The organism is Salinigranum sp. (genome assembly GCF_041641895.1).
In the GTDB taxonomy this organism is placed as follows: domain Archaea; phylum Halobacteriota; class Halobacteria; order Halobacteriales; family Haloferacaceae; genus Salinigranum.
In genome coordinates this window covers 1-43390 of sequence record NZ_JBEPXO010000023.1, presented here as the reverse complement: position 1 = coordinate 43390, position 43390 = coordinate 1, and the positions used below count along the sequence as shown (strand labels likewise).

The window sequence follows — 43390 nt, the reverse complement described above, 5'->3', positions numbered from 1 at the left end:
GAGGGCGACGGCCACCGCCGAACCTACAGAGAGTGGGGAGCGGTCGGCACGCCGGTCGATACATTCCCAAGCCCCTATCACGCACCGCGGTGATGCTGCGCGTATGAGCCACGAGCAACCACAACGTTCCGAAGAGGTTCTCCGTGACCTCCTGGCTGGGAACGACCGCCACGTCGCCAGCGTCGACGAGTCGAAGTTCGACGCGGTCCGTGACGCCCAGCACCCGCCCGTCGTCTCTGTCTGTTGTTCTGACTCACGGGTCTCTCAGGAGGGGATGTGGGACGTCTCCGACCCGGGGGAACTCTTCACCGTCGCGAACATCGGTAACCGCTCGACGACCGACGTCGACGGTGAACGCGTCCTCGACGGTGGTGTCGCCTACCCGGTGACGTTCACCGACACCGACGTCGTCGCCATCGTCGGGCACACGGGCTGTGGGGCGGTCACCGCGGCCTACGACGTCGTCACGGGGCAGACCGACCTCGCGGACCTCCCGCCGGGCGTCCGGAAGGACCTCGACTCGCTCGTCACGATGGTCGAGAACGCGCCGGTCGACCTCGACGGTGAGCGGAGCGGCGTCGTCGACCGTCTCGTCGAGTACAACGTACGTGAGCAGGTCGACTTCGTCGCCACGCAGACCGACGCAGCCGTGTACGGCTTCGTCTACGACATCCACCGCCGGTACGGGGACGAGGACGGGCGGGCGTACCTCGTCGCGGTCGGTGACGGGGAGCCGCGTGACGTCGTCGACCAGGACCGCCAGAACGTCGCCCCGACACTGCTTTGAGTCGCCCTCGCTCCGTCGCGCCGACCCAGAGCGGTCAGCCCAGCCGAAAGTTCGCGTACAGTGAGGATTAATTCCGCGGTAGCCGCATGTTATTCAAGTCTTCCGGGGGTCTGAACCAAACGGGGTCCCACCTATGCCCCGAAACGACGAACGTGCGGACTCAGGACGCACAGCGCAGGACGCACAGCCACAGCAGAACCAGCAGGCAGCGACGCAGCAGCCGGACGAACAGCGAGGAGCGGCCGCAGACTCGCGGTCCGGGCTCGGTGAACTGTTCGCCAGCGCGGCGGTGCGCTGGGGAATCGGTGTCGCCGGGTTCGTGCTCTTTCTGTTCGCGCTCGGACAGGCGGTCGGCCTCGACCTGTTAGGGATGTTCGCCGAAGCGCTCGGCTCCCAGACGGGTCAGTGGTTAGTCGTGGCGGTGTTCGGACTGTTCCTCGTCGCCGTGGCCCGCCGCGGCATCGGAACGCTTCGAGCGTAGCGCTCCGTCTCCGCGCCTCGTCACTTTCTGAGGAGTGCCTCTCCCTGCACAGCCACGGCGCCGGTCACCTGCCGCGCCGACCACGTCAGCGGGGGCGTCCAGCCGACGCCACATCGTGGGTGAGGCCGCGACCGTCCCAGTACCCTCACGCCGAGCGCGCCGCCTCGACCGCCTCGGTGAACGCCCGCGCGTTCTCGGTGATAATCTCGAAGTCGCCGGCCTCGACGGCGTCACCAGGCACCAGCGCGCTGCCGGCGCCGACGACTTCCGCACCCGCACGGATGAAGTCGCCGGCGTTGTCGGCGTCGACGCCGCCCGTCGGCATGAGGGGAATCTGTGGGAGCGGGCCCTTGATGCCGCCGAGGTGGGCTGGCCCGCCCGACGAGGCGGGGAACACCTTCACGAGGTCCGCGCCGGCCTCGTACGCGGTGAGCGCCTCCGTCGGGGTGAACGCGCCCGGCGCGACGAGCGTTCCGTATCGGTTGCAGACGTCGATTACGTCGCGTTCGACGGTGGGGCCGACGACGAACTCCGCGCCAGCGCGGATGGTGTCGACCGCCGTCTCCTCGTCGAGGACGGTCCCGGCGCCGACGACGACGTCGTCGTCGAAGCTCCCGACGACCGACGCGATCATCGTCAGCGCGTCGGGGTTGTCGGCCGTTATCTCGACTGCGGTGACGCCGCCCGCCAGGAGCGCGTCGACCGTCTCGACCAGCGCGTCAGCGTCGGCACCGCGCAGCACCGCGACGGTCCCGCTGTCTCGGAGTCGCTGCATCGTGTCGTGCTTGTCGAGGCTCATGCTCGTGGCTGCGCCCGACGCAGTATTAAACCCCGGCGAGTGAGCGGTTGTCGCACCGGCTGGCGGGGACGTCGACGTCGGCGTCGGAGACGAGTACGCGCGGAGAACGTGGTGAAGCAAGTCACGCGGCCGGCTGTTCCCCCCGAACGGACCGACTAGTCGTCGAGCGTGGCCGTCGAGGAGAGGTCGTCGTCGATGGCGGCGTCGGCCATCTTGTCGACGAGCGAGTCGATGACCTCCTGGCGCATCCCCTTGACGAACTTGATGGAGCCGACGACGAGGTGGCCGCCGCCCGACACGCCGCCGCCGACCACTTCCTCGTTGAGTTCGGCGACCATCTGCGGGATGTCCAGCCTGACGCCGTCGGAGCGGAGCACGGCGAAGTCCGGCCCGTAGCCGATAGTGATGACCGGGTCACCCGTCTCCTGGACCTTCCGGTCGTGGAGCTGTCCCGTGGTCTTCCCGGGAGCGGGGTAGGTGAAGCGGTGGGCGAACCGGTCGAGGTCGATGCGGTACAGGTGCGCGTCGTTGGCGAGTCGTTCGTGCTCGACGTGCGGCTCGGCAGCGTCGAGCTGCCGTTCGACGTCGCGTTCGGCCCGCTCGGAGAGGAACGACACCAGCTCCTCGTGGCGCTCGTCGTCGTCGCAGCCGACGTCGAGCACGTCGTTGACGAGCGACTGGCCGTCGGAGTAGCGGAGCCAGTGAGCGGCGTAGTCGAGCGCCTCGCCGATGTCCTGGAGCTTCTCCCGGGAGTAGCCCTCGCTCTCGGCGAGTTCGACGAATTCTCCCATGACTTCGGCTTTCGAACGGTCAGAGAGGCCGGCGACAGCGGGCACGTGTCGGAGGTCCTCAGTGACCGAGGGGTCGATCATCCGTGCGAGTTCGACGCACATCATCCCGGTGGTGATGCGGTAGTCCTCGCCGTGGAGGTAGGGATTGACGTGGGCGTCCAGCAGCGGTTCGACGGCCTCGGGGTCGGGGTGGTGGTGGTCGACGACAGCGATTGGGACGTCGTAGTGTGCGAGGTTCCGGTAGGCGGGGACGTCCTCCTCGGTGGAGCCGTTGTCGAGCATCAACAGGAGGGGGAGCTTCTGGCCGTGGCGGGCGCGCCCCTCGAGCGCGAAGTTGAGATCGCGCGTCACGTCCTCCATCTCGTAGAACGGGGCCTTCGAGGGGAGGCGCTTGCAGAGGTGCCGCGACGCGTCGTCGTCGTCGTGCGTCTGCTCGATGAACCGCTCCAGGGCGAGTTGAACCGGGAGTGCCGCGCACATCCCGTCGCCGTCGGCGTGGTGTCGGACGCGGATGGGACGCCCCTCGAGGACGGTTCGCCGGAGCAGACGGGCCACCTCCTTCAGGTCCTCGTGGATGGACTCGAAGGCGGGCCACTCGACGAACGTCTCGACCGCGTGGGGGGCGGCGCGTTCGGTCAGCGCCGACTCGATGCGTTCGCGGGCCTCCGCGGCCGTCTCGTCGTCGAGGCGTTCGACGTCGTCGACTTCGACCTGTGCGGCGCCGTCGTGTTCCTCGACGGTCCCCGTGACGCGCACGACGTCGTCGAGTTCGACCTCGGGGTAGGCGCGGACGCCGGCCTCGGCGAACGCGGCGCAGGCGACGATGCCCGAGTGGTCGACGACTCGGAACACCGTGGGACCGCCGGTCTGTTTGATCTGCGACACCGTCCCCTCGATCGTCACCTCGGCACCGGTCTCGATGTCGGCGATGCCGGTGATGGTCGGGACGTGGTCGACGGTTTCGGTGCGGTAGGTGTCGATGCCGGCGGTGGAGAAGGAGATGTCGCCGTTGTCACGAATCTCGTCGAGACGGACGACGAGTCGGTCGCCGACGTCGTACGACCCGTCGAGGTTCGACTCGTGGACGAGTCCGGAGACGACGTCCGAGACGTCGACGAACACGCCGTAGTCGACCACGCCGTTGACGACGGCGTGGTAGTAGTTGCCCGCCGCGACTTCGTCGAGCGTACAGTTCGGAGCGAGATCGTAGACCGTCGGCCGCGAGTCCGAACTCGAACCCGCGTCCGCGCCGGAACCCCCGGCGTCCTCTGTAGTCATACGTGCAGGTGGCGTCCGGCCGGTGATAAGCGTTTCATGATGGGCTCGGCGCCGTTTCGGTCTCTCGGTCGGAGGAGAATCGACTGCCCACTCCGGCTACCGGAACGCTTAGATGCGGACGCACCCGAGGGTGGCGTATGCGCCTGTTCCGGTCGAGCGACGTCGTCGGCATCGCGGCCGACGTCCTCCGGTTCGCGCTCGAAGCCTCCCGGGAGACCCACCCCAACGAGTACATGGGCTTTCTCCGCGGCGAGGCCGCACGCGACCTGGGTGTGACTCTCGACCGCGACGGGACCGTCGTCACCGACATCCTCGTCGTCCCGGGCACCACGTCGAACGAGGTGAGTGCGACGGTCCCGACGGAACTCCTCCCGAACGACTTCTCTGCCGTGGGGTCGGTCCACTCCCACCCGAACGGTGTGCTACGGCCCAGTGACGCCGACCTCGCGACGTTCGGGTCGGGTGCGGTCCACCTCATCCTCGGCGCGCCGTACCAGCCCGACGACTGGCGGGCGTTCGACTCCCGTGGGGAGCCGACGCGACTGCCGGTGCTGAAGGTCGACCTGCCGGACCCCGGTGACTTCTTCGACTTCACCGAGGAGGACCTCCTGTGAGCGAGCGACGCGTGGTCGCACAGGGGACGTTCGACCTGCTCCACCCCGGACACCTCCACTACCTCAAGGAGGCACGGTCGATGGGTGACGAACTCCACGTCATCGTCGCCCGCCGCAGGAACGTCACTCACAAGGCGCCACCCGTCCTTGACGACCGTCAGCGCCGCGACATGGTCGCCGCCCTCGACGTCGTCGACGACGCCCGCCTGGGACACCCCGACGACATCTTCGTCCCCATCCGCGAAATCGACCCCGCGGTCATCGTCCTCGGCCACGACCAGCACCACGACGAGGACGCACTCCGCGACGCACTCGCTGCGCGCGGCCTCGACTGTGAGGTGACGCGCGCCTCCGCCCGTGACCCGGCCTACGACGGGGAACTCCTCTCGACGGGCAGCATCATCGACCGCATCGTGACCGAGCGCGGCGACTGACGCGCGCTCGGACGAGAGGCGGACGAGCGACTACCGCGTGGACGGAGAGCCGAGCACTCGTCGCGTGAAGAGAGAGAACCGAAAACCGGGTGTCACGGCGGACCGGCCGCCGCGGCGAGGGAGACGCTCAGTTCCCGCTCGGAGTCGACGTGCTGGTCGCAGTCGAAGCCGTGGTCGCGGTCGCAGTCGAAGTCGCCGTGGAGTTGCCGCTCGGTGTTGCGGTCGAAGTCGCCGGGGAGTTTCCACTCGGCGTTGCGGTTGCCGTCGCGGTCGGTGTGGACTGCTGCTCGTCGAGGAACTGCTGGTACTCCTCCTGGGAGACGACCTTGACGGTGAAGTACATCTGCGAGTGGGCGACGCCACAGTACTCCGTACAGTAGCCCTGATACGTCCCTTCCTCGTAGGCGACGGTCTTGATCGTGTTCGTCGCGCCGGGCATCGCGTCCTGCTTCAGTCCGAGTTCGGGCACGGCGAAGCCGTGTATCACGTCCGTCGACGTTATCTCGAAATAGACGTCGGTGTCCTTCGGGATGACGACCTGGGGACTCCCTTCGACGGTCGGAGCGGTGACGCCGTCCTCCTCGGGGTAGCGCATGTTCCAGCCCCACTGGTACGCTTCGGCCTCGACGACCACGTCTCCCTCGCCGGGGCCGTCGTCGTTCATGCCGGGCATGTACGTGACGTTCGGGTTCGCGAGCACGCCGTAGGAGGCGACGCCGACGAACAGGAGGACGGCGGCGGTGGCGATGGTCCAGGTGATCTCGAGGCGGCGGTTCTCCTTCGTCGGCTGTGCCTCGTCGTTCCGCCGGAACCGAATCACCGTGTAGAGGAGGATAGCCTGGGTGATGACGGTGATGGGGATGGCAACGTACAGCAGTTTTCCATTGAGCTCGTTGATCAGTCCCGACGTCGCAGAGGCCTGTGCGGCGACGGGGTCCGCGGCCAGTGCGAGGACGACCACGGAGAGGAGTGTGACGAGCCCGAGTCGCGTCCGTCTCATTGCTAAGCGGGGCTTGGGAACTGGAACGTAAATACCTACTGACTCGACCGTCACCGGCGTAGCGTCCGGAGGTTCTGCCCGCAGTCGGAGGGCCGTCGACGCTCTCGCGGACAGTCCCGGACGGCGACCGAAGCGGGGTGTCTAAGTAGGACGGCTCCCAAGCGGGCATAGATATGTCGCGCGACGCATGTGAGTCGCGGGCGTGGACTGGACGGCCGGGACGGTTCCCCGGGCTCCTCGCGGCCGCGGCCATGGCGGTCTACCTCCTGTTGCTCGTCGGTGCGACGACCGCACTGACGGACGCGGCGTCGGCGTGTACGGCGTGGCCGGCCTGCGGTGACGGGCTCGCTCTCCCCTCGACGACCGACGGCTACGTCGCACTCGGTCATCGGGTCGCGGCGGTGTTCGTCGGCCTCCTCGTCGCCGCCGTGCTCGTCTCGGCCTGGCGGAGCGGTGAGTCGCGCCGTGTCCGAACGGCGACGACGGCCTCGGCGCTCCTATACCCACTGCAGGCCGGACTGGGCGCGCTCGTCGCGACCACCGCCGGCGGGTGGCTCCGGGCGGCGCACCTCGTGGTCGGGATGGGTATCTTCGCCGGCCTCGTCGCCGCGCTGGCGTGGACGCTCGAGGCACGGACTGGGACGGACGACACCGCGACGGCAGCGACCGACGACGGCGAGCCGAGCCTCCCCGAAGAACCGATAGACGACGACCACGACCGACCGTCGCTCCCGGACGCGCCGCTGGCCCGGGCGAAGACGGTGACGTACGCGTACTTCCGACTGACGAAGCCACGACTGATGTGGCTCCTCTGTCTCGTCGCGAGCGCCGCGATGGCGCTCGCCGGGTCGATTCATCCGGGGTTGACGCCGCAGGTGATGCTCGCGACGCTCGGCGGTGGCGTCCTCTCCATCGGGGCGTCGGGGACGCTGAACCACGTGCTCGAGCGGGACATCGACCGGAAGATGCAGCGGACCTCCGACCGGCCGCTGGCGACCGATATCGTCCCCGTCCGCAACGCGCTCGCCTTCGCGGCCGTACTCGGTCTCGCCTCCGTCGCGCTGTTCGCCTCCGTCAACCTCCTCGCGGCCGTGCTCGGTCTCGGAGCCATCGCCTTCTACTCCGTCGTCTACACCCTCCTGCTGAAACCCAACACCGTCCAGAACACCGTCATCGGCGGTGCGGCAGGCGCGCTCCCCGCGCTCATCGGCTGGGTCGCCGTCACCGGGTCTATCGGCTGGGGTGGACTCGCGCTGGCGACGGTCATCTTCCTCTGGACGCCCGCACACTTCTACAACCTCGCCCTGGCGTACAAGGACGACTACGAGCGCGGCGGCTTCCCGATGATGCCGGTCGTCCGGGGCGAGACAGTCACGCGGAAACACATCGTCTGGTACCTCGGCGCGACGCTCGTCGCCGCCGGGGCGCTCGGAACGATGGCCCCTCTCGGCTCCGTCTACGTGCTCACGAGCGTCCTCTTCGGCGGGGTGTTCCTCTGGGCGGTCGTCCGCCTCCACTACGAGCAGAACGAAGGGGCGGCGTTCCGCGCGTTCCACGCCTCGAACGCGTACCTCGGCGCGCTACTGCTGGCAATCGTCGTCGACACGCTCGTCCTCTGACGACCCCGCTCGACCCTCCATGTCAACCGTCACCCGACTCGACTGGCGACCCACGAAGACCGACCTACTCGTGGGTGCCGTCGTCGTCAACGCCGAGATACTCGCCGTGCTCGTCTACCTCGCAGTCGAGTCAATCACTATCGACTCGTGGCGGTTCATCCTGTACGCGTTCCTGTGGATCAACGCGGGACTGTACGCCGTAGCGAAGACGCGACCCGCAGAGGCGAGCCCCCGGACCAGACGCATCGCGCTGCTCGTCGCCGGCGGCTACTTCCTCGTCCTCGCCGTCGCCGGAGGCCTCGTCGGACCGAGCCACACCAGCCCCCTCGCCTCGCTCCTCACCGACGGTCACCTGCACAGCCACGGCACGACGGCGGCTGGGAGTTTCGAACTCCGCCTCCTCCCGCCGGGGTGGGGACCGGCGTTCGTCTACCAGGGCTCGTGGCTGCTCGTCATCCTGATGCCGTACAAGGTCGTCGGCTACCTCTCGCTCGCGTATCTCGTCTACGCGACGGTCATCGACGCCGCTGGCTCCGCCCTCTCGGGGTCGCTCGGCCTCCTCTCGTGCGTCTCGTGCACCTGGCCGGTCCTCGGGTCGCTCGCCACCACGGTCTTCGGGTCGGGGTCGCTCGTCGTCGTCGCCGCGACCACCTGGCCGTACGACGTCTCCACCGTGGCGTTCCTCGCGACGGTGGCGCTCTTGACGTGGCGTCCCCTGGCGCGGAGACGGTGACTGTCGACTCGCCAACTGTTCCGTTCCGTTCCGTGGACACTCCGCCCCCGACGGGAGTGTGTCGTGGACGCGGCACCGAGGTAGCCTTAATTCCCAGGCAACAGACGTGATGACCGATGAGTTCCGCAGTTGCGACAGAGACGACCGAATCGTTATCGGACACCTGGGTGAGTGCCGGACTCGCTGGAATCGTCGGGACCGTCGTGTTCGGTGCGGTACAGATGCTGATGGGTGCTACCGGGGTCATCGCCGTGGCGATTCCCGCCCTCTACGGCGTCTCGGGCCCGAACCTCGCCGTCGGCTGGGCGATTCACCTCTTCCACGGAGCCGTGCTGGGTCTCGGCTTCGCCCTGCTCGCGACCCGTCCGTCCGTGGAACCGTACACGAGAGCGGTCGGATCGGCCGCGGCGCTCGGCCTCGCCTACGGTCTGGTGCTCACTGTCCCGACGGCGGGCGTCGCCATGCCGCTCTGGCTCTCGGCCGTCGGTTTCCCGAACGCCCCGCCCCTGCCGAACCTCTCGCTGATGGGGTTCGTGGGTCACGGGGTCTACGGACTGGTCCTGGGCGCGACGTATCCGGTGCTTCGCAGACTCCTCTGAGTACGGGTCCGAACCGTTCCCCGACCTTCTTTTAACGCGGTCGTCGAACCTCCCGGTATGACCACCGTCGAGATAGAGTACTGCGTCCCCTGTGGCTTCCTCGACCGGGCACAGGACATCCAGCGCGCGCTCCTCCAGCAGTTCGGCGATCGACTCGACCGCGTCGCGCTCGTCACCGGCGACCACGGCGTCCTCCAGGTCCGCGTCGACGACGACGTGGTGTGGGACAAGGCCGACGACCCCTACGACCTCGACGTCATCACCCGGCGTCTCCGGGAGTACGTCTGAGCCGTCGAGATGAAGTCGGCCGAACACGCGACTGTCGGTGCCGTCGTCGGCGTCGCCGCCGTCGCCGTGCTCTTCCCGAGCGAACCGCTCCCCACGCAGGTGGCGCTGTGGGTCGGTGGCGTCGCCCTCTCGGTCTTCGTCGACCTCGACCACTTCGTCATCGCCCGCGCTATGCGCGGAGACTGGACGAACCTCCGTCGCGCGGTCACGAACCCCCGGGTCGGCCTCGTCGAACAGGAGGCCGTGTTCGCCGACGTCGACAAGTCGCTGCTCCGCCCGTACCGCCTGCTCTCGCACCTGCTGCTCGGGGGGTTCCTCGTCGCGAGTCTCTCGAGCCTCGACACACGGCTCTCCGTCCTCGTCGGCGTGCTCCTCTACGTCCACGTCGTCGCCGACATCGTGCGCGACGCCGAGCTGCTGTGAGTCCCCCATCATCACCGGAAGCCGACACGGCAGTCGCTACAGTTCCGTCGCTGACAGTCGGTACACGCACGTCCCGTGCGGCGGCGTACCGAACACCCGCGCCTCGCCGCACGGCGGCGGTCAGGTCATCCTCGGCGGTGTTGGCCGCGGCATCGTACAAGAGGATTCGGCGAGCGGGTAGCCAGACGAACGGCACCGGCGGCGTGAGGGACGGGGGCTTCGTCGGCTGGGCGCTCACGCGCGATGTAAACGAGACGGGACGGAGCGAGACGAGAACGGTCGACGGGACCAGAACCGCGCGGAAGGCGAGCGCGCTGCAGGCACGACCCTCTCCGGCCGACTCGCTCCCTCCCGCTGGTCGGTCACTCGTGGAGGCCTCGCGTACCAGCGTGGACGGCGCTGCGACCGCCACGCCACCGTAGCGTGGCCAGCGGACGAGGAACGGGCCCGTGCTGCCGATTCAGTGGCCCCAGCGCTGCTTCGTCTCGGGGTCGGCGTAGCGGGCGTTCTCGATGCGCTCGAACTGCGCGTCCGACAACGAGATGTCGCAGGCGCCGACGTTCTCGTCTAGCTGGTCCGTCGTCCGGGCGCCGACGATGGGGATGCAGGTGAACGCCTCCTGCTCCATGAGCCACCGGAGCGCGACCTGTGCGGGCGTCGCGTCGAGTTCGTCGGCCACCTCGCGAACCGCGTCGAGGACGTGCCAGCCGCGTTCGGAGAGGTAGTAGTCGGAGAACGACTCGTAGATGGTGGCCCGAGAGCCGTCCGGGGCTCTCACCTGCTTCGGGTCGTCGGGGTCCGCGCGCTCGTACTTCCCCGTCAGGAACCCGCCGGCGAGCGGCGAGTAGGGGCACACCGCGAGGTCCTGGTCCGCGCAGACGTCGAGGTAGTCCGCGACGTCGTCGCGGTAGGCCGCGTGGAACAGCGGCTGTGTGACCTCGAACCGTTCCCAGTCGTGCTGTGCGCTCCGGCCCAGCGCCTTCATCAGCTTCCAGGCGGCCATCGTCGACGCGCCGAGGTAGTTCACTCGCCCCTCCTCGACGAGGCGCGTCAGGGTGGCGAGCGTCTCGTCGATGGGCGTCTCGTCGTCCCAGCGGTGGATGTAGTAGACGTCGAGGTAGTCGGTACCGAGGCGTTCGAGCGTCCCCTCGACCTGCCGGCGGATGTGCGTCCGCGACAGGCCCGACCCGTTGGGGTTCGACTCGTCGAAGCCGAAGTACACTTTCGACGCGAGCACGTACTGGTCGCGGTCCCGCCCCGCCAGCCAGTCGCCGATCCACTTCTCGGAGGTTCCGTTGGGGTCGCCGTAGACGTTCGCGGTGTCGATGAACGTCCCACCGTGGTCGGCGAACCGGTCGAGGAGGTCGTGCGCCTCGTCACGCGACGTCTCCGGCCCCTCGGGGGAGTCGCGCCCGAACCGCCACGTACCGAAGCAGAGTTCCGACACCTGCGTCCCGGTCGAACCGAGCCGTCTGTAGTCCATACTCATGCTCTCCGGTTCTTCGAGCGCCCACAAAACCCTCGGGGTTGCGGCTGTCACAGCAGTGAAACTCTGCCCCGACCCACGCGCTTATCGGCCTGCCCGCTCGCACCCCGGTATGCACAACGCGGCCTGTCTCGGCCTCGGCGACCTCGGTCGACTCGAAGCGCAGGTACTCGACTCGCTCGACGGGGTCCGCCTCGTCGGCGGTGCGGACCCCTCCCCCGGTGCTCGCGAACAGTTCGAGCGGGAACTCCACTGTCCGGCGTACGAGACACTCGACGACCTCCTCGGGACCGAGGACGTCGACCTCGTCACCATCGTCACGCCCCACACCCTCCACTACGACCAGGCCCGCGAGTGTCTCTCCCGCGACGTTCACGTCCACATCGAGAAGCCGATGGTGACCGACCTGGCTCACGCCGACGACCTCATCGCACGGGCCGACGCACACGGCCTGGTGCTCGCGGTCGGCTACCAGCGCCACTTCGACCCCCGCTTCCGCGAGATTCGCCGCCTCGTCGACGAGGGCCGCATCGGGCGGCCGCACATGGTCGTCGGCCACCTCGAACAGGAGTGGATCAAGTGGACGCAGCACCAGTGGCGGTCGAACCCCGACCTCTCGGGCGGCGGCCAACTGTACGACTCGGGGTCGCACCTGCTCGACGTCCTCTGCTGGACGCTACGGGCGGACCCCGTCTCCGTCACGGCGACGGTCGACCGCCGCGCTCACGACGTCGACGTCAACAGCGCACTCACGATGACGCTCGAACAGCGCGACGAGGCCGTCGGGTCGCGGAAACCGAAACCGAACCCGGTCACTGCGAGCGTCGGTGTCTCCGGCGACGGAGCCTCCATCCCCGACCCCGGGGAGTCGCTCCGCATCTGGGGTGACGAAGGCACCATCGCGTTCGACGGGGAGAGCATCACGCTCCGCGAGGCGGGGATGACCTACGAGACGACACCGTCGGTTCCCGACTTCGAGGAGCTCACCCGCCGGAAACTCGGGAACGTCGTCGACACCATCGACGACGAGGCCGAACTGGAGATTCCCGCGGTCGACGGCCGACGCGTCGTGGCGCTCACCGAGGCGGCCTACGAGTCGGCCGAGCGGGGCGAGCGCGTGTCGGTGCCAGGGTGGGAGGGCTGAGCCGGTCGGAACCGTGCTGTCCGGCAGACGAGGGAGTCAGGAGTACCCGCGTCGTGGCGTGCCCGAGAGAACACGAGGCACGGCAGTGAACGGTCCCCGAGGCCGGATGCAGTAGTACGGCGACGCTCAGGCGACGATACTCACGAGGGAATCGGCGTGATTGACCGCGTAGGTGCCGAAGAACATGCCGACGAGAGTGAACGCTCCCGCGACGACGCCCAAGTAGTGTTGGGGAGCGGGGCTCGGGAGGTCTGCGGCTGCCAGAACCCCTCCAATGAGTATTCCGGCGCTCACCGAAATCAGGGCAGCTTTGAGCCATTCCATATTCGACGCTAGTCCACGGTTGTAAAAAAGAATTGTGCGAAGCCGGTTGCCAGGGCGTGGTTCGCCGTATCAGACGGTGAGGTCCCTCGCGGCTCGAACGTGGAAGCCCCCCACTGACTCCGGCGGGTGCTGCCAGGACAGTCGTCGAGGGGGCGGCAGGCTCGGGTCCGTGTCCCCGCGTGTCGACTCCCGTCCGCGGTCACACCCGAGCGGGTGTGCAGTCACCGCACGGCGTCGCGAGGAGAACCGAGTCGGTCTGTATTTACATCGGGTGGCCATCTGCAGAGGTATGGACGAGGTACTGGTCGCCGACGACCTCAGGAAGTCCTACGGCGACGTCCAGGCACTCCGTGGCGTCTCTCTCACCGTCGGACCCGGTGAGGTGTTCGGTCTCATCGGTCCGAACGGGGCGGGCAAGACCACGCTCGTCCGGGCACTCACCGGCACGACGACCGTGGAGGGGACCGTCCGCGTCCTCGGGAACCCACCCGAGGACGTCGACGCGAACCGGCTAGGGCTCCTACCACAGTCGTTCTCGCCCGCTGCGCGGCTCACCCCCCGTGAACTACTGTCGTACTACGCCGGTCTCTACGACGCCGCACGCGACCCCGAGGTGGTCCTCGACGAGGTCGGACTCGCTGAGGCCGCGGACACCTGGTACGAGAACCTGTCGGGGGGGCAGAAGCGCCGCACGTGCGTCGGTGCCGCGCTCGTGAACGATCCCGACGTCCTCTTTCTCGACGAACCGACGACGGGTATCGACCCGGCCGGCCGCCGCGCCGTCTGGCGGCTCGTCGACCGCCTCACGGCCGGCGGGACGACCGTCTTCCTCACCAGCCACTCGATGCAGGAGGTGTCCCGCCTCGCCGACCGCGTCGGACTCGTCCGCGGGGGCGAACTCGTCGCGGTCGGCTCCCCCGACGACCTGATCCGAGAGCACGGCGGAGAGAGCACGCTCGTCGTCGAGACGGAGCACACCGCGGATGCGACCGCCGCCCTCGACGGGCGGTACGCCGTCTCGGCCGCGGCCGAGGGCGTCGTCGTCCGGGGCGTGGCCCCGCGCGAAATCGGTGACGTGGCGACGGCCCTCGACGAGCACGGCGTCGAGTACGGGTCGCTCGCGTGGTCGGAGCCGTCGCTCGAGGACGTCTACCTGTCGCTCACCGGCGAGACCTTCGAGGGCGACTACCGGGGCGTCGCGTCGGCGGCCGCGAGCGGTACCGACGACGTGGTCGCCGCGGGTGCGAACGTCGGTGGGACGGAGGGGGGACAATGAGCCGTCTCGGGCGCGTCTCGGCCGAGTTCGACGCCGCGTGGAACTCCTTCCTCCGCCGCCGGACCGCGGTGTTCTTCACGTTCTTCTTCCCGGTCATCATCGTCCTCATCTTCGGCGTGCTGGTGCAGACCCAGCCCACGGGTGGCGGACTGTTCGCCGAACCACCGGGCTACTACGTCCCCGGCTACCTGGCCGTCGTCGTGCTGTTCACGCCGCTGTCGCGCGTCGGGTCGACCGTCGCGCGTCACCGCGAGGGGAACCGCTTCCAGAAACTGGCGACGACGCCGCTGTCGCGCGCGGAGTGGCTCCTCGCGCAGACGCTCGTGAACGTGGTCGTCATCGGCCTCGCGGCGCTCTTGCTCCTCGTGCTCGTCGTGGTCCTGACGAGTGCGTCGGTCCCGCTCGCCCCCACGAGTCTCGTGCTCGTACCGTTCGTCGCCCTCGGGGTGGCGCTGTTCTGTGGGCTCGGCTCCATCATCGGTCGACTGTCGAGTTCGCAGGACGGCGTCATCGCCGCGAGCAACGCCGTCGCGCTCCCCCTGCTGTTCCTCTCGGAGACGTTCGTCACGACCGACCTCCTCCCGGCGTGGTTCCAGCCCGTGACCGGGCTGTCGCCGCTGACGTACTTCGCCCGCGGCGTGCGGGCGCTCACCTTCTCGAGCGGAGACTGGACGGGACCGCTCGCAGTGCTCACGGCCCTCGCAGTGGTCGTCTTCGCGGTTGGTGCCGTCGCCGTCCCGTGGACGGAGTGACGAGCGGAGAGCGGCGCTAGCCGTCCGTCGGTGTCTCGGCCGCCGGTTCGACGATGCCGAGCCACGAGAGCATGAGCGGCTCGGGCCACTGCTGGTCGCGACTCCGGTCGCGGTGTGGCCGCGACGAGACGCTCGTCGCGATGACGAACTCGCCGATCCGGTGGAGGTTCGCGTAGAGGTTCGGTCCGTCGTAGTCGTAGTAGACGCGGGTCCACTCCCGGTTACCCATCCGGGTCGTCCCGTCCTCGCCGAGCGTCGTCGAGAGGAGCGTCTCCATCGCCGCCACGGCCGCGTCCTCGCTCTCGAACCGCTGGACGAAGATGGGGACGCCGGCGAACTGTTCGTCGCTGTCGGTGCCGGTGACGAGTTTGTTCGCCATGACGTACGCGTAATCGACGCGCCCCTCCCGGACGACCGTCGCGTCGAAGACGTTCGTGTACGCCGGTTCGTAGTCGCCGACCCGCTCGCGCCACGCCTGCGTGTCCTCGAGGATGTCGATCGCCCCGTCGGAGAACGCGTAGATGACCCCAGTCGGGCGCTCGTTCTCGTGGTCGTAGATGCTGTGGCCGGCGTCGTAGGTGTGTGCGTGGGCGTAGACGCGCTGACCGGTCGCGAACTCGTGGGTGTGCGGCCGTATCTCGTCTCGCGCCCGACCGCTGTAGTCGTCCGAGAACGTCTGCGTCGTGAAGTTGTCCCCGGGGGGATAGCTCACGCCGAAGATCGTCTCGCCGCCCCGTCCGGACCCCAGGAGGCTGTGGAGTGGGTCCTCGATGGGGGACGCCGAGAGGTTCTGGTCGAGGTACGACTCGTTCGTCGCGCGGGTGTAGAACACGTCGAGTCGACTCAGCGCGTTCTGCTGGGCCGCCGTGTCGTCCTGTTCGACGGCCGCCGCGAAGTTGCGGACGTAGACGTTGTTCCCCTTCCGGAGGGCCGCGTCGAGTTCGAAGTGCGGTGCGAGTTCCTCCGACACGTACGTCGCGAGGTCGGTCGTCTTCGACCGGAGTTCCTCGACGTCACCCATCGTGAGGGTGTTCACGTCTTTGAGCTTCGCGATGGTCTCGGCGACCGGTTTGACCTCGAGGAGGTAGCGGCGGCGTGCGCTCTCGTACCGGGTGCCGAACCAGCGAATCTCGTCCATCACGGTCCGCGTCCGGACGAGGAACTCCGATTCGGGTTCGGGCGTCGGCGTCGGCGTCTTCGTCGGCGTCGGCGTCTCCGTCGCCTCGTTCGAACCGCCACCACCGCCGTCGCTGTCGCCGCTCTCACCGGCGTCGGCGTCGTCACCCGAACCGAGCATTCCGGTACACCCCGCGAGGAGCGGGAGCGAGAGCGACGACGTGAGGGCGAGCACCCGTCGTCGGGAGTGGTCCATGTAGTCCTCGTTCAGGAGCCGACTTCTTGAGCGTTCGTATCAGGATATCAGTGTTGAGTCTCGGAGGGAGCCGTCACGACCGCGACGACGCCCTAGTTCACCGGGACGCGTCTGTCGGGGGCCGGACGCTCGCCGAGGACGACTTCGAGCGTCTGCGGAGTCCCGTCGCGAACCACGTCGACTGCGATTGGCTCGTGGGGCCGAGTCTCGGTGATGAGATACCGCATCAGTTCCTCGTGGGTGTGTATCTCGTGCCCGTCGACGCCGACGATGACGTCGCCACCGACCGGGATGCGCTGGCCGTGGAGCGTCCGGGTCCCCGTCGACCGACGGAGCCTGTCGCCCGCCGTCGGGCCCGCGGCGACGTCGACGACGAGGACGCCCCGCGGCTCGTCGAGGTCGTTCGCCGCCGCGATGGTCGGCGTGACGTCGAGCGTCCGGGTCCGGAGGTACGAGTGGCGGTACCGCCCCTCGTCGACGAGCGAGGGGACGACCCGCGAGACGATGACCGGCGAGACGGCGAAGCCGATGTTGTCCCCCTGTCGCGCGCGGTTGACGCCGACGACTTCGTAGGTCGAGTCGGCGGTGTCGTCCGTGTCGGCCACGACGAGAGCGACGAGCGGGCCACCGGAGTTCCCGGGGTTGATGGGCGCGTCCGTCTGGACGACGTCGGGGATGGCGAAGCCGCTGGACGTCCGCATCGAGCGGTTCGACCCGCTGACGATGCCCGCGGAGATAGAGCCGTCGAGGCCGAGTGGGTTGCCGAGGGCGGCGACGGGCCGCCCCGGCTGTGGGTTCTCCGTGGCGACGGGCAGCGGTCGCGCCGCCGTCGGCAGGTCCGGCACCCGCACGACGGCGAGGTCGGTGTAGGAGTCGCGGCCGACGACGCGGCCGGTCCGCCACTGGCCGTCGGCGAACCGGACCTCGACGTCCGTCGCATCGGCGACGACGTGGTCGTTCGTCACGACGTAGCCGTCCGGCCCGGTGGGGCCGTCACTCGTCTCTCCCGCGAGGTCGTAGACGAACCCGGAACCGGCCCCTCGGGCCGGGGCGCCGCGTCCGACGTACACAGACACCACCGACGGGATGGTGTCGCGGTACAACCGTTCGTAGTCGATGTCGACGTGCATGTGGTCTGCGTGGGCGTCGTCCACTGTGGCCGCCGCTCGGCGCGTGCGTGGGAGCGACGCTCACCTCGGGTAAGCGTCGAGGCTATATACCACTGTCGTGCGGTAACACGGGACGGTGGACCGAAGATGGACGGCCGCCGTCGCGAGGACGAGGTGCGGACGGTCACGCCGGCACCACGTCGACGACGGCCACCGTCGCACCCGTCTACCGCTCGAACCGCACTCGCCGCCACGCCAGCACCGCACCGGCGACGGCCGCGACTGCCGCGACCCACACCAGCCCGCCGGGCCCCTGTCCGCCGCGCCAGTCGGCCGCGAAGCTCTCGCGGTAGTAATCGGCCGCGGCCGCACCGTCGAGGGCGACGACCACCTCGCGGTTCTCCCGACTGGCGTGGCGGTTCCAGTTGAGACTGCCGACGAGGACGGTGTCGTCGGCGACGACGCCCTTCGCGTGGACCTTCTCGAACCGCCCGCCGGGGTCGGCGACACGCGCCTCCAGCGGGAAGTTTTCACGCTTCGCCCGGCGGTTCAGCCACGCGGCAGTTGCCTCGTTCTCCTCGCGGACGTACCACGCTCCCGAGAGGAGGATGCGGACCTCGACACCCCGGCGGGCGGCGTCGAACGCGGCGCGCGTGAACGGGTGGTCGCGCTCGACCGAGACCTGCACGACGTCGAGTCGGTCGTCTGTCCCGTCGATGACCCCCACGACCGCCTCCTCGGCGTTCCCCGGGGCGGTCAGCAGTCGGAGCGAGTCGACGTGGACCCGCTCGGGGGCGTGCCGGGTCGGGTACGTCTCCCGGGAGAGGGGGTCGCTCTCGGTGAACGCCCGGCCACGACGGAAGCGGGTCCACGAAGTGACGTCCCCGCCGGCCATGTCCGACGCGAAGAGGGCGGCGAGGTCCGCGGCGAGCGGGGGAGAGTCGACGCGGACGCCCCACCCCCGACTGGAGCGCCCACCGACGCCCGCCGGCTTCCAGTTCTCCGTGAGGACCAGCGCGGTGTGGTCGACGACGGCGTACTTCGGGTGGTGAAAGGAGAAGCGAGCGCCCTCGCCGCCGATGACGCGGACTTCGACCCCGGCACGAGCGAGACGGTCGAGCATCCGGGCCTGGCGGGTCGTGAGGCCGCCGACGGGCGCGTCGTCGACGAGGACGCGAACGGAGACCCCGCGTTCGGTGGCGTCGACCAGCGTGCGCGTGACGCGAGGGGACGTGAAAGTGTATCCCGCGAGGAGGACACGGTCGTCGGCCGAACGGAGCGTCTCGAGGACGACGTCGGGGGAGTCGGGGAGGACGAACGCTCTTGCCTGCGCACCGTCGTAGCGCAGTACCTGTCGTGGTTCGTAGCCGATCGGGCGCCACTCGCGTCCGCCCTCGGCCCCGACGATGAGCCGTTCGCCGGCGGGGGCGTCCTCGTAGACGACGGTGTCGACGGTGCGTCCGTCGCGTTCGAGGACGAGTCGTTCGCCCCCGTTGGCGAGTGCGAGTCCGGGGAGTGCGAGGACCGGGTGGTCGGTGAGCGCCCGCGCGGCGGTCGGGTCGTCCGAGAGCGCGACTGGGCCCCCCGGCAGCGAGGCGGTCAACGGCCGTTCGCCGTCGGAGAGGGTGACGTTCGCCGGGCCGGGCGTGGTGACGACGACGAACTCCCCGGCGTCGCCGTCGGCGAGTGGGTTCGGGTACACCGCGACGAGTCGCGGACCCGCTGTCGGTCCCGCCGCCGACGAGAGCGGCGTCGCGCCGACGACGACGAGGGCGACGATCACGAGACGGGCGGCGCAGGGACGACGTGGACGGGACACGCCACGGGGTGGCCGCGGCTTCGTACAAGAACGCTCGGGCGGGCTGAGAGAAGAGCGGCGGGCGCTACGCCGTTGGCGCTTCGGCGCCCGTGTCGGACGACGCGAGGGTCTCCGCGGCGCGTTCGGCCTCGTGCTGGACGACGAACGCGGGGTCGTCGGTGGCGTCGGCGGCCGCCTCCAGCGCCGTCTCGGTGCCGATTTGGCGGAGTGCCCACGCCGCGGCGGCACGGACCTTGTCGTTCTCGTCGTCGGTGAGTGCGTCGGTCAGCGGCTGGACCGCGCGGGTGTCGCCGAGGAGGCCGAGTGCGCGGGCCGCGTGCGGCCGGACGTTGTCGTTGTCCATGACGAGTTTGTCCGCGATGGCCTGGGTGGCCTCCTCGGAGCCGATTTCGCCGAGGGCTTTGAACGTCACCTTCTGGAGCGCCGGGTCGGAGTCGGCGTCGACGTAGTCGACGAGCGTCTCGACGGCGTCGGCGGCGTCGGCGCCCATCTTCCCGAGCGCCTTGATAGCCGGCTTACCCCGTTTCTGCGCGCGGGCGTGCATCTCGTCGAACGCGCCGGGGTCGCCCATACGCGTGATGGCTTCGAGGCAGTGCTCCTCCATGAAGCCCGAGTCACCGAGTTTGTCGAGCGCGAGGAGGACCATCTCGACGTTGCCGCGCTTCTCCCACTCCTTGAGCGCGGACCACTCGGGCGGGAAGTCCTTGTAGTGGCCGAGGCAGTCGTAGAAGCCGAGCGCCTCGAGCTGTTCGTTGACGAGCAGGTCGTCCCACTCCTGGGCCTCCTCGAGGTCGGCCGCCAGTTCGTCGGTCGCCTCCAGGAGGGCGGCGATCTCCTCCTCGTCCTCGTCGGCGTCGAAGCCAGCCGCGGTGACGGCCTCGGCGACGGAGTCGAGGACGGCCACGAGGTCCTCGGTGGCGTCGCTCTCGGCCGAGAAGTCACCGTCGAGCGTCTCGGAGACGGTGTCGGTGAAGCTGTCGACGGCCTCGGCAACCTCCGCTTCGCCCTGTTCGGTCCAGCGGGTGTCCTCTATCGTCGCCTTCGCGTCTTCGATTTCGGCCACCACGTCCTCACCGTAGGGCCCGCGGGCCTCCTCCAGCGCCTCACGAAGCCCCTCGAGTTCCGACTCGAGGTCGGCGCGGGGGTCCTCGGCGTCCTCGTCGTCCTCGTCCGGTTCCGGCAGGTCGGCCGCTGCGAGGTCGCTCTCGATGTCGTCGAGGGTCGCTTCAACCTCGTCGAGGTCGGCTTCGGTCTCGGCGGCCTCTAGCTCCTCTTCGGCGGCGGCGAGGCGCTCCTCGAGGCTCTCTGCGGTGGGCTCCTCGTCCGCCCCGGATGACTCGGCGTCGTCGTCCCCGTCACTCATACCTCGAAACTCCGGCCGTCTGTGAAAAGAGCGTTTCCATATCGGTTTCGACGAGACCGGGCTGGGGAGACGACCGGTGACGAGTCCGCAGGGGAACACGGCGGTCCGGCTGACGGTCGGCGTGGGGGTGACGCGCGAACACGGGTCGTCCTGCGTCCCTGGCACAGGAGCGAGACCACGGGGTGTCTGTCACCGACGTGGACCCCTACGCGTGTCGTGACAGGCCGTCGAAGGGAGAGGTCGCCGGGCAGGCGGCCGACTCACTCTCTGTCCTGATATCCGGGAGGGAACCCTTATGTCTACCAGGCGCCGCGTGCCCATCGGGAGGGGGGAGAGGGAGGGGCGGTCCACCCGGTCGCTGGTTCGTCCGGGGCCGCCCGCTCTCCGCGGCCGTCGACCGGTCCCGTCGCTCACCACGACCAGCGGAGGGTCCTTCGAGGGAGAGGAGTTGAGGAGTAAAGGACCCACCTCGATACACGGGATACGTCTCATTTCAATCCTCGCAAATGTAGGATTCCCATAACGTCCGGCCGCGGACCCCCCTCGCACCCTCGACGTCGGCGGTTCCGACGCGTGCGGTGGGAGTCACGGGCACTCACGCGACACTGACGCCCCACTCGAGACTCACCCGACGCTTCGAGTTTGTTTAGCAAGCGGAACTATCTTACAATCGCCCCCCTACCCCTTAGATATGAAACATTACGAACCCGCTGACGACCTCTGCTCGGTTTGCCGTGCGACCCTCCTCGTGCGCGTCACCGGCGGGAACGACACGATGTGCCCGAACTGTGAAGACTGGCGTCAGGAGACGGCCGGCGCACCGTAAGCAGGGCGTCGCGAGTCATTCGACTTGGAACCCAGAGACCGACAGCGACGCGTCCACCGTCGACGGGCCGGTCCTCGAGTCGTCGGTCCGACCGGTCGAACCCTCCCCCATGTCGGGCAGAAAGCACTTACAGGGCCGTCGGGAACGTCAAGTCATGAACGGTTACGAATCCGCTGACGAACTCTGTCCGGCCTGTCGGGCGACCCTCCTCGTGCGCGTCACCGGCGAGGGCGACCCGGTGTGCCCGAACTGTGAGGACTGGCGCCAGAAGACGCCCGGCGCGCCGTAAACGGGGACGAACGAGGTGGCGACCGCGCCCTACCCAGTGGGAAACCATGACAGAACCCACGTGGTTCGCGGTCGCCTGCTGGCCGTCGGGCCAGCAGAAGAGCTACGTGCTCGACACATATGTGTGTGACTCCGGTCGGGTGGTTTCCACACCGGGCCGTACCGCCAAAGCCCACTCTTCTTCTCGTGCGGGAAAGGAATTTTTCCGGAACACAAGCATAAAGTGGGAACTCGCACAACACTAGCGTACGATGAGCACGCAGAAAATCGTCCGGCAGCACGCGGGTAACGTCGAAGGGAGCCAGGCACTCCGTATCGACGCCGACCGTGCGGAGCAACTCGTCGACGCCCTCAACACCGACCTCGCGGCGACGTACGTCCTCTACCACCAGTTGAAGAAACACCACTGGGTCGTCGAGGGCGCGGAGTTCCGCGACCTCCACCTCTTCCTAGGCGAGGCCGCCGAGGACGCGGAGGAGTTCGCCGACGAACTCGCAGAGCGGGTGCAGGCGCTCGGCGGCGTTCCGCTCTCGGGCGGCAAGACCCTCGAGGAACACGCGCCCGTCGAGCCCGAGGGGAACGACGTCTACGACGTCCGGACGTCCCTGTCGAACGACATGACTATGTACGGCGACATCATCGAGACGCTGCGCGAGCACGTCGAACTCGCCGAGAACCTCGGGGACCCGACGACGGCACACCTGCTCCGCGAGAACCTCATCGAGGTGGAGGAGGCCGCACACCACATCGAACACTACCTCGAGGACGACACGCTCGTGCTCGAGGAAGCGACGCACTGAGGCGCGAAGACGGCGCTACGCGGGCGCTACGGCTCACGGCACGATCGTATTTTTTTCGAAGCCGACAGCGGCGTCGCTGGCCAGTCACCCGTCGGTGCGTCCCTAGTCGGTGACGGCCAGTCGGTCGGGAGACGTCTGCAGTGGCGTCACCCGCTCTGTGACCGTGTCGGCGTCGGGTTGCACCCAGGCGCGGGTGAGGACGCGACGTCGGGTCCACTCGTGTCCCCATCACCCGTCCGAGGGAGCACAACGTATTACCCTCACAGGACCAACTCCCTGCGATGAGTTCGTCGCTGTTCTCCGCGTACACCTTACGAGAGACGAGGATACCGAACCGTATCGGCGTGTCCCCGATGTGTCAGTACTCCGCAGTCGAGGGCGTCGCGACCGACTGGCATCTCGTCCACCTCGGGAGTCGAGCGGTAGGCGGTGCGGGCCTCGTGATGACGGAGGCGACTGCCGTCTCGCCCGAGGGGCGCATCTCGCCCCAGGACCTCGGCATCTGGACCAACGAGCAGGCCGAAGCGCTCGAACGCGTCGCCTCGTTCGTCCGCGGACAGGGTGCCGTCCCCGGAATCCAGCTGGCACACGCGGGGCGGAAGGCGAGCACCCACCGGCCGTGGGAGGGGCGGGCGCCCATCGCACCGGCCGACGGCGGGTGGGAGGTCCTCGCGCCGAGCGACGTGCCGTGGCCGTACACCGACGCCGACTCGCCGCCGGTCCGCGCGCTCTCGGAGGGAGCCGTCAAGGAAGTCGTCGACGAGTTCGCCGCGGCGGCCGAGCGTGCCCGCGACGCGGGCTTCCTCGTCGCCGAGGTCCACGCGGCCCACGGCTACCTGCTCCACCAGTTCCTCTCGCCCGTCACCAACCGCCGGACGGACGGGTACGGCGGCGACTTCGCGGGACGGACGCGACTGGTCAGGGAGGTGGTCGAGGCGGTTCGAGAGGTGTGGCCGGACGGCCGACCGGTGTTCGTCCGCGTCTCCGCGACCGACTGGCTCCCCGACCGCGAGTCGTGGACCGTCGACGACACCGTGCGACTCGCCGCCGACCTGACAGACCTGGGCGTCGACCTCGTCGACGTCAGCAGTGGGGGTATCCACCCCGACCAGCAACTCCCCGACACCGGCCCGGGGTATCAGGTGCCCGCCGCCGAGCGAGTGCGGGCGGAGGCCGACGTTCCCGTCGCGGCCGTCGGTGCCATCACCACCCCGGAGCACGCGGACGCCCTCGTCCGAAACGGACGGGCCGACCTCGTCCTCCTCGGGCGCGAACACCTCCGCGACCCCTACTTCGCACACCAGGCGGCGGAGGAACTGGGGGCCGAAGCGCAGTGGCCGCCACAGTACCGACGCGCCTCGCGTGGGTGACGAGGGTGCGCGGACGTTTTTGCCTCCGCCCCCCCAACAGGGTGTATGAGCCGCGACAACGACCGGGACCGTGACGACCTCGCCGCCCTACTCGGTGACCTCCGGACGACGCTGGACGACCTCGAGCGGACACTCGACGCCGACGACGGGCCACGCCGGTCGACCCGTCGCGACCCGCCCCGTGGAAGCGACGTCGTCCGATTCACCGAGGAGTACACCATCCCGACCGTCATCGCTATCCTCGAGACGACGATTCAGTCGCTCGAACTGCTCCGGGGCGTCCTCCGACTGGCGGACCCGGAGCGGAGTCTTCGGGAGGGGCAGCGGGAACTCGACAGCGTCGACCGGCGCGTGGTCGACGGGACGGAACGGGCGCTCGACGACCTCCGACGCGTCCTCACGGGGACCGAGGAACCGTCCGACCCGGTCGCACGGGACGTCTTCAGGGAGGCGCGCGACCTCACCGCCGAAATCGAGTCCAGACTCGCCGAGGCCCGCGAGACCGAACGAGACTCCCGGTCGCGACCGGGGCGGAGAACGAGCGAGAACCGGGGTGGCGGCGTGGTCATCCCCGTCGACGACGAACACGGGGATGGCGAGACCGACGCGGAGCGTGCGGAAACGGTCGACGAAGGCGAAGCCGACGACTCGGGCGTGAAAATCGACGTGGACGCGGAACTGGAGTCTATCAGAGAGGAGGTTCGCGACGAGTCGGCGGCCGCCGACGGGGACGGCGACCGGACCGACCAGACAGAGAGCGACCGGCGCGACGACGAACGCGACGGGAACTGAACCGGGTCAGGAGGCGACCTGGTACGTCTCGCCCTCGCTGTCGACCAGCCCCTTCTTCGAGAGGGTCTTCAGGAGCGGGTACAGCGAGATCTTCTTCATCTCCAGCGAGGACTGGAGTTCGTCGATGGTGCAGGCACCGCTCGCGTGGAGGTACAGGTAGACCAACTTCGACGACGTGGAGTCGAGTTCGGTCGGCAGTTCGGGCGTCGTCTCGTTCGCACCGCGGGTGAGGAGTTGCTGGCTCATTGTCTACTCAACGGATTGACCGGACTCCACTTAAGCTTACCTTGTATGGATGAATATACAGTCTATATGGTTAATATTGAGTATTATGTCCTTGGTCAAGGCTCGCACGGCACCGGCCCCGGGGGTCAGAGGTCCATCGCGCCGTTGACGTCGATGACCTCCCCGGTGATGTAGGAGGCCTCCTCGCTGGCGAGGAACTTGACCACGTGGGAGATGTCCTCGACCTCGGCGAACCGGCCCATCGGAATCTCCTCGAGGATGCGCTCCTGGATGTCCTCGCGGACTTCGTCGAGCATGTCCGTCCGGGTGAATCCGGGGGCGACCGAGTTCACCGTCGACCCCGAAGGGGCGAGTTCGAGCGCGAGCGTCCGGGTGAAGCCGAAGATCCCCGACTTCGCCGTGGCGTAGTTGGCCTGCCCGAAGTTCCCCTGCTTGCCGACAATCGAGGAGATGTTGATGAGTCTCCCCTGGTCGGACGCCTTGATGTCCTCGAAGAACACCTTCGAGGCGTTGAACGTCCCGTTGAGGTTGACATCGATGACCGTCTGCCACTCCTCGGGGGTCATCCGAGCGAACGTCGTGTCCTTCGTGATGCCGGCGTTGTTGATGAGGATGTCCGCGGGGCCGAACGCGTCGTGCACCTCGTCGCGCATCTCTCCGACGGCCTCGTAGTCCGTGACGTCGGCCTGCGACGCGATGGCGTCCCCGCCTGTGTCGCGGATGGTCTCGACGGTGTCCCGTGCCTCCTCCTCGGAAGAACGGTAGTTGATGACGACGTTCGCACCCTCGCCAGCCATCTCCTCCGCGATGCCGCGGCCAATCCCCCTCGATGCGCCAGTGATGACACAGGTTCTGTCTTGGAGTTTCATGTTCGAAGTGAGCGCCCCGAATCGAACCCATGTCGACTCGGTGACGTTGACCCACAGTGCAAGACACTCGGAACCGGCGTATAATAGTTCAGGTCTCGACGGGGCCCGAAGCGTGACGTCGCCCACGACGGCGAGCGCGTGTCGAAGGCCGCCCCCGGGTCGCGTCAGGTCGGGTGTGGTCAGTCCGGGAGCACTCAGGACGTGAGTTCGGAGGCGTGGTCGACCCAGTCGGCGACCCGCGACGTCGAGACGTCGATGCGCTCCGCCAGCGCCTCGGCGTCGGCCGCGGCGAGTTCGGAGACGGTCCCGACGCCCGCCTCGCGGAGTCGGTCGGCGTACGCCGGTCCGACGCCACGGACCTGGTCGAGGTCAGCGTCGTCGAACACGTCGTCTCCGTCTTCGGTGTCGCCCGTGTCCTCTTCGGTGTCGCCCACCTGCGTGGTTCCGTTCTCGGCGTCGACGGCTTCGTCACCCGCGTCGGTGTCGGCGTCGATATCGATGTCGACCGCCTCGCTCGACTCGTCGAGCTGGGAGCGCTCGGCGAACCACTCGGCGACGTTCGGCCAGAGGTTCGCGTGGGACTTGCTCGACACCGACAGGCCGATGTGGCCGGTCGACTCCTCCATCAGGGTCGCGTCCTCCGACGGGATGGCGTCGTTGAACGGGCGCGACGCCTCCGGCGGGATGAGGTGGTCGTACTGGCCGATAATCTGGAGGACGGGCATCGTGACGTTCGAGAGGTCGACGTGCTTGCCGTCGAGTTCGAGTTCGTTCTCGTACAGCTTGTTCTGCTGGTAGACGTCCTCGAGGAACTGGACGTACGTGTCGCCGGCGAGGTCGATGCCGTCCGACAGCCACCGCTCCATCCGGGCGAAGTTCTCCACGAAGTCCTCGTTGTCGAGGTTGTCGTACAGCGTGGTGTACTTCGAGACGTAGTTGTTGACGGGGTCCATGAGCGCGAAGCCGACGTCGAGGAACTCCGCGGGGACGTTCCCGAACGCGCCCGTGACGTCGCGCGGCGAGTAGTACTCGTCGTCGCCCCACTCCTCGAGGACGCCGCCGGTGCCGGCGAAGCAGAGTCCGGCGGCCATCAGGCCGAGGTTCCGGACTTTCTCGGGGTGCAGCGCGGTGTACATGACGCTCATGGTGCCGCCCATGCAGTAGCCGAGGAGGTTGATGGCGTCGACGCCCGCGCGGTCGGCCACCTCGTCGACGCAGTTGTCGATGTAGCGGTTGACGTAGTCGTCGAGCGTCAGCGACTGGTCGAGAATCGACGGCTCTCCCCAGTCGATGAGGTAGACGTCGAAGCCCGCCTCCAGGAGTCGTCGGACGACGGAACGGTCCGGCTGGAGGTCGAGGATGTACGGCCGGTTGATGAGCGCGTAGACGATGAGGATGGGAACGTCCTGTGTCTCCTCGGGCTCGACGCCCGCCGCCTCGGCGTCGTACTTCAGGAGTTTGAGCTTGTTCTCCTCGTAGACGACGTCGCTCGGCGTCTGGCCCACCTCGACCGAGGCCATCGTCTCGAGGCCCTCGGGCGCGGCCTCGGCCGTCTCGACGGCGTCGGTCCACGATTCGAGCATCTTCCGCTGTGCCTCGAACGGTGCGGTGAACGGGTTCATTCGTCCTGCTCCAGGATTCGGTCGAGCTTGTCTTCGATGGCCTTCTGGCGGCGCTCGATTTCGACGAGGCGCTCGCCGACCTCACGGACGTCGCCGGTCGTCGCGAAGCCCATCCCGTGGAGGGTGTCCTCGGCGGCGTCGTTCAGCTGCGCCTGGAAGTCGAGGACGTCCTCGACGTTCTGACCCGTCGCGGCGGCGAACGCCGTCGTCGACATCGACTCCTTGAACGCCTTGTTGGCGGCGTTGAACCAGATGTCACGGAACTCCTCGGGGTCGACGTCTTCACCCTCGAGGGCGTCGCCGACGCGCTCGAAGGAGGACTCCGCGGCGTCCATCCACGCCTCGTAGGCGCGGACGGCGCCCTCGGAAGCGTCGTCGAGGCGCTCCTCGGACATCGCCTCCTCCATCGACTCCATCCACTGGTCGGCGAACGCCGCCTGGGCGTCGAGGTTGCGCTTGAGCGCCTCCGAGTAGGTCTCCGAGAGCTGCTCGAAGAACGATTCCATGTTCGCTGCACCGGTCGCGTCGGTCATATCGGATGTATCGTTAACCATGGTCTCAAATACGGAGAGCGGGTGGGAAAAGGCGTCGTTACTGCTCGACGGCGCCGGCGGCCTCGTCGGCGACTTCGGCGGCCTCGGCGTTGGCCTCGAGCATCGACTCGTACATCTCGTCGACCATCTCGGCCTGCGCCTCGGTCAGTTCGTCGTAGGAGTCGACGACGTCCTCGGCGGAGCGCTCGAACGCTTCCCAGGCGTCGTCGTGCGCCTCGTCGAGCGCGGCGTACTGCTCGTCGACGGCCGTGCGCAGGTCGGCGACGACGTCGGCGGGCAGCGCCTCCTCGACGGCGTCGAGGTTGGCGAGGGTCGCGCGCTTCGTCAGGTCGACGCCGCGCTTCTGGAGCGACTTCGTCGACTCGAAGCTCCCGAGGAAGGCGTCGGACGCGACCTTCTGGAGCCGCAGGGAGCTCTCGAACGCGGACTGGCTGGCCTCGATGTACGTGCGCTGCATCTCGAACATGGTGTTGAAGGGGTTAGCGGACATGGTGAATCACCGGTTTCGTTTGACGGGGATGACGACTGCCTGGACGATGTCTCCCTCCTCGATGTCGAGCGCCTCGCGCTCGGCGTCGGGGATGGAGATGCGGCCGCCGCTCTGGACGCGCGTCTTGAACATCGCGCTGCCCATGCTCATCGCGTTCAGCTGCGAGAAGCCGTCCATCCCTCCCGACGACGCCTGCATGAACTGCTTGAACAGCTCCTGCTGGCTCTGGGTGGCTTGCTGGGAGGCTTCCTGCAACTGCTTCGCGAACGCGGCGGGCGACCACATGGGCGTTCCACCGTCCGGGTCGTCTGTCATCTCGTCTTCCGCTTGGCCCCGTGAGTGGATAAAGCTTACTACTCCTGCCATCCAATACCTCCCTATGCCACCAGATGGTATCGGCGTGGTGCTCCCGGGGCGAACGGGAACGAACTTTCACAACTGTTATCAGTGTCGTAGACGTTCACACGGAGCATGGAATACAACGCGATGGACGTGACGGCGCCGGTCCGTGGCATGACCTCCGCGTGGCTCAAGTCGTCGAAGCACGTCTCGCGGAGTTTCGTCCACATGTACTCGAGCGTCGCCGAGGCCAACCGGGCCATGCTGGCCCGTCAGAACGGCACGGGCGAGGTACGCGAACCCGAAATCGACTCGGTCGCGTACACGGAGGAGTCGTGGTCGATGGAGCGGAGCGTCGACTCCGACGACGAACTGGGCGTCGGCGACGTCGTTCGATTCACGAAGCAGATCACCGAGGAGGACGTGCTGGCGTTCGCAGGCATCAGCGGCGATACCAACCGGCTCCACCTCGACGGCGAGTTCGCCGAGGAGACCCGGTTCGGCCGTCGAATCGTCCACGGGACGCTCGCCTCCGGTCTCATCAGCTCCGCCCTCGCGCGCCTGCCCGGAATGACGGTGTACCTCTCGCAGGACCTCCGCTTCCTGAAGCCGGTCGACATCGGCTCCGAACTCACGGCGACGGTCGAAATCGTCGAGGACCTCGGCGACCGGCGCTACCGACTCGACACCACCGTCGATACCGCCGATGGGACGACGGTCATCGACGGCGAGGCCGTCGTGCTCATCGACCCCGCTCCCGAGTCGGAGTAGCCGCGCCTCCTGCCACGGGCTCGATTCTCGGATTTTCTCGGTGGAGAGCGGCTGTACCGTCCGCCTCTTCGAGTCTTTAATGAACCTTTAAGACACTTCTCGCATCAGTAGGGAATCAGGACAACGTTTTCATAGGGTGCTATACATTCAACACTTAGGGGGACACTACCATGACCGCCATACGCAGTGAGACCGTGACGCCGCACGTCACGTTCTACGTCAGGGGGGATATGTTCGGAGCCAACGACCAGCAGAACTCGGTGGTCCGACGGCTCCGCGAACTGGAGGAGTCGGGTCGTATCGAGGCGTACGACGTCTTCGTCTGGAACGGGCGCGTCCGACTGAACGAGGGCGTGGAGCGGGTGCCAACCGCCGTCGACGCGTACGAGGAGTTCGACGCGTGGGCCGACGCGGCGGGCGTCGACATCGACCCGTTCTTCACCGTCCGTGAGCGCGAGTCGTTCGTCGACGGCGTCGCGCGCGAACTCGTGTTGCCGGTGATGTGTCTGGAGGTGCGCGCCGGCGACGGAATCGAAACCGTGGCCCCGTACGTGGACGTGGCCGGGACGACCACCGTGCAGGACTGCCTCGACGAACTCGAAGCGCTCGAACCGGCCCCACGACCAGTGGCCGCCGAGTGACCGGAACGCGGCACGCCTCGGTAGCCACCTCGTCTCTGTTCTTCGCGTCGGTACGACGACCAGTGAGCGGCGGGAGTCGCCCCCGGCGCCGACTCACTCGACGGGCCGGAACTGGAACCCGTCCCACTCCTGGCTGTCGGGGTGGCGGATGCCGGCGCCGGGTTCGCGGAGTTCTACGGCGTACACCGCCTCGACTTCGTCGCCGATGTCGACCGACGCGTCGTCGGTGACCTGACCGATGGCTCGGACGGGTTCGCCGTCGACGTCGAATTCGACGATGGCGACGGTGTTCGGCTGACGGACGCCCGGTGGCGTCGCCATCGACGTCGTCCACGTAACGACCGTCGCCGTGTACTGGCTCAGGTCGACCGTCCCCTCGGGTTCGCTCCCGTCCGGTCCGACCGGGTGACCGGGGTAGGTGATGCTCCCGTCGGAGTAGCGGTACGCCTCCATCTGCCGTTCGTCGTTACCCTCGTTCGAGTTCGAGTCGGACATCTCACTGACCCTCCAGGATGGTGGTGATGACACAGTTGCCGAACCCGCCGACGTTGCACGCGAGGCCGACGTCCGCGTCCACCTGCGTCGTGTCGGCGTCACCGATGACCTGCTTGTATATCTCGTACACCTGTGCGACCCCCGACGCGCCGAGCGGGTGCCCCTTCGACTTCAGTCCGCCCGAGGGGTTGACGGGAATCTCGCCGTCGAGTTCGGTCTTCCCCTCCTCGACCGCCTTCCACCCCTCCCCTTTCTCGAAGAAGCCGAGGTCCTCCGACTGGAGGAACTCGAGGATGGTGAACATGTCGTGGAGTTCGGCGACGTCGACGTCGTCGGGGTCCACGTCGGCCATCTCGTAGGCGATTTCGGACGACTCGACGACGCCACGCATCGTCGTCGGGTCCGCCCGCTCGTGGACGACGTGGGTGTCGGTGGCGCCGCCGACGCCGGCGACGACGGCGTAGTCGTCGGTGTACTCCTCGGCGACCGACTCGGGACAGAACAGCAGGCCGGCGGAGCCGTCGGTGATGGGGCAGAAGTCGTACAGTCGGAGCGGGTCGGCGACGATGGGCGACTCCAGCACCGTCTCCAGATCGACCTCCTTCTGGAACTGTGCGTGGGGGTTGTGGACGCCGTTCTTGTGGTTCTTGACGGCGACTTTCGCCAGCGACTCGCGGGGCGCGTCGTACTGGTCGAGGTAGAGACGCGCGGTGAGGCCCGCGAACGACGGGAGGGTGAGCCCGTGTTTGTACTCGGCGGGGTGGGTGATGGAGGCGATGACGTCCGTCGCCTCGGCCGTCGAACAGTGAGTCATCTTCTCGCCGCCGACGAGCAGCGTCATCTCGCTGGCACCCGACGCGATGGACTGGTACGCGGCGTAGACGCCCGCCCCGCCGGAGGAGGAGGTCTGGTCGATGCGCTGGGTGTACGACGGCATCGCCGCGAGGTCGTGCGCCAGGTAGTTCATCGACCCCGTCTGTCCCTCGAACTCGCCGCTCGCCATGTTCGAGAGGTAGAGGTGGTCCACCTCGTCGGCCGAGACGCCCGCGTCTTCGAGGCAGGCCTGCCCCGCCTCGGCGAGGAGTTCCTGCAGCCAGGCGTCCCGTTGCCCGAACTGGGTCATCGATGCGCCGATGATTGCAACACGTTCCATACAGGACGACGAGTACAGGCCCGCTTACTTCTTTCCACTTCTCGCCTGAGCGACATCCAGGTCCCGCGGGGCGTTTCAGACCTGTTAAGACGACGGCGGCCCGGAGTCTCGCACATGGAGGTCGAAGACGTCGCGCCCCTCGTCGGCAGTGTCGCCTGTGGCGCCGTCGTCGCCGCGCTCGTCGCACCGCTCGTTCTCGTCGCGAACCCGGGGACGGAACTCGGGCTCTACTACGCGGCCGGTCCGGCCGGCGGCACCGCGCTCGGGTTCCTCGCTCCCATCGCCGTCGTCGTCTTCCTCGCGGGGAAGCGGGGACGGACGGACCCGGTGACCGCGGCCGGACTCACGCTCGTCCTCGGCCTGGGGATGCTCGGCCTCGCCGCGTCGTGGGCACTCGCCGTCGACCCGGAACTCGTGTTCAACTTCTCCGCCGCGTGGATGGGGTACCACCGGTGGGTCGTCGTCGGCGTCACCGCGTTCGTCCCGCTCAGTGCGGGCGTCTACGCCCGTGCCGTCCTCTGATTCAGGCGGACGGAGACGGACGCAAGCCGAAAGGCCCTTATGTGGCACCGGGATAGGGTTGGGTGGACTAGGTCGGGCAGTTAGGCCCTGCTCGTCACCCGTGAAATTGGTCTTCAGCGGGGGCCGAAACCGGGGGCGTCCGGTCAGACCGACACGGGCCCCGGGAGCCGACTGAGAAGCCTCGTCCGTCGGGGGCAGCGGTCCACGGGCCCCATCCGCAGGGGTGGCCGTCCGTGGTTCGTCGGTGAAATCGGGTCAGGCACGGAAGTGAGCAGCCCACCACCGGACGTGCGCCGCTCGACGGGGTGCGGGGTGGAGGAGGCAACCGGGACTACCCGTGTCGGAACGCCGGGCAATCCCGTCGTCCACACTCATACCTCATCGCGTCTCGTCGTCTCGAGCGGACGCTCCGGTGACCGTTCTCACGCTCGCCAACAACTACGCCTGCGAGCCTCCAGACTGCGCACGACTCGGGTCACGCGCCTCGACGAGCGACCGACGCGGCCAGCAGTTCGGTCACCTCGGCGTAGGGAATCGCCCCCGCCATCGAACGGTAGGTCCCCTCGTCGCGGAGTTCTTCACCCACCTCGCGGAGGTGGCCGAGCGTGGCGCGCATCGGTCCGGACCCCACGCTGACGCGGGCGACACCGAGGTCCCCGAGTGTGGAGACGGGTGGGACTCCAGGTCCGCCGAGGACGTTCACCGGACCGTCGACCCCGGCTACCAGTCGTTCGATCTCGTCCACCGTCGTGACTCCCGGGGCGAACAGGCAGTCGGCTCCCGCGTCGGCGTACGCGTTCGCACGCTCGACCGCGTGGGCGACCCGCTCTTCGCCCTCACCGACCGACCGCCAGAAGACGTCCGTTCGCGCGTTGACGACGAGCGGAACGCCCGCCTCGTCGGCCGCCGTGCGGGCCGCCCGTACCACCGCCGCGTGTCGCCCGGTGTCGACGAGTGGCCCGTCCACGTCCGTTCCGTCCTCGAGGTTGACGCCCACGGCACCGGCGTGGATGACTCCTCGGACCGTCTCGGCGACAGCCTCGGGCGAGTCGCCGTATCCCGCCTCGATGTCGGCGCTCACGGGGACAGCGACGCATCGTGCGATCCGTTCGACGGCAGCGAGCATCTCCTCACGGGAGAGGTGTTCGCCGTCTGGGACGCCGTGGGCGGCGGCGATGCCGGCGCTCGACGTGCCGACCGCCTCGAATCCCACTGACTCGTAGACCAAGGCGCTGGCGCAGTCCCAGGCGTTCGCGAGGAGGAGCGGTCCCGTGCCGCCCGTGTCGGTGTGACGGTCGCGGAACGCCCGCGCGCGGTCAGGGAGGGTGTCCAGGTCACCGTCGCTGTCGAGTGGTCGGTCGGCGTCGGGCGTACCGTTCATCCGGAGACGTTGTCGTCGGAGTTAGATAGTGGTTCGCCCGCCTCACGCCGTTTCGAGCAACCGCTGGACGTAGCCGGCCGCGTCGGGGTTCGACCCGTACTCTTCGACCAGTTCGACACGCGCCGACGCCGAGAGGTGTCGTCGCAACAGCGTCCGGAACGACTCGTCGTCGCGGAGTCGGCGGAGGAACAGCGTCTCGTCGTCGCGGAGCGCGTCCGTGACGACGGTGTCGAGGTCGGCGACGGTGACGCCGGACGCGTGGGGGAACGACGAGGGGCGTCGCTCCGAGTAGACGAGGATTAGCTCCTGTCCCCCGCCGCGGCCCACGTCGACCCGGTGCGGCGCGTACGCCTGGATGGGGTCGATTTCCGTGGGCGGCACACCGTCGAGGACGAGGAGCGCGGCCGTCCCCGTCCACGCGAGCGACGCGCGCGTCTCCGCGTCGACGGCGTCCCAGTCGGTGGTGGTCGTCTCGTAGACGCGCACGGTGGTGACTCCACTCTCCGAGCGTATAGCTTTACTCCCGGCCGCGTCAGGTCGTGCCGTCCCGGTTTCGGGCCTCGTTCGGGTCATCCGTCGACTCGGTGCCCGCGGACGCACCGTTCCCGGCGGGGCGCTCGTCGCCGGCGCCGGCGCCGTCACTGTCGCTCCCGTCACCGCCGTCGCGTTCGTCGCGCTGGTCGGCCACGTCGTCTGTGCCCGTTACTCCGTCCCCGTCGCGCTCGTCGTCGTGCGCCACTTCCGTCGGCGACTGGCGGGCGGGGTCCGCCGTCGATTCGCCGTCGTCGAACGCCTCGCCCCAGACGAACTCCCCGGATTCGCGCCCGTCCTCGGTCCCGCGTCCGGCCTCGTCGTCGGGGCCGGTCTCGTCGCCTCCTTCAGCCGTCGAGGCGCGCTGCGAACTGCGCGCGCGCCGGCGGGCTGCGAGCGCCGTCCGGAGTCGCTCGTCGAGTTCCGCGCGCAGGTCGTCGGCGACGGCGTCGTCGACGTCGACCGCCGCGGCGTCGCCGCCGGTGAGCGAGAGCGACCCCGCCGTGTCGACTGTCACCGTCGCGAGGTTCCACCGCCGCTGGAAGAGGGTACGGGTGTCGATGACCGTCTGGATGCGGTCGTAGGGGACGACCTTGGTCTGTCGCTTCAGCACGCCGTTGCGGGTGACGACGTGGTCGGAGCCGAGCCAGTAGCCCCGGTGTGCCCACTTGAGGTGTGCCGCCGGCGGGATGACGAGCACGAGCACGGCCGGGGCGTACCACGGGAACGGGAGCGGTCCGACGACGGCGTCGGCGCCGAACAGCAGTCCCACGAGCGCCCCGACGACGAGGAGGTAGCGGACGACGTAGCGGCGTCGGACCCGCTTCGGCGGGCGTCGGAGGTCCGGGTCGCCGAAGGCATCGATGGCGTTGGCGAGTTCGAAGACCCGGTCGCGTTCGGCCAGCGGGACGGCCGCCTCCGAGCCACGGCCACCGCCCGACGACTGCCCCGGCGCGTAGCCCGCCGTCTCGATGAGCAGCGTCGCGTACCCGAAGTAGCGTTTGAGCGGCGTGTCCTCGACGGTGAGCGTCTGGACCTTGTCGAAGGGGATGGAGCCGTCGTACCGCTGGAGCAACCCACGCTCGTACTGGAGTTCGTCGCCCGCGCGCACGAGGTGGAAGTCGTAGTAGTTGACGACGGCCGCGACGGCGCCGGCCGCCCACGAGAAGAGGAAGACGCCGACGACGAGGACGACGAGCAGTGCCGCGATGGGGAACGCCCCCGGTCGGGGGAGCAGCGGGGAGACGACCGGGATCGACCCCGACAGCAGGAGCGCGAGCAGGCCGGGGACACGGAAGTCGAACGAGAGGAGGCCGACGAGCGTGAGTTCCCGCTGTGAGAGGGCGAACAGTCCGGTCGCCGGTTCCGGTTCCGCCTCCGCCTCGGCCGTGCCCCGCTTCATCCGGGGGACCTCCCGCTGGAGCCGTTTCGCCTCCTGGAACGAGACGAACCGGAGCGACGCCTCCGTGTCGCTCCCGCCGGCGGTCTCGAAGTCGACTGCGGCGATGCCGAGGACGCGCTGGACGACGTTGCGCGAGATGTCGACGTTCTGGATCCGCCGGAGGGGAATCTCGCGGTCACGGCGGGCGAACACGCCCGAGTGGATGTCGAACGTGTCGGCGGTGAGTTCGTACTCGTACCGCTGGTAGTACGCCACCTCGTAGCCGACGAGGGCGAGCGCGCCGAGACCCAGGAGGCCGACGAGCGTCAGCGACCCCGCAACGCCGTCGAGTATCGACCCGCCGGAGAAGAGGACGAACGCCGCGGCGACGAGGAGGCTCCCGCCGCGTTCGAGCACGCGGTACGGGACCGAGAGCGGGGAGAGCTTCATGGGTCTAGACGGCGTCGTCGCCCTCCGCGCGGATGGCGAGGCGTTTCAGTCGCTCGCGCAGGTCGTCTGCGGCCGTCGGGGTGAGGCCGGGCACCGTGACGTCCGCGCCGCGCGACCCCGCGGTGTAGACGACGACGCGGCCGAGCCCGACGGCGCGCTCGACGGGACTGCGCGAGGAGTCGACGTGCTGGATTCGGACGAAGGGGACGACCGTGCGGACGCGCGTGAGGACGCCGCGTTCGAGGTAGATGGAGTCGTCGCGCACCTCGTAGCGCCACGACCGGTAACGGAGGAGGGCGTGGACGACGCCGAGGAGGAGAACGACACCCGCGAGCCCGACGACTTCGCGCGGAACGAACGGGAGGACGCGCGCGGCGACGGCGAGAATCGTCCCGAGGACGGCGGCGCTGACGACGGAACGGGCAGCCCAGACGAGTCGGACGCGGGGGTGGAGGCGGTTCATCGACATCGGTCTGGGAGGGGAGAGAGAGAGGGCGTTCGCTGCCGGACCGGTCTCATGTCCACATCTCCGGGACGCCGGGGTAAGAAGGTGCGGTCTTCCGTCGCTCGGGCGCCCGCACGGACACACGGGCGCCACGTCCGTCCTGCCCGACCCCCGAGCGGACCCGACGGGTGGACCGCCGGGAGTTTTGTCCCCCCTCCACCATCGCCGACGTATGCATCCACGCGCGGCCGAGTTCGTCGAACAGGCCCGAGAAGCGTACGACGTCGACGTCGCCGTCGAGGAGTTCCCCGAAGGAACGAAGACCGCCGCCGACGCCGCGGCGGCCGTCGGCTGTGACGTCGCACAGATTGCGAGCAGCCTCGCCTTCGCCGCCGGCGACCGCCTCGTCGTCGTCGTCACCAGCGGGGCGAACCGCGTGAGCGAAGTCCGACTCGCGACCCACCTCGACGTCGACGCCGACGAGGTGGAGATGGCCGACCCCGACCGCATCGCCGAGGTGCTCGGGTGGTCCATCGGCGGCGTCCCCCCGTTCTGTCACGCGACGGACGTCCCCGTCCTGTTCGACGAGACGCTCCTCGAGTACGAGACAGTGTGGGCCGCCGCGGGCACACCCGAGGCCGTCTTCCCGATGGCACCGGACGAGGTTCGAGCACTGGCCGGCGCCCGTGCCGTCGCCGTGGCGGACTGAACGGACGACCAGAAGACACATCCCGTGCCTGCGACAACCGCCACCGATGTCCCCGTCCCCTCCCTCCCGTAGCCGACGTGAGTTCCTCGTGCTGGCGGGTGTCGCCGTCGCCGGCGTGAGTGGCTGTGCGTCGGTGCCGAACGGTCCGCTCCCCCCCGTCGCCGTCCGGGTGCGGACCCGCCAACTGTCGACGCCGTCGGTGGAGACGACCGTCCCCGTCCTCGAGAGCCACGTCGACGCCTACCGGGCCCGACTCGAACGCGCCGTCCCGGCCGCCGAACGCCGGTGGGACGACGTCGACTCCGCCGACCTGCCCGACTTCCCCGCGTACACCCGCGACGACGTCGAGGAGGCGCGCGCCTTCCTGGACGAACTCGACGCGCGGCCGCGGAACTCCGACACCGTCGACGAGGCGAAGTGGCGCGTTGAGCAGGCCGCGGGCGCGCTCGCGTACGCGGAGGCGCTCGACGGGTCGTTCGACGCCGAAGCGCTCTACGAGGAGGCGCGGGGGACGGTCGAGACGTTCGAGTCGCTCTCGGTTGACCACGCCTGTGCCGACCCCGCCCGGTACCTCCCGTACGCCCACCGGGTCGACCGCCAGCGGTGGTGGGGACGGCGCGGGGCCGACGCAGTTGTCCCCGGCGGCGAGGTCCGGTCCGGTGCGGACCGTTCGACGGAGGAAGGAACGGCGTCGCTCGCCGGCCAGCACGCGAAGGCGCGGGCGCGCCTCCTCGACGTCCGGCAGTACCGGGCGGTTGCCCGGAAACGGCCGCTCGGTGGCGGTGACAGCGGCGATGACGATAGCGACGATGACGGTGCCGCGGGAAGCGACCGGCGGCCGTTCGCCGCAACCCTCGTCCGGAACGTCGCTGACCTCGTCGCGGGCCTCGACCCACTCGTCGCCCGGTTCGAGACGTTCGAGGAGGAACACGAGGCGTACCCCGACTCGTTCGCCGACGGCGTCTGGTCGCGGGGGATGCGCGGGCGCAACGAGACGGGTGAGGGCGCCTACCGCGCCAGGAATGGCTACCCCGCGTTCGGCGCGTCGAAGGCCGCCGAGGGGTTCGTCCACGTCCACGCGTTCGTCGACGCGATGGAGACGCTCGACCCGGAGTCGCCGCCCGGCGCCGACGCCGTCTTCGAAGAGAAGCGGGCGGCGCGGCGGGCGCTCCGCGAGCGTCTCGACACGAACCCCTCGCCGTTCGTCCGCGACCACCTCCGACACGCGCTCGCGGCCACGGAGAGCGGCGACATCACCCTGAAGTACTTCGGCCGGCACGACGACGTCGACCCGGCCCGGACGTACACCGAGGCGTGGGTCGACTACCACGCCGCGCGCGTCGCGGCCGCCCGTGCAGACGAGGTGGAGGCAGTTCTCACCCGGCGGTGACCACGACCGGTCTTTTGACGCTCGCGCGCCAACGGGACGTATGGACACGAGTGCGAACGAGGGGCCGGCGGGAACCGAGTCCGCGACGGGGGGTACCGACGGGGAGGAGGAGACCATCCGTCTGTGGCTGGTCGAGCGGACGTACTCGGACGACGAGCAGAACATCATCATCCTCGTGTACGCGACGCCCGACGGTGAGCGGTACTTCCGGAAGGAGCGCGCGCTGGTGAGTTTCTCCGACCACCGCGACACCACGGCCGCCGTCGACGTCACCCCCGGCGCGGTGGGCCGCGTCGACGACCAAGAGACGCGAGCGCGGTACGCCGCCGAAGCACAGCGGACGCGCGCGGCGAACGACCCGGACGACGCCGTGTGAGACGGCCGCCACTCTCAGCGAGCGAGAAGACTCGGCGGTTTTAATTCCGTGCCGAGTGAACGGCGAAGAGATGGGAGAGCTAGCTGCACTGTTTGCCCCCGAGCGTGTCGCCGTCGTCGGCGCCACGGACCGCGAGGGGTCGGTCGGCCGTGCCATCACGGAGAACCTCCTCGCCGACTTCGAAGGGACGGTGGTCCCCGTGAACCCGAAGCGCGACGAGGTGCTCGGCCGCCCCTGCGTCGCCTCCGTCGGAGAGGCTGACGCCGACCTCGCCGTGGTCGTCGTCCCCCCGTCCGTCGCGGTGGAAGTCGTCCGCGAGGCGGGCGAGAGCGGCGTCGAACACGTCGTCGTCATCACCGCCGGGTTCGGCGAGACGGGAAGCGACGGCGCTGCACGCGAAGCGGAACTGCGAAGCGTCGCCGAGGAGTACGGGCTCAACCTGGTCGGCCCGAACTCCCTCGGCGTCCTCTCCACACGGAGAGGGATGAACGCGACGTTCGGCCCGGACAACGCGCTCCCGGGCCGGATGTCGTTCATGTCCCAGTCCGGCGCGTTCATCACGGCCGTCCTCGACTGGGCCAACGACCAGGGTATCGGCTTCAAAGACGTCGTCTCGCTGGGGAACAAGGCGGTCCTCGACGAGGCGGACTTCGTGAGCGAGTGGGGCGACGACCCCGAGACCGACGTCATCATCGGCTACCTCGAGGGGATCGAGAACGGGAGGGCGTTCATCGACACCGCCCGCGAGGTGACCCAGGACACGCCCGTCGTCCTCGTCAAGTCCGGCCGGACCGACGCGGGCGCACAGGCCGCCTCGTCGCACACCGGGACGCTCGCCGGGAGCGAACAGGCGTACGAGACCGGACTGGACCAGGCGGGCGTCATCCGCGCCGACTCGGTCCAGGAACTGTTCGACGCCGCGCGCGTCCTCGAGTCACAGCCCCTCCCCGAGAACGACCAGGTGGCCATCATCACGAACGCCGGCGGGCCCGGCGTCATGTCCACCGACGCCGTCGGTGACTCCCGCCTCGGGATGGCCTCGTTCTCCGACGAGACGCTCGACACCTTCTCCGAGAGCCTCCCCGAGGAGGGGAACATCTACAACCCCGTCGACATCGTCGGCGACGCGGACAACGACCGGTTCAGAGAGGCGCTCGACGTCGCTCTCGGCGACGAGAACGTCGGCTGTGCGCTCGTCCTCTCGTGTCCGACTGCGGTCCTCGACTACGAGCAACTCGCTCGCGACACGGTCACACTCCAGGAAGAGCACGACAAGCCGGTCGCCGCCTGCTTCATGGGCGGTGCGCGCGTCGACGAGGCCGCCGACGTGCTGGAGGAGGCGGGCATCCCGAACTACTTCGACCCCGCCCGCGCCATCGAGGGACTCGACGCGCTCGTCCGGTTCAAGGAGATCTCGCACAGGGAGTACGACGAGCCGACGGCGTTCGACGTCGACCGCGAGGCCGCCCGCGAGATACTGGAACGCGCCGTCGAACGCGACGAGCCACGGATGGGCGTGGAGGCGATGGACCTCCTCGACGCGTACGGAATCCCGACGCCGGAGGGCGGCATCGCGACCGACCCGACGGAGGCGCTGAACCTCGCCGAACCCATCGAGGGCGACGTCGTCCTGAAAATCGTCTCGCCGGACATCCTCCACAAGTCCGACATCGGCGGCGTCCGCGTCGGCGTCCCGAACGAGGAGGTGTACGACGCCTACGAGGACCTCGTCACGCGGGCGCGGAACTACCAGCCCGACGCCGAGATCCTCGGCGTCCAGGTCCAGGAGATGGTCGACCTCGACTCGGGCGTCGAGACCATCGTCGGGATGAACCGCGACCCGCAGTTCGGCCCGCTCATGATGTTCGGCCTCGGCGGCATCTTCGTCGAGGTGCTCGAGGACACGACGTTCCGCGTCGCACCCGTCACCGAGACCGAAGCGGCCGAGATGACCGGCGAAATCGACGCGGCACCGCTCCTCAGGGGTGCACGCGGGCGCGACCCCGTCGACGTCGACGCCGTCGCTGAGACGGTCCAGCGCCTCTCACAGCTGGTGACCGACTTCCCCGCGATTCTCGAACTCGACATCAACCCGCTCGTGGCGATGCCCGACGGCGCACAGGCCGTCGACGTTCGTCTCACCGTCGACCTCGACGAACTGGAGCAGTCCACCGACCCGACCGAACCGGAGACCGACAAGCCCCTCACGGAGCCAGACCAATGACCGAACCCCAGACCCAGACACTACTCGTCACCTCGACCGGAGAGAGCACAGGCAAGACGGCCATCACCCTCGCACTCGGCCTCCTGGCGAAAGAGCGCGGCCGCGACGTCGGCTACATGAAGCCGAAAGGGACGCGCCTGCAGTCGAACGTCGGCAAGACGCTCGACCGCGACCCGATGCTCGCGCGCGACCTGCTCGACCTCGACTCGGAGATGCACCAGATGGAGCCCATCGTCTACTCGCCGACGTTCGTCCAGGGCGCCATCCGCGGCCAGGAAGAGCCCGGCGCGCTCGCCGATAACGTCCGCGAGCAGTTCGACGCCCTCTCGGAGGGGAAGGACCTCGTCCTCGTCGAGGGGGGCGGCCACCACACCACCGGCGGCATCGTCGACCTCACCGACCCGCAAATCGCCGACCTGTTCGACGCGCGAGTGCTTCTCGTCGCCGACTACGCGGACCCGGGTGACCTCGACGACGTCCTCGCGGCCGCGTCCGACATCGGTGACCGGCTGGCGGGCGTCCTGTTCAACCGCGTCTCCGACTCCGCGTACGACGAACTCGAGAACGACGTCGTCCCGTTCCTCGAATCGCGCGGCGTCCCGGTCGTCGGCATCGTCCCGCGCGTGCAGGAACTGGCCGGCGTCACCGTCGCCGACCTCGCCTCTGAACTCGGGGCCGAAATCGTCAACGACGCGCCGACCGGCGCGTTCGTCGAGCGCTTCCTCGTCGGGGCGATGGGCGGCGACGAGGCGCTGCGGTACTTCCGGCGGACGAAGGACGCCGCCGTCATCACCGGCGGTGACCGCGCGGAGATTCACACGGCCGCGCTGGAAGCACCGGGTGTGAAGTGTCTGCTCCTCACTGGGGCGCACCGCCCGCCGGGCGCGGTTATCGGCAAGGCCGAACAGAAGGGCGTCCCCGTCCTCATGGTCAGCGGCGACACCCTCTCGGTCGTCGAACGGTGCGAAGAGGTCGTCCACAGCGGACGGACCCGCGACGCGGAGACGGTCGAACGGATGCGCACCCTCCTCTTCGAACACACCGACGTCGACTCGCTCGTCGGCGCGGCCGCTGCGGACGCGAACGTGGACGGCGGCAGCGACGTCGAGGGCGAGGACGCGGACGAGGGGTAACGGACCCCGACGTCAGCGCCGGAGTAGCAGTCGCACCGCGTCTGATAGCCCCGCCACGCGCGCCGCGTGTTCCCACGACTCCTCGCGGATCCCGTTCGTGACGTAGGCGAACCCCACGTTCGCGTCGAGGTCCGCCCACCCGAAGATGCTCCCGAGACCGGCGTGGCCGACCATCCGCTCGTGGCTGGCCGAGCCGAACATGTCGTTCGCGAGACCACCCGTCCAGAAGCCGAGCGCGTACCGTGCGGGCCGCGACAGCGTCCCGTCGCTGTCGGTTTCGGCGTGGGTCCGCGTCGCCTCGGCGACCGTCTCCTCGGAGAGGAGTCGCGTCCCCTCCAGTTCGCCGCCGTTCGCGACACAGGCGTAGAAGCGCGCCATGTCGCGGGCGGTCCCCACGCCGTTCGCGGCCGGGATGACGGCGCGGTGGACCGTCTCCTCGTTGAACGCGGCCGCCGACTCCGACGCCGGGATACCGAGACCCTCGCCGGGGTCGCGACACCGGTCGAACACCTCGAAGCCGGAGAGGGCAGCGACGTCGTCCTCCTCGCCGTCACGCAGGCCGATGGACGTCCGGTCCATCTCCAGCGGGTCGAACACGTGTTCTTGGACGTACTCCTCGACGCGCTGGCCGCTCACGCGCCGGACGAGTTCGCCCACCAGCCAGCCGTAGTTGAACGTGTGGTACGCCGGTCGCTCGCCCGGGGAGAACTGCGGCTCGACGGCCTCCATCGCCTCGACGACGGCGTCCCAGTCCCCCCACTTCTCGGGCTGCTGGTCGAGGTCACTCGCCGGGATGCCCGCGGTGTGACTCAACACCTGCCGGACGGTGATCGAGGCCTTCTCGCTCCCCTCGTCGGCGAAGTCGGGCCAGTGGTCGACGACCGGGTCGTCGTAGTCGAGCGCCCCCCGTTCGACGAGCTGGTGGAGGCCGACGCCCGCGTACGGTTTCGTACACGAGAACACGAGGTGGCGCGTGTCCGCGGTGGTTTCGCCGCCGCGGCCGTCGGTCCCGCCGGCGAAGTCGACGGCGAGTTCTCCGTCGACGTAGACGGCCAACTGGGCCCCCTCGTGGAGGCCGACGTCGAGTTGCCTGTCGAACGC

At 68.8% G+C, this 43390-nt stretch carries 46 protein-coding genes and 1 other RNA gene; 25 read left to right on the top strand and 22 right to left on the bottom strand.

What is annotated here, in order from left to right; all coding sequences use genetic code 11:
• Window positions 1-103: 103 nt before the first annotated feature.
• On the top strand, window positions 104-787 hold the full coding sequence (locus ACESK5_RS07070) for a carbonic anhydrase (protein WP_372910848.1): 684 nt from the start codon (window positions 104-106) through the stop codon (window positions 785-787).
• A 133-nt stretch (window positions 788-920) separates the two neighbouring features.
• Complete coding sequence (locus ACESK5_RS07065; RefSeq protein ID WP_372910847.1) at window positions 921-1268, top strand: hypothetical protein; 348 nt, start codon at window positions 921-923, stop codon at window positions 1266-1268.
• 145 nt (window positions 1269-1413) lie between these two features.
• Here ACESK5_RS07065 and ACESK5_RS07060 read toward each other — a convergent pair whose 3' ends face one another.
• The gene (locus ACESK5_RS07060; protein WP_372910846.1) at window positions 1414-2067 is read right to left on the bottom strand and encodes a bifunctional 4-hydroxy-2-oxoglutarate aldolase/2-dehydro-3-deoxy-phosphogluconate aldolase; all 654 of its coding nucleotides are present in this window, start codon (window positions 2065-2067) and stop codon (window positions 1414-1416) included.
• A gap of 155 nt (window positions 2068-2222) precedes the next feature.
• Window positions 2223-4136, bottom strand: a complete 1914-nt coding sequence (locus ACESK5_RS07055; RefSeq protein ID WP_372910845.1) for a DHH family phosphoesterase — start codon at window positions 4134-4136, stop codon at window positions 2223-2225.
• Between the two features lie 137 nt (window positions 4137-4273).
• Here ACESK5_RS07055 and ACESK5_RS07050 point away from each other — a divergent pair, with 137 nt between their 5' ends.
• Both ACESK5_RS07050 and ACESK5_RS07045 read left to right on the top strand, forming a co-directional pair.
• Window positions 4274-4750, top strand: a complete 477-nt coding sequence (locus tag ACESK5_RS07050) for a Mov34/MPN/PAD-1 family protein (protein ID WP_372910844.1) — start codon at window positions 4274-4276, stop codon at window positions 4748-4750.
• Window positions 4747-5184 (top strand): adenylyltransferase/cytidyltransferase family protein, encoded by a 438-nt coding sequence (locus ACESK5_RS07045; protein ID WP_372910843.1) that lies wholly within the window; start codon window positions 4747-4749, stop codon window positions 5182-5184. The genes ACESK5_RS07050 and ACESK5_RS07045 overlap by 4 nt, the downstream gene beginning before the upstream one ends.
• 127 nt (window positions 5185-5311) lie before the next feature.
• Here the strand turns inward: ACESK5_RS07045 and coxB are convergent, their stop codons facing one another.
• Window positions 5312-6184 (bottom strand): cytochrome c oxidase subunit II, encoded by an 873-nt coding sequence (gene coxB / locus ACESK5_RS07040; protein ID WP_372910842.1) that lies wholly within the window; start codon window positions 6182-6184, stop codon window positions 5312-5314.
• A gap of 173 nt (window positions 6185-6357) precedes the next feature.
• On the opposite strand from coxB, the gene ACESK5_RS07035 reads away from it, so the two are divergent.
• The 5 genes from ACESK5_RS07035 (at window position 6358) to ACESK5_RS07015 (ending at window position 9846) form a co-directional block, all read left to right on the top strand.
• The gene (locus tag ACESK5_RS07035; protein WP_372910841.1) at window positions 6358-7803 is read left to right on the top strand and encodes a heme o synthase; all 1446 of its coding nucleotides are present in this window, start codon (window positions 6358-6360) and stop codon (window positions 7801-7803) included.
• 19 nt (window positions 7804-7822) lie between these two features.
• Complete coding sequence (locus ACESK5_RS07030; RefSeq protein WP_372910840.1) at window positions 7823-8536, top strand: hypothetical protein; 714 nt, start codon at window positions 7823-7825, stop codon at window positions 8534-8536.
• Between the two features lie 116 nt (window positions 8537-8652).
• The gene (locus ACESK5_RS07025; RefSeq protein ID WP_372910839.1) at window positions 8653-9135 is read left to right on the top strand and encodes a histidine kinase; all 483 of its coding nucleotides are present in this window, start codon (window positions 8653-8655) and stop codon (window positions 9133-9135) included.
• A gap of 57 nt (window positions 9136-9192) precedes the next feature.
• Window positions 9193-9423 (top strand): SelT/SelW/SelH family protein, encoded by a 231-nt coding sequence (locus ACESK5_RS07020; RefSeq protein WP_372910838.1) that lies wholly within the window; start codon window positions 9193-9195, stop codon window positions 9421-9423.
• A 9-nt stretch (window positions 9424-9432) separates the two neighbouring features.
• Window positions 9433-9846, top strand: a complete 414-nt coding sequence (locus ACESK5_RS07015; protein ID WP_372910837.1) for a hypothetical protein — start codon at window positions 9433-9435, stop codon at window positions 9844-9846.
• Between the two features lie 460 nt (window positions 9847-10306).
• Here the strand turns inward: ACESK5_RS07015 and ACESK5_RS07010 are convergent, their stop codons facing one another.
• Entirely contained in the window at window positions 10307-11329 is a 1023-nt protein-coding gene (locus tag ACESK5_RS07010) for an aldo/keto reductase (protein ID WP_372910850.1), read from the bottom strand.
• Between the two features lie 115 nt (window positions 11330-11444).
• Between ACESK5_RS07010 and ACESK5_RS07005 the strand changes: the two genes are divergently transcribed.
• Window positions 11445-12476: a Gfo/Idh/MocA family protein gene (locus tag ACESK5_RS07005; RefSeq protein WP_372910836.1), complete on the top strand. Its 1032-nt coding sequence runs from the start codon at window positions 11445-11447 to the stop codon at window positions 12474-12476.
• A 126-nt stretch (window positions 12477-12602) separates the two neighbouring features.
• On the opposite strand, the gene ACESK5_RS07000 is transcribed toward ACESK5_RS07005, so the two are convergent.
• Complete coding sequence (locus ACESK5_RS07000) at window positions 12603-12800, bottom strand: XapX domain-containing protein (RefSeq protein ID WP_372910835.1); 198 nt, start codon at window positions 12798-12800, stop codon at window positions 12603-12605.
• 289 nt (window positions 12801-13089) lie between these two features.
• Between ACESK5_RS07000 and ACESK5_RS06995 the strand changes: the two genes are divergently transcribed.
• A complete protein-coding gene (locus tag ACESK5_RS06995) occupies window positions 13090-14076 on the top strand; it encodes an ABC transporter ATP-binding protein (protein ID WP_372910834.1) in 987 nt (328 codons plus the stop codon).
• Window positions 14073-14828, top strand: coding sequence for an ABC transporter permease (locus ACESK5_RS06990; protein WP_372910833.1), 756 nt, complete (start codon window positions 14073-14075; stop codon window positions 14826-14828). The genes ACESK5_RS06995 and ACESK5_RS06990 overlap by 4 nt, the downstream gene beginning before the upstream one ends.
• 16 nt (window positions 14829-14844) lie before the next feature.
• On the opposite strand, the gene ACESK5_RS06985 is transcribed toward ACESK5_RS06990, so the two are convergent.
• The 4 genes from ACESK5_RS06985 to ACESK5_RS06970 form a co-directional block, all read right to left on the bottom strand.
• The gene (locus tag ACESK5_RS06985) at window positions 14845-16200 is read right to left on the bottom strand and encodes a hypothetical protein (RefSeq protein WP_372910832.1); all 1356 of its coding nucleotides are present in this window, start codon (window positions 16198-16200) and stop codon (window positions 14845-14847) included.
• 92 nt (window positions 16201-16292) lie between these two features.
• Window positions 16293-17330, bottom strand: coding sequence for a S1C family serine protease (locus ACESK5_RS06980; protein WP_372910849.1), 1038 nt, complete (start codon window positions 17328-17330; stop codon window positions 16293-16295).
• 205 nt (window positions 17331-17535) lie between these two features.
• Entirely contained in the window at window positions 17536-19128 is a 1593-nt protein-coding gene (locus ACESK5_RS06975) for a phospholipase D-like domain-containing protein (RefSeq protein ID WP_372910831.1), read from the bottom strand.
• A gap of 64 nt (window positions 19129-19192) precedes the next feature.
• Window positions 19193-20491: a HEAT repeat domain-containing protein gene (locus ACESK5_RS06970; protein ID WP_372910830.1), complete on the bottom strand. Its 1299-nt coding sequence runs from the start codon at window positions 20489-20491 to the stop codon at window positions 19193-19195.
• A gap of 980 nt (window positions 20492-21471) precedes the next feature.
• Here ACESK5_RS06970 and ACESK5_RS06965 point away from each other — a divergent pair.
• From ACESK5_RS06965 to ACESK5_RS06950, 4 genes are all read left to right on the top strand, one after another.
• Window positions 21472-21606: a hypothetical protein gene (locus tag ACESK5_RS06965; RefSeq protein WP_372910829.1), complete on the top strand. Its 135-nt coding sequence runs from the start codon at window positions 21472-21474 to the stop codon at window positions 21604-21606.
• A gap of 250 nt (window positions 21607-21856) precedes the next feature.
• Complete coding sequence (gene dpsA / locus ACESK5_RS06960) at window positions 21857-22405, top strand: DNA starvation/stationary phase protection protein DpsA (protein ID WP_372910828.1); 549 nt, start codon at window positions 21857-21859, stop codon at window positions 22403-22405.
• Window positions 22406-22686: 281 nt separating this feature from the next.
• Window positions 22687-23775: an NADH:flavin oxidoreductase/NADH oxidase gene (locus tag ACESK5_RS06955; RefSeq protein ID WP_372910827.1), complete on the top strand. Its 1089-nt coding sequence runs from the start codon at window positions 22687-22689 to the stop codon at window positions 23773-23775.
• A gap of 45 nt (window positions 23776-23820) precedes the next feature.
• Window positions 23821-24567 (top strand): hypothetical protein, encoded by a 747-nt coding sequence (locus ACESK5_RS06950; RefSeq protein WP_372910826.1) that lies wholly within the window; start codon window positions 23821-23823, stop codon window positions 24565-24567.
• Window positions 24568-24573: 6 nt separating this feature from the next.
• On the opposite strand, the gene ACESK5_RS06945 is transcribed toward ACESK5_RS06950, so the two are convergent.
• From ACESK5_RS06945 to ACESK5_RS06920, 6 genes are all read right to left on the bottom strand, one after another.
• A complete protein-coding gene (locus ACESK5_RS06945; RefSeq protein ID WP_372910825.1) occupies window positions 24574-24813 on the bottom strand; it encodes a TrmB family transcriptional regulator in 240 nt (79 codons plus the stop codon).
• Between the two features lie 125 nt (window positions 24814-24938).
• On the bottom strand, window positions 24939-25682 hold the full coding sequence (locus ACESK5_RS06940) for a beta-ketoacyl-ACP reductase (protein WP_372910824.1): 744 nt from the start codon (window positions 25680-25682) through the stop codon (window positions 24939-24941).
• 194 nt (window positions 25683-25876) lie between these two features.
• Entirely contained in the window at window positions 25877-27304 is a 1428-nt protein-coding gene (gene phaC, locus ACESK5_RS06935) for a class III poly(R)-hydroxyalkanoic acid synthase subunit PhaC (RefSeq protein ID WP_372910823.1), read from the bottom strand.
• Window positions 27301-27837: a poly(R)-hydroxyalkanoic acid synthase subunit gene (locus tag ACESK5_RS06930; RefSeq protein WP_372910822.1), complete on the bottom strand. Its 537-nt coding sequence runs from the start codon at window positions 27835-27837 to the stop codon at window positions 27301-27303. Before ACESK5_RS06930 ends, phaC begins: the two co-directional genes overlap by 4 nt.
• A 58-nt stretch (window positions 27838-27895) precedes the next feature.
• Window positions 27896-28348 carry a hypothetical protein gene (locus ACESK5_RS06925; RefSeq protein WP_372910821.1) on the bottom strand — a complete coding sequence of 151 codons (453 nt, stop codon included), beginning with the start codon at window positions 28346-28348 and terminating at the stop codon, window positions 27896-27898.
• A 6-nt stretch (window positions 28349-28354) separates the two neighbouring features.
• Window positions 28355-28663 (bottom strand): AbrB/MazE/SpoVT family DNA-binding domain-containing protein, encoded by a 309-nt coding sequence (locus tag ACESK5_RS06920; RefSeq protein ID WP_372910820.1) that lies wholly within the window; start codon window positions 28661-28663, stop codon window positions 28355-28357.
• Between the two features lie 156 nt (window positions 28664-28819).
• Here ACESK5_RS06920 and ACESK5_RS06915 point away from each other — a divergent pair, with 156 nt between their 5' ends.
• Together ACESK5_RS06915 and ACESK5_RS06910 are read left to right on the top strand one after the other, a co-directional pair.
• Entirely contained in the window at window positions 28820-29458 is a 639-nt protein-coding gene (locus ACESK5_RS06915) for a MaoC family dehydratase (RefSeq protein WP_372910819.1), read from the top strand.
• 170 nt (window positions 29459-29628) lie between these two features.
• On the top strand, window positions 29629-30099 hold the full coding sequence (locus tag ACESK5_RS06910; protein WP_372910818.1) for an HTH domain-containing protein: 471 nt from the start codon (window positions 29629-29631) through the stop codon (window positions 30097-30099).
• Between the two features lie 93 nt (window positions 30100-30192).
• On the opposite strand, the gene ACESK5_RS06905 is transcribed toward ACESK5_RS06910, so the two are convergent.
• A complete protein-coding gene (locus ACESK5_RS06905) occupies window positions 30193-30594 on the bottom strand; it encodes a Zn-ribbon domain-containing OB-fold protein (protein ID WP_372910817.1) in 402 nt (133 codons plus the stop codon).
• Between the two features lies 1 nt (window position 30595).
• Entirely contained in the window at window positions 30596-31747 is a 1152-nt protein-coding gene (locus ACESK5_RS06900; protein WP_372910816.1) for a thiolase family protein, read from the bottom strand.
• Between the two features lie 114 nt (window positions 31748-31861).
• Between ACESK5_RS06900 and ACESK5_RS06895 the strand changes: the two genes are divergently transcribed.
• Window positions 31862-32269 carry a hypothetical protein gene (locus tag ACESK5_RS06895; protein ID WP_372910815.1) on the top strand — a complete coding sequence of 136 codons (408 nt, stop codon included), beginning with the start codon at window positions 31862-31864 and terminating at the stop codon, window positions 32267-32269.
• A gap of 60 nt (window positions 32270-32329) precedes the next feature.
• Window positions 32330-32640: signal recognition particle sRNA (gene ffs, locus ACESK5_RS06890), an RNA gene on the top strand.
• 104 nt (window positions 32641-32744) lie between these two features.
• Here ffs and ACESK5_RS06885 read toward each other — a convergent pair.
• Genes ACESK5_RS06885 through ACESK5_RS06870 form a run of 4 tightly spaced genes read right to left on the bottom strand, consistent with a single transcriptional unit; the run spans window position 32745 to window position 36475 of the window.
• Window positions 32745-33650, bottom strand: coding sequence for an isocitrate lyase/phosphoenolpyruvate mutase family protein (locus ACESK5_RS06885; RefSeq protein ID WP_372910814.1), 906 nt, complete (start codon window positions 33648-33650; stop codon window positions 32745-32747).
• 42 nt (window positions 33651-33692) lie between these two features.
• Entirely contained in the window at window positions 33693-34136 is a 444-nt protein-coding gene (locus ACESK5_RS06880; protein ID WP_372910812.1) for a hypothetical protein, read from the bottom strand.
• A gap of 46 nt (window positions 34137-34182) precedes the next feature.
• Window positions 34183-36012 (bottom strand): PH domain-containing protein, encoded by a 1830-nt coding sequence (locus tag ACESK5_RS06875; RefSeq protein WP_372910811.1) that lies wholly within the window; start codon window positions 36010-36012, stop codon window positions 34183-34185.
• Between the two features lie 4 nt (window positions 36013-36016).
• On the bottom strand, window positions 36017-36475 hold the full coding sequence (locus ACESK5_RS06870) for a PH domain-containing protein (protein ID WP_372910810.1): 459 nt from the start codon (window positions 36473-36475) through the stop codon (window positions 36017-36019).
• Between the two features lie 214 nt (window positions 36476-36689).
• Here ACESK5_RS06870 and ACESK5_RS06865 point away from each other — a divergent pair, with 214 nt between their 5' ends.
• The 5 genes from ACESK5_RS06865 to ACESK5_RS06845 all read left to right on the top strand — a co-directional run bounded on the left by ACESK5_RS06865 (window position 36690) and on the right by ACESK5_RS06845 (window position 42289).
• The gene (locus ACESK5_RS06865; RefSeq protein ID WP_372910809.1) at window positions 36690-37166 is read left to right on the top strand and encodes a YbaK/EbsC family protein; all 477 of its coding nucleotides are present in this window, start codon (window positions 36690-36692) and stop codon (window positions 37164-37166) included.
• 46 nt (window positions 37167-37212) lie between these two features.
• On the top strand, window positions 37213-38556 hold the full coding sequence (locus tag ACESK5_RS06860; protein WP_372910808.1) for a hypothetical protein: 1344 nt from the start codon (window positions 37213-37215) through the stop codon (window positions 38554-38556).
• A 40-nt stretch (window positions 38557-38596) separates the two neighbouring features.
• The gene (locus tag ACESK5_RS06855) at window positions 38597-38932 is read left to right on the top strand and encodes a hypothetical protein (RefSeq protein WP_372910807.1); all 336 of its coding nucleotides are present in this window, start codon (window positions 38597-38599) and stop codon (window positions 38930-38932) included.
• Window positions 38933-39002: 70 nt separating this feature from the next.
• Complete coding sequence (locus tag ACESK5_RS06850; RefSeq protein ID WP_372910806.1) at window positions 39003-41156, top strand: acetate--CoA ligase family protein; 2154 nt, start codon at window positions 39003-39005, stop codon at window positions 41154-41156.
• A complete protein-coding gene (locus ACESK5_RS06845; protein ID WP_372910805.1) occupies window positions 41153-42289 on the top strand; it encodes a phosphotransacetylase family protein in 1137 nt (378 codons plus the stop codon). The genes ACESK5_RS06850 and ACESK5_RS06845 overlap by 4 nt, the downstream gene beginning before the upstream one ends.
• Window positions 42290-42301: 12 nt before the next feature.
• On the opposite strand, the gene ACESK5_RS06840 is transcribed toward ACESK5_RS06845, so the two are convergent.
• Window positions 42302-43390, bottom strand: a 1089-nt coding sequence (locus ACESK5_RS06840; protein WP_372910804.1) for a serine hydrolase domain-containing protein, incomplete at its 5' end; no start/stop codon positions are given.

Coding starts and splice junctions, on each gene's coding strand:
- ACESK5_RS06950 (WP_372910826.1), top strand. CDS start 23,821: ATGAGCCGCGACAACGACCGGGACCGTGACGACCTCGCCGCCCTACTC.
- ACESK5_RS06925 (WP_372910821.1), bottom strand. CDS start 28,348: ATGTCCGCTAACCCCTTCAACACCATGTTCGAGATGCAGCGCACGTAC.
- ACESK5_RS06995 (WP_372910834.1), top strand. CDS start 13,090: ATGGACGAGGTACTGGTCGCCGACGACCTCAGGAAGTCCTACGGCGAC.
- ACESK5_RS06850 (WP_372910806.1), top strand. CDS start 39,003: ATGGGAGAGCTAGCTGCACTGTTTGCCCCCGAGCGTGTCGCCGTCGTC.
- ACESK5_RS06990 (WP_372910833.1), top strand. CDS start 14,073: ATGAGCCGTCTCGGGCGCGTCTCGGCCGAGTTCGACGCCGCGTGGAAC.
- ACESK5_RS07070 (WP_372910848.1), top strand. CDS start 104: ATGAGCCACGAGCAACCACAACGTTCCGAAGAGGTTCTCCGTGACCTC.
- ACESK5_RS07015 (WP_372910837.1), top strand. CDS start 9,433: ATGAAGTCGGCCGAACACGCGACTGTCGGTGCCGTCGTCGGCGTCGCC.
- ACESK5_RS07000 (WP_372910835.1), bottom strand. CDS start 12,800: ATGGAATGGCTCAAAGCTGCCCTGATTTCGGTGAGCGCCGGAATACTC.
- ACESK5_RS06845 (WP_372910805.1), top strand. CDS start 41,153: ATGACCGAACCCCAGACCCAGACACTACTCGTCACCTCGACCGGAGAG.
- ACESK5_RS06910 (WP_372910818.1), top strand. CDS start 29,629: ATGACCGCCATACGCAGTGAGACCGTGACGCCGCACGTCACGTTCTAC.
- ACESK5_RS06870 (WP_372910810.1), bottom strand. CDS start 36,475: ATGAACCGCCTCCACCCCCGCGTCCGACTCGTCTGGGCTGCCCGTTCC.
- ACESK5_RS07030 (WP_372910840.1), top strand. CDS start 7,823: ATGTCAACCGTCACCCGACTCGACTGGCGACCCACGAAGACCGACCTA.
- ACESK5_RS07005 (WP_372910836.1), top strand. CDS start 11,445: ATGCACAACGCGGCCTGTCTCGGCCTCGGCGACCTCGGTCGACTCGAA.
- ACESK5_RS06940 (WP_372910824.1), bottom strand. CDS start 25,682: ATGAAACTCCAAGACAGAACCTGTGTCATCACTGGCGCATCGAGGGGG.
- ACESK5_RS06865 (WP_372910809.1), top strand. CDS start 36,690: ATGCATCCACGCGCGGCCGAGTTCGTCGAACAGGCCCGAGAAGCGTAC.
- ACESK5_RS06945 (WP_372910825.1), bottom strand. CDS start 24,813: ATGAGCCAGCAACTCCTCACCCGCGGTGCGAACGAGACGACGCCCGAA.
- ACESK5_RS06900 (WP_372910816.1), bottom strand. CDS start 31,747: ATGGAACGTGTTGCAATCATCGGCGCATCGATGACCCAGTTCGGGCAA.
- ACESK5_RS06895 (WP_372910815.1), top strand. CDS start 31,862: ATGGAGGTCGAAGACGTCGCGCCCCTCGTCGGCAGTGTCGCCTGTGGC.
- ACESK5_RS07055 (WP_372910845.1), bottom strand. CDS start 4,136: ATGACTACAGAGGACGCCGGGGGTTCCGGCGCGGACGCGGGTTCGAGT.
- coxB (WP_372910842.1), bottom strand. CDS start 6,184: ATGAGACGGACGCGACTCGGGCTCGTCACACTCCTCTCCGTGGTCGTC.
- ACESK5_RS06885 (WP_372910814.1), bottom strand. CDS start 33,650: ATGAACGGTACGCCCGACGCCGACCGACCACTCGACAGCGACGGTGAC.
- ACESK5_RS07065 (WP_372910847.1), top strand. CDS start 921: ATGCCCCGAAACGACGAACGTGCGGACTCAGGACGCACAGCGCAGGAC.
- ACESK5_RS07060 (WP_372910846.1), bottom strand. CDS start 2,067: ATGAGCCTCGACAAGCACGACACGATGCAGCGACTCCGAGACAGCGGG.
- ACESK5_RS07010 (WP_372910850.1), bottom strand. CDS start 11,329: ATGGACTACAGACGGCTCGGTTCGACCGGGACGCAGGTGTCGGAACTC.
- ACESK5_RS06915 (WP_372910819.1), top strand. CDS start 28,820: ATGGAATACAACGCGATGGACGTGACGGCGCCGGTCCGTGGCATGACC.
- ACESK5_RS06875 (WP_372910811.1), bottom strand. CDS start 36,012: ATGAAGCTCTCCCCGCTCTCGGTCCCGTACCGCGTGCTCGAACGCGGC.
- ACESK5_RS06905 (WP_372910817.1), bottom strand. CDS start 30,594: ATGTCCGACTCGAACTCGAACGAGGGTAACGACGAACGGCAGATGGAG.
- dpsA (WP_372910828.1), top strand. CDS start 21,857: ATGAGCACGCAGAAAATCGTCCGGCAGCACGCGGGTAACGTCGAAGGG.
- ACESK5_RS07035 (WP_372910841.1), top strand. CDS start 6,358: ATGTCGCGCGACGCATGTGAGTCGCGGGCGTGGACTGGACGGCCGGGA.
- ACESK5_RS06980 (WP_372910849.1), bottom strand. CDS start 17,330: ATGCACGTCGACATCGACTACGAACGGTTGTACCGCGACACCATCCCG.
- ACESK5_RS06920 (WP_372910820.1), bottom strand. CDS start 28,663: ATGACAGACGACCCGGACGGTGGAACGCCCATGTGGTCGCCCGCCGCG.
- ACESK5_RS06930 (WP_372910822.1), bottom strand. CDS start 27,837: ATGACCGACGCGACCGGTGCAGCGAACATGGAATCGTTCTTCGAGCAG.
- ACESK5_RS06985 (WP_372910832.1), bottom strand. CDS start 16,200: ATGGACCACTCCCGACGACGGGTGCTCGCCCTCACGTCGTCGCTCTCG.
- ACESK5_RS07020 (WP_372910838.1), top strand. CDS start 9,193: ATGACCACCGTCGAGATAGAGTACTGCGTCCCCTGTGGCTTCCTCGAC.
- ACESK5_RS06970 (WP_372910830.1), bottom strand. CDS start 20,491: ATGAGTGACGGGGACGACGACGCCGAGTCATCCGGGGCGGACGAGGAG.
- ACESK5_RS06860 (WP_372910808.1), top strand. CDS start 37,213: ATGTCCCCGTCCCCTCCCTCCCGTAGCCGACGTGAGTTCCTCGTGCTG.
- ACESK5_RS07050 (WP_372910844.1), top strand. CDS start 4,274: ATGCGCCTGTTCCGGTCGAGCGACGTCGTCGGCATCGCGGCCGACGTC.
- ACESK5_RS06965 (WP_372910829.1), top strand. CDS start 21,472: ATGAACGGTTACGAATCCGCTGACGAACTCTGTCCGGCCTGTCGGGCG.
- phaC (WP_372910823.1), bottom strand. CDS start 27,304: ATGAACCCGTTCACCGCACCGTTCGAGGCACAGCGGAAGATGCTCGAA.
- ACESK5_RS06855 (WP_372910807.1), top strand. CDS start 38,597: ATGGACACGAGTGCGAACGAGGGGCCGGCGGGAACCGAGTCCGCGACG.
- ACESK5_RS06955 (WP_372910827.1), top strand. CDS start 22,687: ATGAGTTCGTCGCTGTTCTCCGCGTACACCTTACGAGAGACGAGGATA.
- ACESK5_RS07025 (WP_372910839.1), top strand. CDS start 8,653: ATGAGTTCCGCAGTTGCGACAGAGACGACCGAATCGTTATCGGACACC.